The organism is Priestia megaterium (assembly GCF_023824195.1).
In the GTDB taxonomy this organism is placed as follows: Bacteria; Bacillota; Bacilli; order Bacillales; family Bacillaceae_H; genus Priestia; species Priestia megaterium_D.
Window position 1 is genome coordinate 5,085,858 of the sequence record NZ_CP085442.1, and the last position, 57,671, is coordinate 5,143,528.

The following is a 57,671-nucleotide window of genomic DNA, read 5'->3' on the forward strand; positions in this document are numbered from 1 at the left end:
AGGTGGAAAAATGAAAGTCGCAGTTTTAATTCCTTGTTATAACGAGGAAGTAACAATTGGAAAAGTAATTGACGATTTCAAACGCGAACTGCCTAGTGCAGATATTTATGTGTACGACAACAATTCAAAAGATCGCACAAGTGAAATTGCACTTGAACACGGGGCAATCGTCAAAAAAGAATTCAAGCAAGGAAAAGGAAACGTTGTACGTTCAATGTTTCAAGAAATTGATGCAGATTGTTATGTCATGGTAGATGGGGATGATACGTATCCTGCAGAATTTGTTCATCAATTAATTGAGCCTATTAGAAATCGAGAAGCTAACATGGTCATTGGAGATCGTTTATCAAACGGAACGTATCTCGAAGAAAACAAACGTGCTTTCCATAATTTTGGTAACAACTTAGTACGTTCTTTAATTAACGGCCTGTACAAAAGTAACATTAAAGATATCATGACAGGTTATCGTGCGTACGATAAATTATTTGTAAAATCAATACCTGTGATGAGCCCGGGATTTGAAATTGAAACAGAAATGAGTCTTCACGCGTTAGATAAACGATTCCGCCTAAAAGAAATCGCGATCGATTATCGCGATCGACCTGAAGGCAGCGAATCGAAACTTAATACGTTCTCTGATGGATTTAAAGTGTTACGAATGATTTTTACGTTATTTAAAGAGTACAAGCCGCTTCAGTTCTTCTCCATTTGGACAGTGTTGTTTATTGTCGCAGGATTAGCTGTTGGTGCTCCAGTACTTTATGAATTTTTTGATACAGGCTTTATTACCAAAGTACCTTCATCTATCTTAGCAACTGGATTGATGGTGTTAGGTGTTTTATCTTTCGTCTGTGGATTAATTCTAGATACAATCGCTTCATTAAATCGCAAGCAATATGAATTAGAACTAAATAAAAAAGTTGAACAGATTGAACAAGTAGGAGAATAACAATGATGAAGAATAAAAAAAGTATTTTGCTGCTTACAGTGACAGCTTTAATTATTCTTATCGGTTTAAGTATTGGTAATCCAGACGGTGTTCACTATCTTTCCCTTTTTGCTGCACTTGTATTTACCATCATAAGCTCTATTTTTATTTATAAAAATAGAGCTTATGCTTCATTTAAACCGCTAGAATGGCTATTGCTGATTGTTTTTTCGTTTATCGTACAGTTTTCACTTTTAGATAACTTACATATGACGAGCTCAACTATTTTTTCACTCGTTTTGTATGCCATCAGCCGTACTTTATTGGCAATGCTGCTGACGGCCGCTGTACTCAGCGCTATCAAACAGATAAACGATTTTCACTATACATTTGCACACCCAAAGCGTTACCTAGGAATCGTTACGATTCTTATTTTAGCTGTTAGTCTATATTACTGGTTTGCCTTTTTCCCAGCGGCCATGACTCCCGATTCATTAGCACAGTGGAGACAGGCACATACCGGAGAATTTAACGATTGGCACCCTATTATGATTACGTGGCTGATTATGCTACTGACAAAAATATGGGATAACCCAGGAATTGTAGCGTTCACGCAAATTGTTGTTGTAGTAAGCATATACGCCTATACGTTTGACTTTTTCATTAAACGCAAAGCACATCCTGTTATGATTGGACTTTTAACAGCTATTATTGTCATTATTCCAAGCTTTTTAATCTTTTCAATTATTATTTGGAAAGATATTTTATACAGTGCTTTTCTGCTGTTCTTTACGGTGAATATTGCAAAAATCTATTTGTCAGAAGGTGCTTGGATTAAAAATAAAGCAAGCTTTTTCTTACTTTTACTTTCCGCATTTGGAGTAGCTTTCTTTAGACATAATGGTTTTCCTGTATTTGTTTTGACTTTCCTTTTAATGATTGTCTTATTCAGAAAAAATTGGAAACCTCTTGTCACGATTTTCTTAGTCGTCTTTATTTTACAAAAGATTGTTACAGGCCCTGTGTTCACGTGGCTTGATGTACAGCCTTCGGATCCAAATGAAGCTTTGTCTATTCCAACTCAACAAATTGCAAACATCATTTCAAATGATGGGGAGATGTCAAAAGAAGAGCGCGAATATTTTAATAAAGTGCTTCCTATTGAATTGTGGAAAGAAAAGTACAATCCATATAAAAGCGATCCTATTAAATTCACTTGGAAATACTACGACCGCGAGTTTATTTTTAATGATTTAGGTCTTTACTTTAAGAATTATGCTAGCATTGTCATCAAAAATCCTTATCTAGCAACGGAAGGCTTTCTCAAACAAACGGCTTTAGTATGGCAAATCAATCCTTTTAAAGATGGCTACACAGATACGTATGTAACCAACATTTATTACGGCAATGATTTAGGTCTTAAAAATAAAGTAATCGAGCCGTTTATTACGCATACTGCCAATGCTTACTTAGCTATTTTTAAGCACCCTGTTTTTACATTCTTATGGAAACCAGCTTTTTATCACTGTGTTATTTTATTATTTTCATTAATGCTAGTGATTCGAAGAGGAATTACGTCACTTATTATCGTCATTCCTTGGGCTCTTAACACGCTTTCTGTTCTTGCGGCATTGCCGGCTCAAGATTTTCGATATTTATTAGCAAGCGTATTTGTGTCTTTCTTCTTTATTGGTCTTCCTTTTATCCGATTTGATCAGAAAGAAAGGGATGTGACCTCCTGATGGAGAGCAATTACAACAAAAAGCTAGGAATCACACTCATTATCGTGGCTTCCCTGTTTACAGCTGTTGGACAACTTTTTTGGAAGTTGTCCGAAGCTTCATTTAACTTAAATTTAATTATTGGTTTTTTTCTTTATGGATTAGGAGCGGTTTTTATGATTGCTGCTTTTAAATTTGAAAGAGTTTCCTTACTTCATCCATTTTTAAGCCTAGGATACGTAATCAGCATTGCTAATGGTTTCTTTCTATTAAATGAAACCATTAGCCCTATGAAGCTGGTCGGTACTCTTATTATTATCGTAGGTGTAATTTTAGTAGGTGGCCAAGATGAATAGTATCCCACTTTTAATTATTATGACCCTTTTAGGTTCAGTTGGAGCTGTCTTTTTCAAGTATATTTCTACGTATTTAAATGAAAAAAAGATAAAGCTAGCGCTTATTTGCTTTGTGGGTGGCGGCCTTTTTTACGGGGCGGCAGCTCTGCTTAATGTGTATGTTTTAACGCTGTTACCTTATTCTATTGTATTTCCGCTCACGTCTATTACGTATATTTGGACATTAACATTCGGTTACTTTTTAATTAAAGAAAAAGTTACAACAAAACAAGTTATCGGCTGTATTCTTCTAATTGTCGGATGCTTCTTTATTGCTAATAGTTGATGAGATAACTTGAAAAGGTAGGAGTTTCGCATGAAAAACTTAAAATTCGCGAGCATTTTACTGCTCATATCAACATTATTTTTGAAATTTTCTAGTATGATTCGTGATTTAGTTATTGCTAACTATTTCGGTACAAGTTATATCGTCGATTCATACAACGCAGCAATGATTATTCCAAACGCTTTTATTTTATTTATGTTAACGGGGATGAAGGATGCGTTTATTCCTAGTTATTTACGTTATGAAAAAGAAAATAAAGGAAAGGTTCATTTGACTAATATTGTTAAATCAACCTTTCTTATTTGTTTCATTATTTCGGTTCTCGGATCAATTGCCGCTTTCTTTTACTTTCCCGCTTCGTATTCTAATTTTTCCAAAGCAGCAATTGAACTAGGAATTTATACGGGCGTTATGTACTTCTTATCTCTTTCACTAGTTGGAGTGAATGCCGTATACGAAGGTGTATTTGATGCACGAAGTCAATATTCTTTCTCTGTGTTTTCTCAAACGGTTGTTGTACTATTTACGATTTTAAGTACAATCCTATTACATTCAATTATGGGCGGCTATGCAATTGCTCTTGGCTATTTTATAGGAACAATTGCTTCTTTCTTAATTAAAGTTGTCTATTTTAAACCGCAGCATCTGCTGTTATGGAAGCAAAAAATTGACCGTGATGAAGTGGTGGCTTTTTATAAAGTATTCATCCCTGTTGGTGTGACCATTATGGTCGGTCAAATTAATTTAACTGTAAACTTCTTCTTTGCTGGCTCCTTTGGTGAAGGTGTTATTTCATACTTAAATTACGCCTTCAGACTTGTAAGTATTCCCCAGGCAATATTCGGGGTTACGGTCGCAACCATTATTTATCCGCTGATTGCAAGAGCCATTTCTGACAAAGATGAAGAACGCTTTAAATCGGGAATTGAAAAAGGGATTACGTTTATGCTGATGCTGCTGATTCCGACGATTGTTATTATGATCTTTTATATGAAAGACATTGTAATGATTGCTTATCAGCGCGGTGCATTTGACGCACATTCGACGTTAAAAACAACGGATGTATCTTATTATTACCTAGGTTCAGTGTTTTTCTATTCGCTGCAAGCTGTTCTTGCAAAAGGATTTTATTCTCTTCAAAAAGGTTATCTTATTATGAGAGCAGGCTTATTATCCATTGTGTTAAATATCATCTTTAACATGATTTTCACTAAATTTATGGGATACCAAGGATTAGCACTTTCCATGTCAGTGGTTGCCTTTTTCTATACGGCCATCGTATTCGTTATGCTGGCAAAACAAATCAATCACTTCCATTACGGATATCTAGTGAAAGAAACAGGAAAAATTCTTTTAGCTTCCGTACCTGTTGCTATCCTCATGTTCTTCTTAAAGGACATCGCATTTTTGAATTCATTACATGTTATCTTACGATTTGGTATTGTCTGTATTGCAGGTGGTTTAGTATACTTAATGTCGACGCTATTATGCAGAGTAGAAGGTGTTATGCTTTTAGTTAAAAGAAAACGTTAATTCACGTAAAACAGGAGAGTACTATATGAAGAACACATACTGGTTATTTTTTCTGTTCGTTGGTTTTATTTCAATTCAGCCAATTATTGATATGCTAACGACGTACATGGTTTTGAACATGGATAGTGGTCTCTCAATTGGGGTTGTTATTCGCTTTCTATATATGATTTTTGCAGGTGTCCTACTTTTAGTGTTTGCCAAACAATCAAAATGGGCTAGATATTCGATTATCTACCTTATTGTTTTTGCACTCTTTCTTGGACTCAATATCTACTTAAATCATCAATGGAAAGATCCTTATTATATTGGGCAAGAAATTAAATTTTTCAATAAGGTTGTTTATATGAACGTTACATTACTTGGAATGATTGTGATGTTTTCACATTATCGATCGTCTGTGGATGTAAAAAGAATACTGAGCAAAAACTTATTGACTGCTTCACTCATCATCAGTATTGTTTTTATCGGTACAATGCTAACAGGTACAGCACTAGAGAGTTATCAGTATAATAAAATCGGATTCAAAGGCTGGTTTTATGCAGCGAATGAGCTAGGGGCAACCATTGCTATTTTGCTTCCTCTCACACTGCTTTTAGCTTTAGATAAAGTACGTTCGTTTTCAAAAGCTTATTACTGGATTCCTTTTATCTTGTTAGCCGTTTCGTCCATCATGCTTGGAACGAAAGTAGGCTTAGGTGCCGTTATTCTTTCTTTAGTTGTAGCAACAGTTGTCTTATTTGCAAAATTATTTACGAATAAACGCAGCTTAATTAAAGCCAACTTAGTAATCTCAATTCTGCTTTTAATTGTAACCGGAGCAACCACTCCGATTTCTCCAGCTTATAAAAACACATATACGCACATCGATATGTTAGAGGCTAAAAAAGAGAAAACAAAGCAAGAAAAGCCGGAAAAGAAAGAAAAAGAAAAGCCGGCTAAAAAGAAAAAACAAAAGGAATCAAATTTAGATGACAAAGATATTCAAAATCTGATTCTAAGCAGCCGTGAGCAATTTTTAGCTCATCATAAGGAAGAGTATGCAAAAGCACCTATTGCAAGAAAAATGATAGGTATGGGCTTTTCTGGTGACTATACAAAACAGCTTCCGCCAAAGATGATTGAAATGGATTTTTATGATCTGTTTTTCTCTTTAGGTATCATCGGATTTTTACTATGGGTTCTTCCACTTCTAGTAGTTGGTTTAACCGTATTGGTTCGATTATTTAAAGACCCATCACAGCTTCTTGATGAAAGCTTTATGATGTATAGTACAGCAATTGTATTAGCTCTTGGAATTGCTTTTGTAGCTGGGCATGTCTTCACGGCACCAGCCGTTACTATCTATTTTGCAGCAGCTGCTGCTTATCTGTTCGTCATTCATTTTAAACAAAGACAAGCATAAAAAAACAGGCCATTGAAGGCCTGTTTTTTTATCTTTTTAATGGCTGAAGGCTTAACACCGTATCACCCGCATTAACGTTTATTTCTTGATCATGAGCAAAAAAACTCAGTGCCTTTCCCTGCTTGCTCACTGCTAGTAAAAGAGAAGCATCGCTTTTCTCCTCAAGATATGTTTCATACGTATATTCATCCGTAATTTTTGTATTATAAATCGTATATCCATGCTCCATTTTATGATGCAGAAACTCCCACGTAATTCCTTTCTTAAAGAGCATGCGTCCTCTTACTGTATGCATAATTTCATCGACATCTTCTCTTGAATCTTCTTGGTCACGAATGCTCAATTGAAAAACATTGTTCCGTCCCATATCTTGAAGAAAAGCAGTACAAACAAGCGCATTATATGCATCTAACTCAGTTGCAGCAATCACGTATTCATAAGGAGTTAAGTCTAGATGATATTCCGTTTGCTCAGCTAGAACTTCTCCGTGATAAACATCTACTTCCGCTCTGCGCGCAACTCTTAACCGCTCCCACGAAGAATCAGCAACTAATACTGGATAGCCCAGCTGTTTTAACTTGGAAGCAAAAGCAACCGTAAAATCATTGCTTCCTACAAGCAAAATACCAGGTTCTTCTCCAATTGATAAATCAAGCTTCTTAGCTAGCCATGAAAGGGAAAAACCGTGTGCACAAACCGTAGCAAATACTAAAGCAAATGTCAGCGTTGTTAGGATGGAAGCATCTTTAAATCCTTCATCGATTAGTACTTTCGCAAAGTAACTTGAGACCGTTAACGCCACAATGCCGCGCGGGGCAATCCAGCCAATCAGTATCTTTTCTTTTATAGATAAATCTGTCCCTACCGTTGATAAAAAGATGGAGACAGGTCTGACAATAAACAGCATAAGTAAAACAAACAAAATAATATTCCAATGAAAAATTTCAGTAATGGTCTTCATCGTCAGTCCAGCCGTTAACATGATAAAAATAGTAGAAGTCAATAGAACCGAAATGTTCTCTTTAAAATGTCGCATATCACTAATAGATGAAATATGCATATTAGCAAGGGTAATACCCATCGCTGTTACTGCTAGAAGACCTGTTTCATGCTTAATTTCATCAGCTATCGTAAAGCAGGCAATAACGACAATAAATACGACCGGAGATTTTAAATACTCTGGAATATGACCCTTTTGAAACATCCATCCTATTCCGCGGCCAAGAAGCCATCCTATTAAAACAGCAATAATAGAAGCTACAAAGAAAAAGAGAATTGTTTTTCCACTCACTTCTCTCAGCACTAAAAATTGAACAATTTCAAACGAAAAAACGGCCAGCAATGCACCAAATGGATCAACAATAATACCTTCCCATTTTAAAATCGCTGCTGGTTTTGGTTTTAATTTAGCTTGTCGTAAAAGAGGTAAAATCACGGTTGGACCCGTCACAATAAAAAGCCCTCCGATAACAATTGCCACCGCCCATGATAAATCCGCTATATAATGAGCAGCTAAAGAGCCTAAAATCCAAGCTAGCATGGCTCCTAGTGTTACAATGCGAAACACGGGCTTTTCGATTCCCCTTACCTCTCTCATGTCTAAGTTCAAGCTGCCTTCAAATAAAATAACAGCTACAGCAATAGATACAAAAGGATCAAAAAGCTGAGCAAATTGTGCTTTAGGATCAATTAAACCTAAAATAGGGCCTGTTAGTAGTCCGATAATTGACATCACGACAATTGCTGGTAACTTAAATCTCCAAGCCAGCCACTGAGATAGAACTCCTAGTCCCACTACGAGCGTGATATGTATAAGCATAGGTTCCATTGTATCTTCCTTCTCTCGTTCACATAATGTGTATATATTTTCCCTAAAATAAACCGATGTTATACAGGAAGAAACAAACACTACCTTGTTTTACCACTTTTTCAAAAATGCTAAACGCATACTCTTTTCTTTGAATCCAAGCTGTTTTCTTTCGTTCGACACATATTTTACTTGTGTTTGTCGAATTTCACTTTATTATCAAATAATAAAAAGCCTTTAGCTTCTGCTAAAGACTTTTTGCCGGATGATCCAATTCATATAGCTTTTGATAGTGACTGTTCGTCGCAAGTAATTCGTCATGCGTTCCGCGAATGGCTACCTTACCATCTTGCAAGAATAAGATTTCATCCATCTTTTCCATCCCAACTAAATTGTGCGTAACCCAAATTAAGGTTTTGTCTTGAAGAGTTTCAAAGATAGTGGATAACAAACGTTTTTCAGTCACGGTATCCAACCCTGCAGTTGGCTCATCTAGCATGACAATTGGCGTGTGCTGAAGCAGAACACGTGCTAACGCAATCCGCTGACGTTCTCCTCCCGAGAAGCGCTGACCTGTTTCGAGCATGGACGTTTGATATCCTTGGTGTAAACCTTCCACAAGGGAGTGCATATTCACTTGCTTCATTGCCTCAATTACCTCTTCTTTTGTGGCCTCTTCATTAGCTAGTAATAAATTGTTGGCTACGCTTGTATTAAATAAATATGGATTTTGATTTAATACAGAGATGAGTTTTGGTACATCTTCACGAACTTCAGCAACAGACTGACCGTTTAGTTGAACTGTACCTTCTGTAGGTAATAAGGAGCCTTGCAGCAATTTTAATAGAGTCGATTTTCCAGCTCCACTCTTGCCAAGAATCGCAATTTTTTTCCCTTGCTCGACTTGAAATGAAAGATCATGAATTACTGACTCCTCCTCATTACTATAGCGAAAGCTTACATGCTCAACTTTTAATCTAACCGAATTCCATGAACCTTTATAAGGTAGAGAAAGAGTATGTTTTTTCTTTTCGTTCACATCTTCCCAGTTCTTTTCCATTGCCTGTACTCTATTTAATGATTCTTCAAACTGAGGAATCTTTTCTACTGCATTAGATACTGGCAGCAGCGCTTCAGATAAAGGAAATACTACTAAAATAAAAGCAGCAATAAACACACCTGCAAGCTCTTTATCTGCAAAAAGAGAAGCCCCAAACCAAATCATTGTGACAATTAAACCTGCTACAATAAGTTGTCCAAACAATTCTCGGTAATACGTCCATAGTTTAAGCTTACGATCCATGCCGTCTAACTCATTTTCTGTTTTGTTATACGAATGAAAAAATGACTGCTGCTGACCGCTTAACACCCAATCAGCAACTCCTAAAAACCCGTCTGTGACCTTGGCATATAACTGTGCTTTGCTTGATTTATATCGCTGATTGGCTGCCTTCATATGCCAAAGGGAAAAAAGCGGCATCACTACTACTAATAAAAATAAATAGATGGCAATCAAACATGCAAACTTTAGGCTAAAGAATCCTAAAGCTACAATCGAAATAACGTATAAAATAACAGCTGAAATTGTTGGAAGAATGGTACGCAAGAACAAGTCTTGTAAACTTTCAATATCTTCCGCGAGAACTCCTAAAACATCTCCTGTTTGATAGCGAGATGTAGCAATTAACGGTTCAATCAAATGATAAAGACGTGTACGCATTTTAGCTAAAATACGAAGAATAAAATCGTGACTGACAAGACGCTCCGCATAACGGAAAGCTGCTCGGCTTAAACCAAATGTACGCACAAGTACAATTGGAACATACACCAATAAAATTGTTTCTGGCTGTAAGGAAGAAGCTGAAATCAAATAACCTGACGTGAACATTAGCGCGCAAGCAGAACTAATCGTTAACAAGCTTAGTAATAAGATAGAAAAGATACGATATTTATATGTTTTAAAATAGGGCCATATCCAACTTTTATATTTCATCATATCTCCTCCTCTTCATGTAAAAATTGATAGTAAGCTCCTTTTTTTTGAATCAGTTCTTGATGATTACCGACTTCTGCAATCTTTCCGTCCTCTATTACAACAATGAGATCCATGTCTTTCATCCAATACAGACGGTGCGTAGCTAAAATAAATAACTTCTCTTGGAACATCGTTAAAATATCTTGCTTTAATTCATATTCCGTTTCAATATCGACTTGTGCCGTTGGTTCATCAAGCATAATAATAGGGCGGTCGCTTAGAAATGCTCTTGCTAGAGCAATTCTTTGAGCTTGGCCGCCGCTAAGCTGCCGTCCCCCATCCCCTATCATTTCATTTTCCTTCTTAGGCATCTGTTGAACCGTTGATAAAAGTCCTGCTTTCGTTAAAGCATCTTCATAATCATATGAGCCGCCTCTGTCTTGATAAAATTCAATATTTTCTTTTACTGTTCCATTAAAAATAAATGGGTGCTGAGGGATATACGTAATCTGCTTTTGCCAAGCATCTGAGCGTAAATCAATTGGCACGCCGTTTACTTCAGCAGAGCCTTCTGTAGATTGTACAAAGCCACTTAATATATCAATAAGCGTCGATTTTCCAGCTCCGCTTTTTCCTATGATTCCAATTTTCTTCATTCCTTTAACATGCAGTGACACATCTTCAAGAGAAGGTGGCTGCTCTTTGTCATATTTTACGGTGATATGACGTAAATGAAGTTCACTGTTTTCAGTCCAACTAGGAACGTCTTCTTTTTTATCCGACGGTTTTTCAGCCTGCTTCACAATCTTAATTAATGCATCTCCGGATTCTTTTCCGTCTAATGTTGCATGGTAATCGTTTCCGACTTCTCGTATCGGCAGGAAGTATTCAGGCGCCAGCAATAAAATCATAAGTGCAGGCTCTAATGTCATCGAACCATTCACCAGCCGCAAACCAAGCATAACAGCCACGATGGCTACAGATAACATCGTAAAGAAATCTAGAGCAAACGTAGATAAAAAAGCAATTCGGAGCGTTCCCATTGTCGCTTTTCGATAACGGTCACTGACTCTTTCAATCGTTTCAGCATGTTCCTTACTTTTCCCGAGAAATGTTAAAGTTTCTAACCCTCGAAGCGAATCTACAAAGTGGTTGGACAACACGTGATATGTCTCCCATTGACTATCTATTTTTTTTTGTGCAGCCAGTCCAAGCAAAATCATAAATAAAATTAAAATTGGCATGGTCACAAGTAAAATAATGCCTGAAAGCCGATCATGGTACCAAACGAAAGCGAGCACTAGCCAAGGTGTAACGCTAATGGCGGCCAGTTTAGGCAAAAACAGCTCGAGATAAGCGCGAAGCTTCTGTAGGCCTGTGGTGATGAGCGTCACCAAGTTTCCTGTTCCTTCATCTTTGGTAAAACGCGGTCCTAATGCAAAAATGCTTTTCATGACTATCAAACGAAGTTCCTGAGTCGTTTTGACTCCAAATTGATATGCCGTTTTTTTTACTATAAAACCTATGATCTGACGAACCATAAAGGCAGACAAAAACAATCCGATTGCTTTTGTCTGCGAAGTTAAACTTTCACCACGAAAAAGAGCGGTAATTACTTCGGCGAGCCACTTAGCTTGAAAAATAATGGCTACACTTTGAATAGTAATAAGCCCTATTAACATGGCAAGAACCATTTTTATTCCGTTGTAAACCATTAAATTTCTACCCATTAATACTCCATATGCTCCTTATGATCTACACGTTTTCTGAAAACGTAGTAGCTCCAAATTTGATAACCTAACACAAAAGGCAGTAACGCAATAGCAGCGTAAGACATAATTTTTAAGGAATAATTCCCTGATGCTGCATTATGAATCGTTAAACTATAGCTTTCATTGATTGAACTAACCAAAACGGTTGGAAACAATCCTGCAAATATAGAGGAAATTGATAAAATTAAAATTAAGCCAGACATAGCAAATGCCCATCCGTCTTTTTTACGTGTAAGGAAAAATCCTGCTAGTAAATACACGAAAATACCGATGAAAAATGTATATAGCATCAAGCGGCTATGATTACTGAATAAATCTGTTTCAAAAAACGTCATGCCTGAAAAGATAAGAAGTAACAAGGCATTTACAGGCAAAAGCTTCATAGCGACCTTCCGTGAACGATCTCTAATATCGTCCATCGTACGGATCGTCGCAAAAATAAGTCCGTGCCATAAGCAAAGCATTGTTAATGTAACGCCGCCTGTTATGGTATATAGATTAACAATATCCGAAAAGCCAGCATTCATTTGCATGTTGCTTTCAACAGGCAGTCCTTTCATTAGCGCTGAAAATAAGACGCCAAAAATGAGCGGTGGAAAAAGACTTCCAAAGAATATAACCCAATCCCATGCATTTTTCCACGCTTGTTTTTCAACTTTTCCTCGAAATTCAAATGCTACACCGCGGCCAATAAGCGAAAGCAAAAGAAGAACAAAAAGAACATACGACCCGCTTAATAGCGTTGCATACCAGTTTGGAAAAGCGGCAAACATAGCACCGATTGCTGAAATTAGCCAAACTTCATTTGCATCCCAAAAAGGACCGATTGTATTAATAAAAGCTCGTCGCTCTAAGTCGTTTCTTCCTAAAAAACGAGACACCATTCCAATCCCAAAATCAAAGCCTTCTAAAAAGATAAAACCAACAAACAGAATGGATACTAGTAAATACCAGAATTCATTAAGAGAAAACATTGTATCCCTCCTTTGTAAACGGATCAGTTGATACTACTTTTGTATGTGCTTCGTGATCGTGATCTGGACCTTTTTTAATTTCTTTAACGAACAAGAACACCATAATCACAGCTAAAATTAAATAAAAGAACGAAAACGAGATAATAGAAAACAACAATTCACCTGCTGTTACACCAGGAGACACGGCATCTTCCGTTTTCATATAGCCAAATACAACCCAAGGCTGACGGCCAATCTCTGTCATAATCCAACCTGCTGAGCTTCCAAGGAACGGAAAGGCAATGGCAATCGTCATAATACGTAAAAATAGTTTGCTTTCTTGAAGTTTTTTACGAGAAAGCAAGTACGTGCCCCAAATGCCTAATGCACATAATACGCCACCCAGACCAGCCATAATGCGGAAACTCCAAAATGTTGTCCGAACGGGTGGAATATAATTTCCTGCTCCATATTTCGCCGTATACTGCTCCTGCAGCTCGTTCATTCCAGGAACGGAACCTGAAAATTTTCCGTATGATAAAAAGCTTAATAAATAAGGTATTTTGATTTCACTCGTATTTTTCTTTTCATCAGGGTGAATATTAGCTGTTACCGTCCAGGCGCCTGGACTTCCGCTGTTTTCCCATAATCCTTCACTTGCGGCCATTTTCATCGGCTGTGTTTTAACTAAGTATCCAGCCTGTTCATGACCAGATAGCGCAATTCCTACACCTGAAACTAACCCTACAATGATGGCAACTTGAAATGATTTTTTGGCAAAAGTCAAATGTTTTTTCTTCAAGAGCATAATGGCACTGACACCCGTGATAAAAAAGGCGCCTGTTGCAAACGAACCTAAAATTGTATGAGGGAATTCAACCCACAGCTGACCGTTTGTTAACAATTTAAAGAAGTCATTCATTTCTAAACGGCCATTATTCAGCTCCATTCCAACCGGATGCTGCATAAAAGAATTAGCCGTTAAAATAAAGAACGCTGAAAAAATAGTACCTAGACTAACAAGCCAAATACATAGACAGTGCAGCCATTTAGGCAAACGATCCCACCCGAAAATCCACAGTCCAAGGAAAGTGGACTCCATAAAAAACGCGAGCAGTGCTTCAATAGCAAGCGGCGCACCGAATACATCTCCTACAAACCGTGAGTACTCTGACCAGTTCATGCCAAACTGAAATTCTTGTAAAATACCTGTTACGACTCCGACAGCAAAGTTAATCAGGAATAAGTGCCCCCAAAACTTTGCCATCCTTTTATACTGTTCATCTTTTTTTACTACGTACATCGTTTCCATGATCGCTACTAAAAAGACAAGACCGATAGATAGCGGTACAAAGATAAAATGAAACAGCGTCGTTGATGCAAATTGAATACGTGATAGTATAACTGTATCCATCTTCTTTCTCCTTTCATATATAAGAACATTCATCATTTCCATAGATACTTTGCTCATTTCTGAGCATCTTTTACGTACATTGTGAAACAATGAGCATAATAATTCGAGAAATATGCTCAATATTTCACATACATATGTAATATCTCTCTTTCTATTTACATAGTATAGTCTATTTTTTTAGCTGTGCACGTACATTGTTTGAACGTTTTTAGACTAAAACGTGACTTTCTTGTGACAAAAAAGTGAAGGATCTCTTTATTTTTTCATAAAAAAAGCACGCTCTGATTTGAGCTTGCTTCTCTACGGTCGATATTTTGCTTTGGCATTTAATTTAGATTGACGAATGATTTGGTTAATGACTTCAGAAAATACAATACCAATGGCAATTGAACCTGAAATCATAAAGGCTTTCGCTGCAAGACTAATCGCTTCATTATAGTTATTTTCTACAAAGTTACGCATGGCATCGTATGCTGTTCCTCCTGGAACTAGCGGAATAATACCTGCTACGGTGAAAATAATGATCGGCGTTCGATAAATTTTTGCGTAAATTTGACTAATAATAGCAATAAAGAAGGCCGATGCAACTGTGCTTGGAATTTCATCTACGCCATAGAACGTTAGCAAATAGTAAATGAGCCAGCCAATCATTCCGACAAAGCCACTTTTTAATAATGATTCACGTGGAACATTAAAAATGATCCCAAACGCTGCTGAGGCAATAAAACTTGTAATTATCTGCTCTACGATATGCATATGATGCCTCCCTTCTATAGAAGCGTAAATACAATGGCAATACCTGCACCAATAGCGAATGCCGTCAGAAACGCTTCTGCTCCTTTTGATAATCCAGACAATAAATGTCCCGCCATTAAATCTCGCACTGCATTGGTAATGGACAAGCCAGGAACCAGAGGCATAACGGATCCAATAATAATTTTATCAATTTGCGTGCCTAGTCCTGAAGCGACTAGAAGAGCTGATAAAAGTCCAATAACTAACGAAGCGGTAAACTCAGCAAAAAAGCGAATCGGAATAAGACGGTGGAAATACACCACGGTTAAAAATCCGAGACCTCCTAAAAACATAGCTGGAATAAAGTCCGTCCATAAACCTTGAAACATGATTAAAAAGCATCCGCTAGAAATGGATGCAGCTGCAAGTTGAACCCATAGTGGAAAAGCTACGTTCGTTGCTTCAATTTCTTGTAGCATTTCGTACGCTTCCTCCAAGGAGATGTTTCCTTGACTGATTGTTCTTGAGACGCTATTTACCATGGTTACTTTTTTTAAATCTGTCGTTCGTTCGGAAATACGAATTAACTTTGTTTTCGTCGGTTCTTTCGTTTCAAGTGAAAACATAATCCCTGTTGGCGTCACATAGCTGTGGGATTTTTTTATACCGTAAGACGCTGCAATCCGCATCATTGTGTCTTCTACTCGATACGTTTCTGCTCCGCTTTCTAACATAATTTTACCTGCTAGTAAGCTAACGTCCATAATTTCATATTTATCTAATTTTTGTTGTGTCATCAAATCGCTCCAAACATATTAAAGCTTGGTTTTTTCCCCTACAGCATACAGTGTATAAGAAAGAGGGAAGTGGACGCAATGGTTAATGCAAAAAAGTGTGGACTTTTTGTCTCACACTTTCAGGAATAGTATATACATTCCTTATCAATTCATACGTTTTGTGGTCTCACGCTCTACTAATACAGGTGCCATTGTATACTGTACCTGATCTATTTCTTGCTGATCCTGAATTTGCTGAAGTAAGAGGTTTACTGCTTTTTCAGCCATTTTTCCCATCGGTTGACGGATGGTTGTTAGTGGAGGATGCGCTTCACTAGCTTCTGTAATATCATCAAACCCTATAACAGACAAATCTGCTGGAACGTGAAGCCCGTTTTGCCACGCACAGTGTATCACTTTCAGAGCAATGTAATCCGTAGCACAAATAAGCGCAGTTGGAGGCTCTGGATGATGAGCTAGCTCATTTATAAACTGATATAGTTCATCTGAGTTATTCATATCTTCTTTCACAAACTTTGCGTTTGCTGACGGTACATACTGATAAAAAAGAGACAGACGGTGCTCGACTCCGCTTACAGCTTTCCCAACGAACCCTATATTCTTATGACCAAGGTCCGTTAAGTGAGCAACAGCTAATTGCATTCCCACCCCATCATCTACATGTACAATCGGCCAAAGTGCAGAAGAGGCGTCTCCTGTGAGAGAAACGTAAGGCGTTTGATATTGTTTTAATACATCTACAAACGGATGCTGAGCAGCTACATAGTCTAATAAAATGACCCCATCAAACCAATGGTTCATCATAACATTTAATTGACGCTCAGCCGTTGTTTCTTCGTAATCCGTATGTCCAATAAGAACATCCATCCCTCGACTTTGGACTTGTTGCTGTACCTTTTTTAATAGTTCAATTAGAAACGGATCTTTTAAATCTCTAATTAATATCCCGATAATCCCTGTTTTTTGGGCCCGCAGAGCTGCCGCAAATGGATTCGTCTGATACCCTAAATGAGCTGCTGCTTTTAGCACTTTTTGTTTAGTTTTTTCACTGATTTTAATTTTACCGTCTTTATTATTGAAGATTCTTGATACCGTAGCTAATGAAACACCCGCTTCTTTTGCTACTTCTGTAATCGTGACTTTTTTTCTCCCCATTCGTACCGACTCCCATTTCCTTTTAGTCTATCGACCAAGTAAACATTTTTCTTTATTATACTACTAGAAGCCGGAACCACCGAAAACTACCTTCCCTACTTTTCACTAAACAGCCACTTTAACACATCTTGAATTTTTTGATCCCAATATGCCCAGTCGTGACTTCCTTTTTCTTCTTCATATGTAAAACAAATAGGCTCTTGCTTACATCGCTCGGAAAAACGTTTATTTTCCTGATATAAAAAATCTTCCGTTCCACAGCATTGATAAATACGCGGAGTCACTTCTCCATAGCGCCGGCGATTTTCAAGCAGCCAGAAAAGATCATCCTCAGGTCTAATAACAGGCGGCATGCCAAAAATCAAAGGATAATCCAAGAACTGAACTTCTCCTCGCCCTCCAAGCCCTTCAACGTCCATCACTCCTGATAAACTGGCAGCTGCAGAAAATTGATGTGGTTTGCGAAACGCCCATTTTAAAGCGCCGTACCCTCCCATAGAAAGACCAGCTACAAAATTATCTTCTCTTTTTTCCGATAACGGAAAAAATGATCTAGCCAATTGAGGAAGTTCTTCTGTTACAAACGTCCAATACTTCTTTCCATAAGCCATATCTCTATAAAAGCTACGATCTACATTTGGCATTACAACTGCAAGTCCTAATTCTGATGCGTAGCGTTCAATCGAAGTTCTTCTCATCCATATCGTATGATCATCAGAAAGACCGTGTAATAAATAGAGCGTAGGGTGTTTCTCACTTCTTGTATTGGTTTGTAAACCAATTTGAGATTTTGTTTGCTGCGGTATCAAAACGTTCATTGAAGTACTTATTTGCAATACTTCTGAAAAAAAATCACATTGCATAAACGCCATATTTCTCTTCCCCCCTATTTTTTCTTCCCTATTGATTGATAACAAAACGTACATAATTCATATAAAAGTTAAAAAATAGTTTGATTATTTATAATTTTTAGTTTAACATAAAAACATCTTTTATGAAAACGTTTTACGTATAACGTTTTTTTAATTAAAATAGTGACCGTGATTCAAAGGAGGAATTTATATGGGGATAGTAAAAGTAACTTCTGACGAGTATAAGGAGCAAAAAGGAAATCTATTTTTTGTGATTTTCATTTCATGTGCAGCTGCTTTTGGAGGGTTACTTTACGGCTATGACACAGCCGTCATTTCAGGAGCTATTGGGTTGATGGAAGTGCATTTTAATCTTAGTCCAACGATGGTAGGTTTTGTTGTATCTAGTCTGCTGCTCGGTGGTGCCGTTGGGGTACTTGCTTCAGGAAAACTGAGTGATCGATTCGGTAGAAAAAGCATCTTACTTTTAGCACCTTCTTTATTTATCGTATCCGCAATTATGCAAGCGCTATCTTCATCCATCTCTTTTGTGATTATTTCTCGAATTATTGGAGGACTAGGCATTGGTATGGCTTCTGTTCTTTCTATTACCTATATTTCTGAAATAGCCCCTCCGCACATGCGCGGCCGCTTAGGCTCTCTTTATCAATTTGCTGTTGCCATTGGGATTGTTTCTGTCTATTTTGTAAATGACTACATTTTATCTATTGGGGAAGACGCTTGGCAGAATTCCACGGGATGGCGCTACATTATCGGTGCTTCTGGCATTCCAGCTCTTTTATTTCTTCTTATCCTTTCTCCTGTTCCTGAAAGTCCGAGGTGGCTGGTAAAAGCAAACCGCACTTTAGAAGCTATGGACATTTTAATTAAAATCAATGGTACACACATTGCACACCAAGAGCTGTATCATATTGAGCAATCGTTAAAAGAAAATCAGCGGGCTTCTCTTTCGCTTTTTAAAGAGGCAGGTCTTCGAAAAGCGTTGCTTATTGGTATTCTACTTGCAGCCTTTCAACAGCTTGTCGGAATTAATGCCATTATTTATTACGCCCCGCAAGTTTTTGAAGCAGCTGGAGCTAGAGGAGATTTATCGCTCCTTGTTACGTCTATGATTGGTGTAGCTGCCTTTTTAGGAGTTCTTTGTTCCATGTGGCTTATCGACCGGATTGGCCGCAAAGCTTTATTGCTTATTGGCACAGCTGGTATGGCCGTTACGCAGCTTCTCGTTTCCTTTGGATTTCATTCTCAGGGTACTGAAGGGTTGACTACAAGTTTACTTATTGTTTTTTATTTATTTCTTTTTAATATTTCTATGGGACCCGTTGTATGGGTTGTGATTTCTGAAATTTTTCCTAATCACGCGAGAGGCTATGCAATGTCTATTTCCACGTTTTTCTTGTGGATAGCTAATTGGTTTGTGTCTCAGTTTTTCCCTATTCTTTGGAACAAAGCTGGAGGATCTTTTACATTTTTATCCTTTATGATTATGTGTATCGCTTCATTTTTGTTTATATGGAAGTGGGTTCCAGAAACAAAAGGAAAGTCACTTGAAGAAATTGAACATATATGGAAATAAAAGAAGCCTGAGCATATGCCTCAGGCTTCTTTTTTATCGAATTTGTCCATCTCCGTAAATAATATATTTTAGCGTTGTTAATTCCTTTAATCCCATCGGTCCACGCGCATGAAGCTTTTGTGTACTAATTCCGATCTCTGCCCCGAAACCAAACTCTTCTCCGTCCGTAAACCTCGTTGAAGCATTCACATAAACAGCGGCTGAATTAACGCGCTGTAAAAAACGCTGAGCATGAGTATAATTTGTTGTTACAATCGCTTCAGAGTGATGTGAACTATGAACATTAATATGGGAAATCGCTTCATCGATATCATCTACGATTTTAACCGCCATGATGAAATCTAGATATTCTTTCTTCCAATCCTCATCCCCTGCTGGAACAAGATCTGGAACGATTGTTAGCGCACGTTTATCACCGCGTACTTCTACATCTTTCTCTCGTAGCGCTTGAACAATAATCGGCAAAAATTCATGAGCCGCTCGTTCATGAATAATCAGCTTTTCGGCTGAGTTACACACCGCTGGACGAGATGTTTTTGCATTAATGACAATATTGGCCGCCATGTCACGGTCATATTCTTCATCAACATAAATGTGGCAGTTCCCGGTTCCTGTCTCAATAACGGGAACCGTTGCATTTTTTACCACCGCTTCAATTAAACCAGCACCGCCTCGAGGAATTAATACATCGATATATTCATTTAGTTTCATTAACTCCAGTGCTGTTTCTCTCGACGTATCTTCAATAAGCTGTACACTATGCTCAGGCAATCCTGCACTTGCCGCTGCTTGAGATAATACAGAAACAATCGCTTGATTTGAATAAAACGCCTCGCTGCCTCCGCGCAAAATAACCGCATTTCCTGCTTTTAAGCATAAGCCTGCTGCATCACATGTAACGTTTGGACGTGCTTCATAAATAATTCCTATGACACCAATAGGTACACGCTGCTGCCCAATTTGTAAGCCATTTGGTCGCTTCGCCATAGACAGCACTTCTCCTACTGGATCCGCAAGCGCAGCTACTTGGCGCAGGCCGTCTGCCATTCCATGAATCCTCTCTTCATTTAAAGATAGGCGATCTAACATCGCTTTTGACGTGCCTTTTTGAACGGCTTTTTCTATGTCTAATTCATTGGCTTTTAAAATCGCTGCTTGCTGACTCAATAAAGCAGCCGCCATTTTATAAAGCGCTTGCTGTTTTTGTTCGCTCGTTACATTTCCTAAGAAATAAGAGGCATCTTTTGCCTGCTTTCCTTTAAGCTGCAATTCACTCATTTCATTACTCCTTCAGCTTGTTTTAAGAATAACGTTCCAATTTCTTGGCCTTCAATAATATCTCGCAAAATACTTGGCTCTTTACCATTTGCTAAGATTAAGCTCACACCTGCACTTGTAGCTGTTTTAGCAGCGGTAAGCTTTGTGACCATTCCGCCTGTTCCAACGTCAGTTCCACTATCTCCAGCAAAATTCTCAAGCTCCGGTGTGATGCCATCTATTACTTTCATTAATTTAGAGTTAGGGTTTTTTGTGGGATCTGAATCAAAGAAACCGTCAATATCAGATAAAATAACAAGTAAATCTGCGTGAATCAAAACTGAAACAATGGCGGATAAATTATCGTTATCTCCAAAACGCACGATGTTTTCAATCTCATCGATTGCAACTGTATCGTTTTCATTCACAATAGGAATCACTTTGTCTTCAATTAATTTTTCAAACGTGTTCACAACGTTATTGCGCACATGTTCATCTTCGATTACATCTTTCGTTAACAGTACTTGACCAACGATGTGGCTGTACTCACCAAAGAATTTACTATAGATATGCATAAGCTCACATTGCCCGACAGAGGCCGCTGCTTGTTTTTCTCGAATAGAAGTTGGCTTTTCTTTTAACTTTAGTTTTTTTACTCCCACTTGAACGGCACCTGATGTAACAAGCACAACTTCTTTTCCTGCGTTCATTAAATCAGATAAAACACGCGCTAGTTTTTCAATGCGTGCTAAGTTAATATCTCCATTATCATAGGTCAACGTAGATGTCCCTACTTTGACTACAATACGCTTGCTATTTTGTAACTCTTGACGATGGTTCACTCTTTTCATCTCCCTAACTAAAAACACCTAAATGCGTACTAATTTTTTTAAAATTATAGCAGAGATTATGCGAAAAGTCTTATAGTTTTTCAAAGGGAATTTGAACTTTCTAATTTTTTAAATAATTAAGGGAAAAACTGGTGATAAAAGCGCTTTCTTCTTTTATAATGAAAGTTGTAAGGGGAACACACAATTACATAACGTTGTGTAGTAGTACAAACATCAGACAACTAAGGGATAGGGGGATTTGTAATGAATGCGGTTACGATTGTTATTGGATCCATCTGTATTTTAATGATTGCGTATCGGCTTTATGGAACATTCATGGCTGTTAAGGTCTTGAAACTAAACGATGCGCAAAAAACGCCAGCACATGAGCTTGAAGATGGAAAAGATTATGTGCCAACCAACCGATGGGTAACATTTGGTCATCACTTTGCAGCTATTGCAGCTGCGGGTCCGCTTGTTGGACCTATTTTAGCAGCTCAGTTTGGCTATTTGCCCGGACTGCTCTGGCTTTTAATAGGAGCTGTAATCGGAGGAGCCGTTCACGATGCAGTTGTGTTATTTGCATCTATGCGCCAAAAAGGCCAGTCGCTTTCAGAAGTGGCTAAAAAAGAGCTGGGACCCGTCGCTGGTTTTTGTACAGGTTTAGCTATGCTTTTTATCATTACCATCACAATGGCCGGTTTATCTATGGTCGTGTTACACGCACTTGAGAAAAATCCTTGGGGCACATTCGCTGTTGGAATTACGATTCCGATCGCAATGGGGGTAGGTATTTACCACAAAAAAACCGGTAATTTAAAAGCGGCTTCTACCGTCGGCTTTATTTTAATTTTAATCGCCGTATTTAGCGGTCCTTATATTCAAGGAACAGCTTTAGGAGATTTTTTAACGCTAGATATTAAAACACTTTCAATTATTCTTCCCGTTTATGCATTTTTCGCAGCGGCCTTGCCCGTTTGGCTGCTTTTAGCACCTCGAGATTATTTAAGCAGCTTTATGAAAATCGGTGTCTTTATCGCGCTGATTGTAGGCGTGTTTTTCGTAAATCCAGCAATTCCATTTCCTGCAGTTACTGAATTTATTCACGGAGGCGGCCCTATTTTAGCAGGACCTGTGTGGCCGTTCATTTCCATTACGATCGCCTGCGGTGCTATTTCCGGCTTCCATGCATTTGTTGGTTCAGGAACAACCCCTAAGATGCTCGACCGTTGGAGTGACATTAAAGTTGTAGGCTTCGGCGCGATGTTAGTCGAATGCTTAGTAGGAATTATGGCATTAATTGCAGCAACAGCTTTACATCCTGGAGACTATTTTGCAATCAACTCTACACCTGAAGTGTTTAAAACGCTCGGTATGAACGTGACAGCTCTTCCTCAGCTTAGCCAAGAGATTGGTCTAAACTTAGAAGGCCGTACAGGCGGCGCTGTTACACTGGCTGTAGGAATGACGTACATCTTCACGGAAATTCCTTGGTTCAGCCACCTGTCTTCTTATTTTTTCCAATTCGTCATTATGTTTGAAGCAGTGTTTATTTTAACTGCTATCGACGCTGGCACACGCGTTTCCCGCTATTTAATTCAAGACTTTTTCGGTGAATTTTATAAGCCTTTGAAGCGAGTAGACTGGCTTCCCGGGTCAATTTTTGCAAGCGCCCTAGCCTGTTTTATGTGGGGGTACTTATTATTCTCAGGAGATATTGGCTCCGTTTGGGCGCTGTTCGGCGTATCGAATCAGTTAATGGCCTCTATTGGTTTAATTATTGGAGCAACCGTCATTCTTAGAATTGCAGATAAACGCTCCTATATGCTTACTTGCCTTATTCCACTAGCCTACCTTTACGTAACGGTTAACTATGCGGGTTATTGGATGGTTAAGAATGTGTATTTGAATGAAGCTGCGGCAGGTTACAGCATATTAAATGCGACTCTTTCTATCATCATGCTTATACTCGGTCTCATTATTATGATAGCCGCGATTCAAAAATGGACACAGCTTTGGCGCACGCCTCAGGCTGAGCTGGCAGCAAAAGCAAATTTATCACAAAATATATAAAACGAACGAGGCTAGAACAAAAGTAGTTTAGTTGGTTGAAGGAAGATCCGAACGATAAACCGTTCGGATTTTTTCATTGTTTAGGGTTAACATGGATTTAATCTCTTTAGTGGCTTCTAGCTGTTGGTTGGAGGGCACAGGGAAGACTCCTGCGTGAAAAACGGAACAGATGAGACCCCGCAGGAGCGTAAGCGGCGAGGAGGCTCATCGGCCGCCCGCGGAAAGCGAAGTCTTGCACGGAAATCAACAGCGGTGTCACAAGCGATCCATAGGAGCTCCTTTATTCCAGTTGTTCATCTTTAGATTGGATCGATTTCGTTATGTCTCAGCCTCGTTTTTGATGTAATAATAGCAGGTCAAAATAATTGCACACCAAGCATTTTTATTATTAAACTAAATATACTATACAGAAAATTTTTAAAATAGTTCGTACACTTCACATGCTTATACCCCCCCACTGACTACATCTCAAAATCAACAAGTTTAATTATAATAATTATAAAATAGTATTGATTTTTTATTTAAAAATGTTATTATTGTTTCTAACATAATAAAATTCAAATAAGAGGTGGTTCTAAGATGACAACAAACAAGAATAACCTAACGACTAGTTGGGGAGCTCCGGTTGGAGATAACCAAAATTCAATGACCGCTGGTTCACGCGGCCCTACTTTAATTCAAGATGTTCACCTTTTAGAGAAATTAGCCCATTTTAACCGAGAGCGTGTTCCTGAACGCGTAGTACACGCAAAAGGCGCCGGTGCCCACGGTTATTTCGAAGTGACAAACGATGTTTCAACCTATACAAAAGCAGCTTTCCTTTCTGAAGTAGGAAAACGAACACCTCTATTTGTTCGCTTTTCAACAGTAGCTGGTGAAAACGGCTCAGCAGATACTGTTCGTGATCCTCGCGGATTTGCTGTTAAGTTTTATACAGAAGAAGGAAACTACGACTTAGTCGGAAACAATACACCTGTATTTTTCATCCGAGATGCGATTAAATTCCCTGACTTTATTCATACACAAAAACGCGACCCTCGCACGCATTTAAAAAATCCAACGGCCGTGTGGGATTTCTGGTCCCTGTCACCTGAATCTTTGCATCAAGTTTCTATTTTGATGTCTGATCGCGGTATCCCGGCAACGTTACGCCATATGCATGGATTTGGCAGCCACACATTTAAATGGGTTAACGCCGAAGGAGACGGCGTCTGGGTGAAGTATCACTTTAAAACAGAGCAAGGCGTGAAAAACCTGTCTCCAGACGTAGCCGCAAAGCTAGCTGGTGAAAATCCAGATTATCATACCGAAGATTTATTTAATGCTATTGAAAAAGGCGATTTTCCTTCATGGAAGCTGTACGTTCAGATTATGCCATTAGAAGACGCTGATACGTATCGCTTTGATCCGTTTGATGTCACAAAGATATGGTCACAAAAAGACTATCCGCTAATTGAAGTGGGTCGCATGGTCTTGGACCGCAATCCGGAAAATTATTTTGCAGAAGTGGAGCAAGCTACATTCTCACCTGGAACGCTTGTACCGGGAATTGACGTATCACCTGATAAAATGCTGCAAGGTCGACTATTCGCATACAGCGACGCACATCGCTACCGCGTAGGTGCTAATCATCAAGCGCTACCGATTAACCATCCGCGCAATGAAGTAAATAACTATCAGCGTGATGGTCAAATGCGCTTTGACGATAACGGCGGCCGTTCTGTTTACTACGAGCCAAACAGCTTTGGCGGTCCGACAGAATCTCATGAAAACAAACAAGCGGCATACCCTGTTTCAGGCGTTGCGGATAGTGTTGCATATGATCATAACGACCATTACACGCAAGCAGGTGACTTATACCGCCTTCTAAGCGAAGACGAGCGTACACGCCTAGTTGCAAACATCGTTGAAGCTATGAAGCCTGTAGAAAAAGAAGACATTAAACTGCGTCAAATTCAGCACTTCTACAAAGCGGATCCAGAGTACGGAAAACGCATTGCAGATGGTTTAGGATTATCTTTTCCGCAGCAAGTAAAATAAATTTATCAGTTTTCTAAATGAAAAAATAAAGGTATTTTTCTCATTATAGATTCTCGTTCATTCTCAATTAGTTTAACATTTTATCAATAAATAAGTATCCATATTTTATGGATACTTATTTAAATTCTTGTAAAAAGAGGAAGGGATGAAGAAATGATTGGACAAGAAATCAGATGTAATCAGTGTGATAGAGAAATAAAAGTACTAAAGCACAGTACTCTTTGCGGTTGCGGAATAAAATTAATAACGCTAAAAAAAGAGAAGCAACCAGCATAATGAGGTTGCTTCTCTTTTTTTACTAGATATGCTGTTTATATTCACTCACATTAAAGAGTAATCGTTACTTTAAATAAATCTCCGTCAATTTCAATATTCAATTCTCCTCCGTGCAAATCAATAATTGACTTAGCAATAGCTAACCCAAGTCCGGAGCCATCGGTTTGTCTTGAGGTGTCCCCTCTTTTAAATCGTTCAAACAGCTCATCACCTACAACTAAAACCACATATTCGTTCATTGATTTCTCGCACTCCTTTCAAAAGTATATCATGGGTCATTTCGTCTATGGGTTTTACTGTAAACTGCATTTTTCAAGAAAAAAGAAGAAAACATTTTAAGATTTTCTTAAGCTTCATATATTGAAAAAGGTTTAAGGAATAGGGATAACAGGAACGTTAAAAGAAAAAAATATAATCAATTCCTCATTTGATTTTAAAGAACTATCCTTGAGCGATTATATCTTTTTATTTAAAAGGAGGATGATTTAACTTGGAACGGAATCATACAATTATGCAATTTTTCGAATGGCATGTGCCAGCTGATGGCGAGCATTGGCAACGCCTCAAAGAGCTCGCTCCTCAACTAAAAGAACAAGGAATTGATTCCGTGTGGATTCCCCCGGTTACAAAAGGTGTTTCATCAGAGGATAATGGCTACGGCGTTTACGACTTATACGATCTTGGCGAGTTTGATCAAAAAGGAACCGTTCGCACAAAGTATGGAACCAAGCAAGAGCTGCATGAAGCGATTGATGCCTGTCATAATCACGGAATTAATGTCTATGTGGATATTGTGATGAATCATAAAGCTGCAGCAGATGAAAAAGAAACGTTCCACGTCATTGAAGTAGACCCCATGAACCGAACAGAAGAAATTTCTGAACCTTTTGAAATTGAAGGGTGGACAAAGTTTACATTTGAAGGGCGCGGCGATCAATATTCTTCTTTCAAATGGAACTTTAATCATTTTAATGGCACTGATTACGATGATAAAAATGGAAAAGAAGGCGTTTTTCGCATTGCCGGGGAAAACAAAAGCTGGAACGAAAATGTCGATCAAGAATTTGGCAACTACGATTATTTAATGTTTGCGAATATTGATTACGATCACCCTGAAGTTCGGGAAGAAATGATCAAATGGGGAAAATGGCTAGCAGACACCCTGCAGTGCGACGGTTATCGATTAGACGCCATTAAACATATTAACCATGATTTTATTAAAGAGTTTGCCCACGAATTGTCCTCTTCTCAAGAAAAGCCATTTTATTTTGTGGGAGAGTTTTGGAATCCAGAGTTAACAGCCTGTCAGGAATTCCTAGACGTGATTGATTATCAAATCGATTTGTTTGACGTATCGCTGCACTATAAACTGCATGAAGCCTCTCAGCAAGGAAGAGATTTTGATTTAACCACGATTTTTGATGATACATTAGTCAAAACTCACCCTTTGAATGTTGTCACATTTGTAGATAACCATGACTCTCAGCCAAATGAATCTTTAGAATCTTGGGTAGAAGACTGGTTTAAACAAAGTGCTTACGCTCTAATTTTACTTCGTGAAGACGGCTATCCTTGTGTGTTTTACGGAGACTATTTTGGGATAGGCGGAGAGCACCCAATTGAGGGAAAAGAAAAAGATATTTCCGCTCTCTTGCACGTACGCTATGACAAAGCATACGGTCAGCAAGACGATTATTTTGATCACCCGAATACCATTGGATGGGTAAGGCATGGTGCAGAGGAATTTGAGAAGTCTGGATGCGCTGTGGTGATGTCAAACGGCGAAGATGGCGAAAAGAGAATGTTCGTCGGTGAGCACCGAAGCGGACAAACGTGGATCGACTTCACAAACAACCGAGAAGATCAAGTTGTGATTGAAGAAGATGGCTACGGACAGTTCCCTGCAAATGGCGGCTCTGTATCCGTTTGGGCTGAAGCATAAAAAAACAGTGGCCTGCGCCACTGTTTTTTTACCATAGACCTAGCAGTTTCCACCACAAGCCGCCAATTCCAATCCAAATGATAATATGAATAATTGAAATTAAAAAGCCGAGCGACCACCATTTTTGCTGCGTTACGTATCCACTACCGAAGAACACCGGTGCCGGTCCACTGCCGTAGTGAGTTAAACAGCCAAATAAATTGCTAAAGAACGCTAAAATTAATGCTGACAGTAACGGAGGCGCACCAGCGGCCACGATGACAGATAAAAATGCTGCGTACATAGCGCTGACGTGAGCCGTATTACTCGCAAAAAAGTAGTGAGAATAAAAATACGCAACAGCTAGTACAATCAACGCCGTCATCCAAGACATATGACTAACAGTGCCTTTCATCAAATCACTGAACCAAGGGATCATGCCTAGATCATTTAAGAAGGTTGCCATCATAACCAAAACAGCAAACCAGACTAATGTATCCCATGCTCCCTGTTCTTTTTTGATGTCCGACCAGCTTAATACTTGCGTTAAAAGCAGCGTACATAGACCAATAAAAGCAGTTGTTGTTGCATTAATATTTAAATTAGCCCCAAAAATCCACAGCACAAGAAGAAGTAAAAATACGCCAATCATGTACCATTCTTCTTTCTTTAGCGGACCCATCTCATTCAATTTTTTCACTGCAATTTCAGATGCTTCCGGTGTTTCTTTTAATTCTGGCGGATACAGCTTATAAATAACAAGCGGAATAACAATTAAACTAATAATTCCAGGTACAATTGCAGCTGCTGCCCAGCCAACCCATGAAATAGTCTTTCCTGTAATTTGTTCTGTCATTTTAACAGCAAGAGGATTGGCCGCCATTGCCGTTACGAACATAGCGGATGTAATCATATCTGCTTGAAACGATACTTTTGTCAAGAAAGCACCGACTCTGCGCTCCGTACCATCCCCAGCTCTTGATCCATATGTTTCAGATAAAGAACGAATGATTGGAAGAATAATTCCTCCAGCTCGTGCTGTATTAGACGGCATTGCAGGTGATAAAAGCAAGTCACTTACGATAAGAGAATACGATAGTCCCAACGTCTTTTTACCGAACAAACGAACAAAGATATAGGCAACCCTTGTTCCTAGACCAGTCTTAATAAAACCTCTAGAAATAAAGAATGCAATAACGATTAACCAAATCGTCGTATTTTGAAAACCGCTGAGCGATTGTTCAAGTGTTAATGTATTAGTTAATACAATAATGGTTAAAGATAAAATAGCTACACTGCCTAATGGCAATGGTTTAATGATAAGCCCTACGATAGTAGCCACAAAAATAGCGAATAAGTGCCAAGCCTTCACATCAAGTCCGGACGGAGGTGTAATAAACCATAAAACAAGTCCGATTGCCAGACAAATTAATAAAGGAATAAATTTCACTTCGCCGGCAGGCTTTTTTGTTGTTTCAGCCATAATCTTTCTCCTTTCATGTTTTTAAATAATAGTAGTAGTATGCTCTTTCTACTTCGTACCCAATACTTATCCCATTTAAAATAAAATAATTGTAAAAATACGTTTCATAAGGATGATATTGTAAAATTGTGAAGTGTTGAGCATAATTCATTTATTATTTTATCATACATATTGACAATATTTATCTTTTACCTTCATTTTATTCGTTTCAAAATAGCTTGTAAGCGTTATTTTATTCACAATAAATAAGAGGTTGAGACATAACTAAATGAATTCAATCTAAAGCTCACAAATGGGATACATGGGCTTACATGGATTGCTTGTTACACCGCAGTTGATTTCCGTGAAAGGTTTCGCTTTCCGCGGGCGACCGATAATCCTCCTCGTCGCTTGCGTTCCTGCGGGGTCTCATCCCTTCCGCTTTTCCCGCAGGAGTCTTCGCCTTGCCCTCCAATCAGCTGCTAGAAGGAACTCAACAGATGAAACCTACGTTCACTATAAAAAAAACGAACCGCTAATCAAACATGTTGATCAATGGTTCGTTTTTCACTTGGGCTAAAATACTTTTGTCCCAGCTTTTTTGTATTTAGCGATTTACTTTTTGAATAAACACGACTTTTAAATAATTACCTGACTTAAATTCTTTTATTGTTTTAAAATCAGATGGAAGAGCGAACTGCTCCATCATTTTGTACCGTTCCCCTTTTTCATTAAAAGCTTTTTCAATAAACGAATGGAATTTTTTCATATCAAAATTGCTTGCGTTCGTAGATGCTACAATGACACCGTTTGGCTTTGTAAGAGCAATGGCTTCTTTTAATAAATCTTTGTAGTCTTTTGCCGCGCTAAACGTATGCTTTTTCGACTTAGCAAAGCTCGGCGGATCTAGCACCACAAGATCGAAGGTCATGTTCTTCTTGACCGCATATTTAAAATACTTGAAAACATCTTCTACAATAATGTCCTGTGCCTCATGATCAATTCCATTTACACTAAATTGCTCAATTGTTTTTGCCAAGCTGCGATTGGCTAAATCGACACTTGTTGTTTTCGCAGCTCCTCCAAGAGCGGCCGCCACTGAAAATGCGCCTGTATACGAAAACATATTTAGCACGGTCTTTCCTTTTGCATATTTATCTCGAATCGTTTTACGGACGTCTCGCTGATCTAAAAAGACCCCAACCATCGCTCCGTCATTTAAGTAAACGGCAAAACGAATACCATTTTCTTTTACAATTAAAGGGAATTCACCTTTATCTCCTGTTACAAAATCATCTTCTTCAATATACTGCCCTTTTACGTTAAAGCGTTTTTTCTGGTACAGCCCTTTAAAGTTAGGCGCAGACTTTAAGGCTTCAATGACGTATTCTTTAAATTGATAAATTCCTTCACTATACCAACTCATGACGTAATATCCGTCATAATAATCAATAATCAAGCCGCCGATTCCGTCACCTTCACTATTAAATACGCGAAAAGCAGTTGTGTCTTCAGACGCATAAAAATCATGACGAGAGGCAATAGCTCGCTGAATTTTTCGTGCAAAAAACGCCGCGTCAATTTGCTCACTTTTCTTCTTCGTAAGAATCCATCCATAACCTTTATTTTGTTTTCCATAATAGCCTTTTGCTAAAAATTGATTCTTCGGAGTAACTAAGTTAATAATAACGCCTTCTTCTTGCAGTTTATGACCATCAACAAGCGCATCTTTTTCAATGAGTGGATAACCCTTGTTCACTTTTTTAATAAAAGCTTCTTTGGCTATAACTTGTACTTCTTTTCTCATGTGTACACCCTATCTATTTAATTTATTTCATTCTAGTCCTATCCATTTTACAACAATAATCTACATTTATCTTAACATAGATAAACAGCCCCGTTTTTAGTTATAAATAGAAAAGCAGAGGATGCCTTGAAGCACCCTCTGCTTGATATGAATGAAAAATGAAATGTATGTTTTATGTTTTAAGATAAAAAATTATGAGCACTCTTGTCCCGTATAAGCATCGAACTTAAGCGTCTGCTGCTTGCTTCCGCTCACTAAGGTTACTACGTATACAGTTATTGAGTTTTCTGTTATAAGCTCAATATGCTCTACTTTTCCTTCTTGATGTTTTAAAGCAAGAACTTTTACAGCGTTCTCAGTTAATGGCTGAAGCTTATCTTGTTTTACATGTGTGATTTCACCCGAAACCGCATCGATTGTAACTGTATATTCCGTATTATCTTTGATTATTTTTACTGTGAAAATCGCTGCGTTTTGATCATATTCTACCATTCTCACCTTACCTGCATATGTAGCCAATGCAAGTTCTTTTGCATCTTGTCTCGTTAATAGCTTCACTGCTTGCTGAGAAGTATTAACTACTTTTCCTGTGAAAGCATCTAACGTTATTGTATATTGAGTGCTATCTTTAAGAATCACTGCGACATACTGACTAGCGGATTCTTTAAACTCTAGACTATATACGTAACCACTATATTGTTTAACAATTGCTTCTTTTATTTTTTGCTCTGACATTAGCTGCAGCTCTTTTTTATTCTCATGAATGACTTTCCCCGTTAGACCATCCACGGTTAGCGTATATTCTACTTTGCCATCTACTACAGTTAACGTATATTCACGCGTTTCTTTGTTAAATGTAATAGATTGAATAACGCCTTTATACTGCTTAGAAACGGATTCTTTCACTTGATTTTGTGTCCATAACTGCACTTCTTGCTTCTTTACTACTTTTCCAGTACTTGCATTTACTTCTACGATTCTTTGCTCCAGGTTATTCGTTACAATTGTAATTACATACACACTTGATTCCTGCTTAAATTCCGTAGATGTGACCGTCCCTTCGCAATCTTGCAGAGCAATACCTTTTGCCTGAGCTTGCGAGATACTCACATGTTCAGTTGTTTCTGCTTTCGCTGTCTTCATTTCTGCAGCGTGACTCGTTGTAATAGAGCTAAATGCAATTGCAGTTCCTAAAGCAGATGTAGACAATACTTTTGCCCATTTAATCATCCTTAAATTTCCTCCTCTTTCACCATTAGACTTTCCGTCTAATTTATGGTGTTTTATCTAGTACGCCGTTCATTATGCAAAAGATTTCTGAGAATAAGACGAATAGAAGCTTAAAGTTAGCTGAAGATATAAGAATAGCTACTATTTTTCAGCTTGCTTTCAGCTATTATTCAGTGCTGTTTCAGATAAAAAAGCATAATAGAAAGTAGAGGAGCAAAGGAGTTTTCACCATGATGGAACAACTAAAAGGAATTAAAGTCTTGCTTATAGATGACGAACCAACTATTTTACAGTTTTTATCTTTAGGTTTAACGAATGAAGGATTTGATATCAAAGCTGCCCAAGACGGAATTGAAGGAATTAATATAGCCAAAGAATTCAAGCCTCATATCGCTATTGTAGATGTTATGCTTCCAGGAATGGATGGATTTGAAGTATGCCGCTTGTTGAAGAAAATGGGGAATATAGCTGTCATCATGCTAACAGCAAAAGATCAAGTAGACGACCGGGTAAAAGGGCTGACTATTGGAGCAGATGATTATATGGTCAAACCTTTCAGTTTTGAAGAACTTCTTGCGCGCATTCAAGCTAGAATCCGCAATCAATTTCCCAACTTATTAGACGAAGTATCAATCGGTCCATTTAAAATTGATGACCGCCGCAAAGAAATTAAATACCTTAATCACATACTTGATTTATCCCCTACTGAATATGCACTCTTAAAATTCTTGGTTATTAATCACGGTCTCGTACTAAGTAAATCCACCATTTTAGATCGAGTGTGGGGATATGATTTTGGAGGAGAAGAAAACATTGTAGAAGTATACATTCGATCACTGAGAGAAAAATTACAGGACCATAGCCGAACCGTTATTCGAACGCTTCGCGGTGTAGGGTATCGGATTGATATTTCATGAAGTACAAACGGTTCTTTCCGCTGAACTCTCTTCGCCTTCAGCTCTTATTCAGAAGTTTGCTTGTTATTTTGAGTTTACTGATACTGATAGGCTTGTTTCAATACGTGTTCATGAAGCAATTTATCTACACAAACAAAATTAGAAGCATCGAAGATCAAATTCATTTGATTCCTGATGATGTCTGGAAACATGATATTGAAACAAGCCAGAATGTAAAAAGATCAAGACCAATGGTTTATTTCCCGGGTGTTAATATTACCTTTATCAATCAAAAAATCACATTTTTACGGCTGGCTAAGGATCCACATCATTCTTACTTTCCTAAGCTTTCTGCATCTACATACAAACAAGTAATGAAAAACATCAAACAGCCGGACAACACGATGAGCCTCATAAAAAAAATCGATGGTCATCAAGAGCAAGTCATTGTTTTAAAACCCATTGTCTTTGACGGAGAAATACAGGGAGTTATTCAAATCAATACTCCCACAGAATCACTAAGAGACCTGTTAATCAGACAAATGATGATCTTTTTAATGCTTTCACTTACTGCAATGACCATTGCTTTTTTTGTTTTTTCTTCTGTGTTAAAGCAGACGTTAATCCCTTTGTTTACTATTAATAAGAAAGTGGAGCATATTAATGCAGGAAGCTTACATGACCGCTTGCCTGTTAATCAAGGACAAATCGAAATGGATCGCCTTTCTCTTTCTATTAACGAAATGCTTGAGCGTCTTGAAGAATCATTTAAAGCTGAAACAGAGGCCAAAGAACAAATGCGGCGCTTTGTGGCGGATGCTTCTCATGAACTGCGAACGCCGCTTACATCCATTCATGGCTTTTTAGAAGTTTTATTAAGAGGAGCCAGCAGCAATCCGGAGCAATTAAACGACGCATTAAAAAGCATGTATGGTGAATCCAAAAGACTGCGCAAACTTATTCAGGATCTTCTGCTTCTTGCTCAGCTTGATCAACTTCCGCCGTTTCAAAAAGAGTGCTGTTTTGTAGATGAATTGATTTTAGATATGAAACCTCAATTAATGCTATTGGCTGGGAACAGAAAAGTTTTATTCGACTTCCCAAGCCGTTTACCATCGGAAGTTAACAAAGATCAATTTAAACAAGTTGTTTTAAACTTATTTTCCAACGCAGTACAGCATACAAACCCAACTACAGGAGTTATTCAAGTGATAGGAAAAGTAAAAGAGAAAGAACTTTCATTAACAATACAAGATAACGGTCACGGCATTCCTCAAGAGCACCTTCCTCATTTATTTGAACGATTTTACAAAGCTGATGCTTCACGCTCTCGAGCATATGGAGGAGCAGGCTTAGGCTTGGCCATCAGCACATCTATTATAGAGCTGCACGGGGGAAAAATACGTGTAGAAAGCAAATTGAATGTAGGAACTGCTTTTGAAATTGTATTGCCCTTAACTTAAAAAAGACGATTGCTTCACGGCAATCGTCTTTTTTATCAAATCAGCATACTTTTCCTGTTTGAGGGCTGATTTTTACAGTATGTTTTACATTGTCTGTTCCTTTGATAACAAACGTGTATGCTTGTTCACTGAATGAAACAGATTGAACCGTTCCTTTGTGCTGTTGAAGAGCAGCTTGTTTAGCTTGTTCTTGCGTAAACTTTACCGCTTCGACTTTGATTACTTTTCCTGTTTCAGCGTTTACTTTCACATGGTGATCTTTGTTGTCTTTTCCGTGGATTAAAAATGTGTATACATCATTTGCATATGAACTTGATTGAATCGTTCCTCCGCAATTTTTTAATGCAATCGTTTGAATCTGTGCTTTTGTAAATGCAGCGCTTTGAATTTGAATCACTTTTCCACTTTGTGCATTCACTTTCACGTGGTGATCACGGCTATCTTTTCCGTGAATTAAGAACGTATATACTCCATCGTTGAAGCCTACCGACTTAACCGTTCCTCCACAGTTTTTCAACGCTACTGCTTGTGCCTCACTTCGAGAAAAAGATAGTTTTTCAACCTTTACCACTTTTCCGCTATGTGCATTTACCTTCACATGATGGTCTTGATTATCTTGTCCGTGAATTAAAAACGTATAGGCGTTATTTTCAAAAGAAACTGATTGAACCGTTCCTCCGCAGTTCTTTAAGGCAATTGCTTTTGCTTGAGCTTGCGTATATGTTGCCGCTTCGGTATGAGCCGACGCTTTTGTTGAAGTAATGTGCTGGCCGTCTGAAGCAAATGCACTTGTCATTGAACCAAGAGCGATAGCTGTTCCAATTGTGGCACCTCCCACGGCTTTTGCTACTACTGCTTTTCCTGCTAATACTTTTCCAATCATGATTATACCTCCGCGTAATTTCCAATGTATTTACAGCACAAGCTAAAGGTTTTAGCAACGGTCATTTATCAAAATAGCGCTATTGGAGTAACGTTTTTTCTGCTAAAATACCTTTCACTTTTGCTGTACGAGCCAAAGCGCTTCTTGTCGCCTTTAGCTATGTGTTTATTGTAAGAGCGGAACATGAATTCACTGTGAAGCCCAGCTGAATGCTACCTGAACAAATTCTGAAAGATAGCTGAATAACTTCTAGTTAAACTTGTCATATAAATGTTCAACGTTCTTAACAACAGCTCAACAAATCCAGCGCTTCTCTTTATATTTCCTCAACAATCAAATGATTTAATAAATGTATGAATATGATTTGGAGGTTATCAACCATGAAAAAACGAGTATCTCTTGGACTATCTCTCACTCTTTTAGCTTCTAGCGCCGCTTCTGCTTTTGCAGCAGAGCATCATCCAGTTCAACATCCAAAACAAATCAAAAGCGTCGAGTTTCAGCCAATGAAAGCACCTACTACGATTGAAAATATGATTAAAACGTATACAGAGGCATCTGTAAAAGTAACGTATAAAGATGGAAGCGTTGAAGAAGCGTCGCTTAACTATAACCAGCTCTTTCTTTCAAAAGATAAAATTGTCGATAATAAAGGGGAATTAATCGCTGCAGGTACACCGATCGATGCAAACGGGGATCCAATTATTGACCGAAGCGTTCCTGATAAGCCATCACCGTACGTATCAGACGCACCGGATTCAAACAGCTTTATTACCATCAACGGTAAGTCTTATATTATTTCACATTATGAATATGAATCTGTTAATAATGCTGGAAAAGAGATTTCCGGTCTTCCTGCTTCCATGACGCTTACACAAGTTGACCGAGATGATAAAACAGGAAAACTAACCGCCAACCATGCTAAAAAAATTGATTTTTCTAATGTAAATGGTTTATGGACGCCGTGTAATGGCTCTACAACGGATTGGGGTACTCACCTTGGTTCAGAAGAATACGAGCCTGATGCACGTGCTTTTGAAGACCCTTCATCTAGCTCTTATAAAGACGTCACGAACTTTGCTAAGCTTTATTTCGGTGACACGTCAAAAGCAAATCCTTACTACTATGGCTGGATTCCAGAAATTTCAGTGGATGAAAGCGGCAATGCGTCCGTCGTAAAACATTACAGCACAGGTCGTTTTTCACACGAAATGATGCAGGTACTCCCAGATAATAAAACCGCTCTTTTTGGAGACGATGGATCTAATACCATGATGTTTATGTATGTAGCAGATAAGGAGAAAGACTTCTCAGCAGGAACTCTTTATGCTGCAAAGTTCAAACAAACGAGCACAAAAAATGGAGGTAAAGGCGACCTTCAGTGGATTAAGCTTGGTCATTCAACAGACAATGAAGTGAAATCAATTATTGACAAAGGCACAAAATTTAGTGATATTTTTGAAACAGCCGACCAGCCTACAAAAGGATTTAAAGCTGTAAAAACCGCCGCAAGTAAAAAAGTTGAATATTTAAAAGTAAAGCCTGGCATGGAAAAGGCAGCTGCCTTTTTAGAATCACGCAGATACGGTGCGATTCTAGGTGCCACGTCTGAATTCAACAAAATGGAAGGACTAACGGTTAATAAAAAAGACAAAAAAGCGTATATGGCTATTTCTTACCAAAATAGTGCCATGCTAAAAGAACCTGGCGCTGTACAAGATGATATTCAGCTTCCAAAACTAGAGTCTGGCGTAACCTACCAGCTGAACTTAGGATCACATCAAAAAGACCAAGCAAAAGGCAAGATTAACAGTCGCTACGTTCCTGCAAGCATGGAAGGACTACTGATTGGACAAGACCTAGAAAAAGCAGATGCATACGGTAATACAGCGGATCCAAATAAAATTGCCAACCCTGATAACCTTACGTATTCAAATGATTTGAATACACTATTTATCGGAGAAGACAGCTCACTGCACACAAACAACTTCGTATGGGCTTATAATGTAAAAACCAAAAAACTATCACGCATTCTTTCAGTTCCAGTGGGAGCAGAAGCAACAGGACTTCGTGCAGTAGAAAACATTAAAAACTCTCGCTACTTACTAAGCAACTATCAGCACCCGGGCGAGGACATCAGCGACAAAAATATTACCGCTGTTGATAAAGAAGAGCTAGCTAATGCAATGAAAGAAAGCATTGGCATTCAAGAAACAGGTGGTGTCGGATACATTTCTGGACTGCCTTCTAAGGACGGCGCTCCTTACAAAAAGCAGTAATACGTAATGAAGCCACGTCTGTTGTGTAGTAACAGACGTGTTTTTTTATATATTATATAGTAGAAGTTATTTATAAAACCGTTTATCGTAATCATAGTTATGATGAATACTTTATAATATCCTTGAAGAAAGTTCCTAGCCCCAAACCAAACGTATTAGCATATTTATTCGTAGGTATCCGCTACATCTCTTCAACCTTGCCTTTAATTGCTTATTCCCCACTAATGCTAGATATAGAATTTGTTTCGATAAGTATTTCCAGCCAAACAAAATGTCTCGTTCCCTTGCACTTTTCGTTCCATACCATTAAAGTATATATTGGTTGAAGTTTATACTGGCATTCAACCTGATAAAAGAAATTACACTTTTTAATTTTGGGAATATGTTTTCCCTAAAAGAAAGGGTTTAGATATAAGATGAAAGATAATTTTTGGCATGAGTTGCCGCGTCCGTTTTTTATTTTGGCACCGATGGAAGCTGTGACGGATGTCGTTTTTCGCCATGTTGTGACTGAAGCAGCACGACCTGACGTATTTTTTACAGAGTTTACGAATACGGAAAGCTACTGTCATCCGAAAGGAAAAGATAGCGTAAAAGGACGTTTGACGTTTACAGATGATGAACAGCCAATCGTTGCGCACATTTGGGGAGACAAGCCTGAATACTTCCGTCAAATGAGTATTGGCATGGCCGAAATGGGCTTTCGCGGCATTGATATTAATATGGGCTGTCCTGTGCAGAACGTTGCAGGAAACGGAAAAGGTTCTGGTCTGATTCGTCGCCCAGATACTGCGGCTGAGATTATCCAAGCAGCAAAAGCTGGAGGGCTTCCAGTAAGCGTAAAGACTCGTCTTGGCTATACGCAAGTTGACGAGTGGTACGACTGGCTGAAGCACATTTTAGAACAGGATATCGTGAACCTTTCTATTCACCTTCGTACGAAAAAAGAAATGAGCGATGTTGACGCGCACTGGGAGTTAATTCCGGAGATCAAGAAGCTTCGTGACGAAATTTCGCCTCATACGCTACTAACAATTAACGGTGATATTCCTGACCGCCAGAAAGGTCTTGAACTTGCTGAAAAGTACGGCGTTGATGGAATCATGATTGGACGCGGAATTTTCCATAATCCGTTTGCGTTTGAAAAAGAAAAGAAAGAGCACACAAGCGAAGAGCTATTAGAACTTCTTCGCCTGCAGCTAGATCTTCATGATAAGTATTCTGAAGAATTAGAGCCGCGCCCTTTTAAACCGCTTCGACGCTTTTTCAAAATTTACGTTCGCGGATTCCGCGGTGCAAGTGAATTAAGAAATCTACTCATGAGCACGGAAACGACTGACGAAGTGCGTGCGTTGCTTGATGAGTTTAAAGACAAAGCTGGAGTGAAAGAAGACGAAGGTTTTTCTGTTTCTTAAATAACTCGTTTGTTTAAACTCAATTGTTCTAACATTTTATCGGAGAGAAGAACCTTTTGTTCTTTTCTCTCTTTTTTATAAATGTGTGCTATTTATCCACATATGATAAAAGCTGAGGCAGAAGGTTTTACATTTCCTTCTGTCTCAGCTTTTAATGAAAAAATATCCACACGTTCTATTTATGATAAGGTTCATTTCGAATAATACGAAAAGCTCGGTAAATCTGTTCTACTAATACTAGGCGCATAAGCTGATGAGGAAACGTCATTTTTGAAAAAGAAAGGGCTGCGTTTGAGCGTTTCATTACTTCGCTGCTTAAACCAAGCGACCCACCAATGACAAACGCTATTTTGCTTTTTCCGTAAGTAGCTAATGAATCGATTTCTTTTGCGAGTTCCTCTGAAGATTTTTGTTTTCCGTTAATAGCTAATGCGATAACGTGAGTGTCGTCTGAGATTTTCGCTAAGATGCGCTCTCCTTCTTTTTGTTTCACCTGTTCCATTTCAGATTCACTTAAGTTTTCTGGCGCTTTTTCATCTGCAAGCTCAATAATTTCTACTTTTGCATAGCTTGATAAACGCTTTAAATATTCTTGAATGCCTTGTTTTAAGTATTTTTCTTTTAGCTTCCCAATGGTTATAATAGAGATATTCACAGGCTATTCTCCTCTCCTTTATCTCTTATCCACAGATATTATCCACATATCCACATGCTGTATCCACATTTTGTATAAGAATATTAGTTCCCTACTACATATACAGCTTCATTGTCACAATATTCACAGCTTTTTTTGTCAGTGGAATTTTCTATTTTTTCAAAAACCGGCGCTAGCTCAATCTCATCTACCATTACATCCAGCGCTAGTTCTGTATGTTCTAAACAGCAATATATCTTCATGTATTTATCTTCCTTTCTCTATTCTTTTCATTAAAAAACCACAGGAGTTTATCCCCTGTGGATAACTTTTATTTTACTTCATTTGACGCGTTAATTTTACTTCTGTGGATTTCTTTTTGCCATCGCGATAGAACGTTACGTTCATTTTATCGCCAATTTCTTTTTCAATGTAGAGGTGTTTGCGAAGTGTCGCCATGTCCCTTACTTTGCTGTGATCTAACTCAACAATCACATCATATTCCTTCAATCCGGCTTTAGCGGCTGGCGACCCTGGCTCGACTTTTAGAACAGCGACTCCGTTTACTACCTCATGCGGTAACTTAAGGGTTTCTTTTAAATGATACCCTGATACCTCACTTAATGATAGTGTACTAACTCCAAGATACGGACGTCTGACTTCACCATATCGTTCTAAGTCATTAATAATGGGTCTAGCCATGTTGATTGGAATCGCAAGACCAATGCCTTCTACTGCTTCTTGGGCAATTTTCATGGAATTAATACCGATTAATTCACCATCAATATTAACAAGAGCACCCCCGCTATTACCAGGGTTAATGGCGGCATCTGTTTGAATAACTTCTGATTGCCAATCAGGATTTCCATCGCCATTCAAATCTTGAGGAATGACACGGTTAACCCCTGAGACAACTCCTTGTGTAACGGAGCCAGAAAATTGAAGGCCTAGCGGGTTTCCGATAGCAATTACTGGTTCACCAGCTTTAAGCTTATCCGAATTTCCGAAGGTAGCCACTTTTGTCACGTGGCCTGCGTCAATTTCAAGAACTGCTAAGTCCATTAAATCATCGCTGCCAAGAATTTTAGCCGATACCCTTGTACCGTTACTGAAGCTCACTTCAATTTCGTTAGCGCCTTTAATGACATGATAGTTTGTCACAATATAAGCTTTATTGCCTTGCTTTTTGTAAATAACACCTGAGCCCGTCCCGGCATCAGTTCGTTCATCATTCCAAAAGCTTTCAGAGTTCTGAATGTTTACAACTCCTACAACTGCTGCATTGGCTTCAGAAACAGCTTTTGTGACGGCCGTAGTGACGTCAAGAGATACTGACTTTTGGATGGTAGATCCTGTTTGTTCATCTCTATTTTCATCCGTCATCCATCCATCTGGCAAAATCCCGTTCCTCACCAAGGCTGGCATAAGAAGCAGTACAATAAGTGCACCTATAATTGCTCCAATCAGAGCAGAAGCGAAATATCCTCTGCGGCGTTTAGGCGGCCGACTATTTGGCTCTTGGCCTTCATCATAATGTTCCACACTATCACCGAACCCTTCATTTATCATCGTGAATGTCTGCATTCACGTACTAAATGAAGTTATTTTTCGCTTCCTTTCTGGAGACTATACATAAACAATATCAGTTGGTCTTTTTGGATCTGTATCACATAGAAGAATATTGTCCTCTACATTGATGTCTTTTTGTTGTAACACTTGCGCAACAGACATGCGGGCAATTTCCTTCATGTTATTGTCTTGACTCAAATGCGCTAAGTAAATGCGTTTGGTTTGATCTCCAATCACATCTGCCATTGCAAGAGCCGCGTCTTCATTTGATACATGTCCCACGTCGCTTAGAATTCGTCTTTTAATGCTCCAAGGGTAACGCCCCATTCTCAGCATTTCAACATCATGATTGCTTTCAAATACGTACATATCGCTATTTTTAATCGTACCTTTCATGCGGTCACTTACATAGCCGGTATCCGTAATAAGGGTTAATTTTTTAGACCCTTGATGAAAGACATAAAACATAGGCTCTGCAGCATCATGCGAAACACCAAAAGACTCCACTTCCAATTGACCAAACGATTTCGTTTGGCCAATTTCAAAGTGAAACTTCTGTTCCATATCAATGTTACCGATCAACCCATCCATTGCTTTCCACGTTTTTTCATTTGCGAAAATAGGGAGCTTATATTTACGTGCCAGAACACCTAGTCCTTTAATATGGTCACTATGTTCGTGAGTCACTAAAATTCCTGATAAATCCGGGATATTGCGATTTACTTGTTGAAATAGAGCTTCCATTTGTTTTCCGCTCAGCCCTGCATCAACTAGTAAGGAATGTTCTCCATCACTTACTAAAATCGCATTTCCTGTGCTCCCACTCGCTAGCACGCTGAAATGCAGGCTCATTTATCTCACTCCAAATACTTATTTATTTCCTTTTTTAATGATCTGCCCTTCAAAGGCATTTACAAAATAACTCGTATCTCCATTTACAACAATGTGCCAAGTTGGTGCTAAAACTTGAGAATTTAGTAACGGCAGATCAAACGTATAGTATCCAAACTCTACGTCTGTCACTTTATCTTTCTTTTTCAATTCGTCCTTCAAAAACAAATTTTCTAAGGCTTTTAAAGGAGACAAAACATCCTGCTCATCATCCAACGTTTTCACAGAACCTAGCATCGTTTGTTCATATGAAACAATTTCACCTTTATCATTTAAATGAGCAATAATCATGCCATTTTCATTGTCATAGATTTTGTGCTTCTTATATTGTTGAAAGAATGTAACTGTTTTTTTCTCTTTATTAACATTCCATAGCTCATAATCTTCACCCGAGAGCACATATCGTTTTAAAAATTGACTTAGCTTTGCTTTTGTATTTTTTTCAGGCACTGAAAAAGGTTTGTCTAATACGCTTCGAATTGTTTTTTCCTCAAGCAGCGCTGCTTTTTGTTCTTTAAGCTTTTTTAAATCTTCATCTTTAAACAGTTTGCTTTTAGCATTTAACGACGAAGCTTCCTTCACATCTGTAGGTAAATGTTTATATTCAATGCCTTCACTCGTTAATTGTTCTTCAACGCTCGACTCTACAAATAGAGAGTACTGATCTTCTTGATGAGTTTTAAAAATTTGATAGCCTAAGTAAATATTAAGAATCAAGAAAGTGAAAATAAAGATGGTTTTTGTTCTATTCCAATCCATCGTTATCGCCTCCTTCGGTCGGCGGTGCAATTCGATACCATTTGCTATTATAATAATAGAACCAAGAAGGAACGAGTTTGACAGAATTAGAATTAAACTCAACCGTCTTTTCACCGGTTTTCGGCTGCTGTGACACTTCTTCTAGCTGATAGCCTATTGAAATATCTTTTAACAGATTCGGGTCAAAGTTTTGGTGTTTTTCAATTAATTGAATCACCTTTTGAGATGACTGCAGCTTTTCTACACTCGAATCCTGTACTCTTACAAAACGATAAAGAGGACGACGGTAATTTAAAATCTCCGCATTTCCCCATCTCTGATATATTTCAGTCATTCCCTGATTGCTGTACACTGGATAGTTATCTTTATAATAACGATAGCTAATTTCTTTTGTAATACGATTCCAGCTGTTGAACCTGTAATTAGATTCCGTCCAGCCGCCGTGGTCATTAACGAAGCTAAAGCTGCGATTTATTAAATTATAATCTTCCATTACCTCGGTCGTGGAATTTACAAGATTCACATATTCCATCACATCTGTCTTCGTATTGACATTAATCACTTTTGTACCTTCGGTGTAGACATCTCGGTTTGTAGACGTTTCTTTCCGTGCATAGTCTGGGTTGTTAAAAAGCGCTTCTTTATATTTTTCAATATCTAAATGCCTCATGCTCGTATAGTAGACTTCACTATTCATCGTGATATTATTTTCCGGAAGGAAGATATACCGATTTTTGTTTTCTTTATATACAAAGCTCGGGGCATACGTACGTTTCATTTTATCTTCTAATTCTTTGATATCATCTTTGGCCAAATTCTTGACTGTAACCGAATAAATCTTTTTTTGCTCATAATTCACAAGATACACGCTCACGAAAAAGGAAGGTGTACGCTTAATTTTAATGAGTACACGGTCAAATGTTTGATTAGGCAAAGACGTTTGAGAAAATGAAAAAAGCTGTTGAAATGTTTTCAAAGGTAGCGCGCCTGGATACAACACTTCAATAGAATTACTTCCATGGACATAATTTAAAAATCCATCAGGAGAAATAGCATCCGAAACGTCCGTCACATTCGAAAATTTCCACTTTTTCATTTCATTTACCCATTTGTTTACATCATCTTCGTCGTGAGACATGTAGTGATTATCATTTCGATGATAGAGAACTTCTGTTGGAAGAATATGATCTTCTATTTTACTTTTTGAACTCACTTCAACTTCCTGCAAATGTTGATTTTTTGAAATGACCTTATAAGAAGGCTGATACGTCCATATATGATACGTCATAATTAAACTGGAAGCGACGAGAACAACTAAGATGGCCGTTTTGATATGTTCATATCTCATTCCCATTCGTCATCATTCTCACTTTCAATCGGAAGAGTAAAGTAAATCGTTGTTCCTTTTCCTTCCTGACTATCTGCCCAAATGCGTCCATCATGTGCTTCAATAATTTCCTTGGCAATAGCAAGCCCTAATCCTGTTCCGCCTAATTTACGCGTTCGTGCTTTATCTACACGATAGAAGCGTTCGAAAATTTTAGCTAAATTTGATTTTGGAATTCCCATACCTTGGTCTTTAATGCTCACAACAATTTCATGCGTATGCTGAGCAATTGAAAATGTAATGGTTCCGCCTTCAGGTGAATATTTTATTGCATTGGAAATAATGTTATCTAATACTTGTGTAATTTTATCTTGATCGATAGCGACATAGATTGCTTCATTTGGCAAGTCGCGCACGAACGAAATACCTTGTTCAATTGTCATTTCAAAGCGATCAATGATGTAATGATAGAACTTCACAAAATTGATTGGGTCACGACTAAATCGGTAGTCTTGGCTATCTAGCTTAGATAATTGAAGCAAGTCGTTAACGAGACGAATCATTCGTTCTGTTTCCGTTTGCGTTACATTTAAAAATGTTGGAGCTAAGTCCTTATCTTGCCATGCTCCTTCTGCAAGCGCATCTAAATAACTGCGCATCGTTGTTAACGGCGTACGCAATTCATGTGAAACATTCGCTACAAATTCTCGGCGATCCTGATCAATTTTCTCCTGCTCTGTAATATCATGCAAGACAATGATAATCCCGTTAATAAAACCGGTCTCTTTTTGAATAGCGGAAATGGTAGCTCTTAAAATAAAGGGATCCGATTTTGTACTAAAGTCCAAAATTAATGACTCTTGATTAGCGAGCAAGCTTTCAAACGTATGCGTTTCTTCAAGATCTAATAGGGAAACAACTGGATCAGACAAAACCGTTTCACGTGAAACATTTAGCATAGCTGCGGCTGGATCATTAATTAAAATTACTCTTCCCTTTCGATCCGTCGCAATAACGCCGTCCGTCATATGAGCTAATACCGAACTAAGCTTACGGCGCTCCCCTTCTGTAGTTGCCTGTGCTTCTTGAAGCTTTCTTGTTAAGTTGTTGAATGTGAGAGCTAGCTGACCAATTTCATCATACCCGTATACCTTAGCTTTTCTCGTAAAATTCCCTTTGGCCATCTCAAGTGCTTGTTTTCTCATTTCAGACATTGGACGAGTAATGGTCTGAGCTAAAAACACGCCTAAAATAGCTGTAATAAAAAGAGCAATCACCGTGCCTGCTTTAAAGATCTGATTGATATTACTCATTTGATCGTAAACAGGCTCCATGGAAGCTGTTAAGTAAATAGCACCTAAGATTTCTTCGCTAGACTGAACTTTTCCATTTTTATTAGTTGAATTTGATTGACTGGCACCTACTTTATCCTGTAAACGAATAGGCTGTATCATAACTCTGATTCGCTGTCCGCTTTGATCAACAAATACATTATCAGAGTTCGTTCCTGCTAACAACGCATTTGTAATCGCTAAATCATTAGTCTTTTTACCTATGATCTGTTGAGGATTTGAGTTCGATGTAGCAATGATTCTTCTATTTTGGTCAATGACTCTTACTTCAGAAATGTCATTCATATCATTTGAAGCTAAATTGGGTCTTGAAGCAAAATCTCGTAAAATAGTCTTTAAGTCTTCCTCAAGAGTGGGTGAATCATCATCACGATTTTTCACCATTTCTTGTCCAATATTATACGTCAGCAAGTCTGTCCGCTCTTGAAGAGACGTTCGAAAGTTGTTAACTAATTCTTTTTCTAATTGTCGTGCAAAATAGACCCCAATAATTTGCATCGCAATTAAAATGAGCAGCACATAAATCAATACAAACTTTAAATGAATAGATTGCAGGAGCCTTACTTTCTTCATCTAAAATTACTCCTGCTCTGGGCTGCGTAAATAATAGCCTACTCCACGTCTTGTTACAATCCACATTGGATGGCTTGGATTATCTTCAATTTTTTCACGTAATCTTCGAACTGTTACATCTACCGTACGCACATCACCAAAATAGTCATAACCCCATACAGTTTGAAGCAAGTGTTCACGCGTCATGACTTGTCCAATGTGCTTCGCTAAATAATGCAGCAGCTCAAATTCACGGTGAGTCAGTTCAATCGTTTCTCCGCGCTTAGACACGATATAAGCATCTGGGTGAATAACAAGTGCTCCAATCGTAATTTCATTCGTTTCGCTTTCTTCCGTTGGAACAGCTACCTGCTGATGTCTACGTAAATTAGCTTTTACACGTGCTAATAATTCACGCGTACTGAACGGCTTAGTTACATAATCATCTGCACCTAATTCTAGACCTAAAACTTTGTCAATTTCAGAGTCTTTTGCTGTTAACATGATAATTGGCATATCATATTTTTTGCGCACTTCTCGGCAAACTTCCATTCCATCTTTCTGAGGAAGCATAATATCTAATAAAATCATTTCAGGCTGTACTTCTTCCACTTTTTCAAGTGCTTCTACGCCATCATAAGCACAAAATACTTCGTAACCTTCTTTTTGCAAATTAAACTTTAAAATATCTGCAATCGGCTTTTCGTCATCTACGACTAAAATACGTTTATCCATGATCATCGTTCTCCTTTATTAGTTGAAGCAAAATATAAAAGATAGTATTCATACTGTTTGAATACCGTAGTTTTATTATACTTGATAACCCTTGAAACGTCACAAGTTCATCCTCTACTATACATGAAGATATATGATTTTCAACCATCCCTAAATAAAAAAGTAATATATTACCATAAAAGAGATACAAAGCAAATAACGTTTTCTTTTAAATGTAAATAAAAGAAAAAAGCATGACTTTAAATAAAGTCATGCTTTTTGATGGCTCGGGACGGAATCGAACCGCCGACACAAGGATTTTCAGTCCTTTGCTCTACCAACTGAGCTACCGAGCCAAAATGGCGGTCCCGACGGGAATCGAACCCGCGATCTCCTGCGTGACAGGCAGGCATGTTAACCGCTACACCACGGGACCTCAGTCTATATGCTATGTATTAAAAATATTAAAAATGACCCGTACGGGATTCGAACCCGTGTTACCGCCGTGAAAGGGCGGTGTCTTAACCGCTTGACCAACGGGCCACGTTGTAACAAAAGTGAGCCATGAAGGACTCGAACCTTCGACCCTCTGATTAAAAGTCAGATGCTCTACCAACTGAGCTAATGGCTCATGTTATATCTCTTAGCGACGCTTATTATAATAACATGATATTTCATATGAATGCAATAGTTTTTTTAAAACTTTCTTTTTATTATTAAGCTTTTTTTATATCTTGTTAACAAAGCACCAATTATAAATAAAAAAGGTTAGCTCACGAGGAGCTAACCTTTTTTATTTAGCTATATACACCACGTAATACATTTGTTTGTGTACGATCTGGACCTACAGAGAAAATAGATAAAGGAATACCTGTTAATTGAGACACGCGCTCTAAGTAGTGGCGAGCGTTATCAGGTAACTCATCTAATGTTTTCACACCCGTAATATCTTCTGTCCAACCTGGAAGCTCTTCATATACAGGTTCGCATTCTGCAAGTGTTTTTAAGCTAGCAGGGAATTCTTCCATAACTTCCCCTTTATAACGGTAAGCTACACAAATCTTTAATGTCTCAATTCCCGTTAATACATCAATTGAGTTTAAAGATAAATCTGTGATTCCGCTAACGCGACGAGCATGACGTACAACTACACTGTCGAACCAACCTACACGGCGAGGACGACCAGTTGTTGTACCATATTCACGTCCTACTTCACGGATTTGATCACCGATTTCGTTTGTTAATTCAGTTGGGAAAGGACCGTCACCAACACGAGTTGTATACGCTTTTGATACACCTACAACGTGTTTGATTTTAGATGGACCTACACCAGAACCAATTGTTACTCCACCCGCTACTGGGTTTGAAGATGTAACAAATGGATATGTTCCTTGATCGATATCTAACATAACACCTTGTGCGCCTTCAAATAGTACGCGACGTCCTTCGTCTAACGCATCATTTAATACTACTGATGTATCAACAACATATTTTGCAACTTGTTGACCATACTCATAGTACTCATCTAAAATTTCTTCTAATGTAAAGCCTTCTACTTCATACATTTTTTCAAGAAGGCGATTCTTTTCAGCTAAGTTTTGTGTTAATTTTGCTTCAAATACTTCACGGTCTAGTAAATCGGCAATTCGAATACCAACACGTGCTGCTTTATCCATATAAGCTGGTCCAATACCTTTTTTCGTTGTACCAATCTTATTTTCACCTTTACGTTCTTCTTCAACTTCATCTAATTTTAAATGATATGGAAGAATCACATGAGCTCGGTTACTAATACGTAAGTTTTCTGTTGTTACACCGCGATCATGTAAGTATTTTAATTCTTGAACAAGCGCTTTTGGATCGACAACCATACCGTTTCCAATTACACACGTTTTGTCATTATAAAAAATACCTGAAGGAATTAAATGTAACTTATAAGTTTCACCATTAAACTTAATTGTGTGACCTGCATTGTTCCCACCTTGGTAACGTGCAATCACTTCTGCATTTTCTGATAGGAAGTCTGTAATCTTCCCTTTTCCTTCATCTCCCCATTGTGTTCCTACTACAACGACTGAAGACATATCTTAAGCACCTCCGCTTAGTAAGCAACAGCTCACTACGACATAATTTAACCATGGATAAGTGTATCAATTTATCACGCTAAAGTCAATTAAATCCGAACGATTTAACAAAAGTTATTACAAATATATCGTATTTTGCGGAACGAATGCGATAACAATAAAATAAAACCTCTCATATTGAGAGGTTTTATGCACCAGGCGGCACTCCTGCGTCATCAAAGCGCCGCTCGAGATTAACGAATTTATTGTACTCTTTTACGAAAGCAAGCTGTACGGTTCCAACTGGACCGTTACGCTGCTTGGCTATAATAATCTCGATAATATTTTGATTTTCTGTATCTTTTTCATAATAGTCTTCACGATATAAGAAAGCTACGATATCAGCATCCTGCTCAATACTTCCTGATTCACGGATATCAGACATCATTGGTCGCTTATCTTGTCTCTGCTCTACCCCACGGGAAAGCTGTGATAAGGCGATAACAGGAACTTCTAATTCACGAGCTAAAGCTTTTAACGCACGAGAAATTTCAGATACTTCCTGCTGTCGGTTTTCTCCGCTTCGTCCATTTCCTTGAATAAGCTGTAAGTAGTCAATTAAAATCATCCCAAGCCCGCCTTCTTGTTTCAAGCGACGACACTTAGAACGAATTTCACCTACTCGGATACCCGGTGTATCGTCAATATAAATCCCTGCATTGGACAAAGATCCCATTGCCATAGTGAGCTTTCCCCAGTCATCAGCTGTAAGCGAACCTGTACGCAGCCTTTGTGCATCAATATTTCCTTCCGCACACAGCATCCTCATAACAAGCTGCTGAGCACCCATCTCTAAACTGAAGATGGCTACGTTCTCATCCGTTTTCGTTGCAACGTTTTGCGCAATATTTAAGGCAAAAGCCGTTTTACCTACCGATGGTCGGGCCGCTACAATGATTAAATCATTTCGCTGGAACCCTGCTGTCATTCTATCTAAATCACTAAACCCGGTTGGGATACCTGTAATGTCACCTTTTCGATTATGAAGAACTTCGATATCATCGTACGTTTGTACAAGTACATCTTTGATATTTTGAAACACACCGCTGTTTTTACGCTGTGCTACTTCTAAAATGTTTTTTTCCGCTTCATTTAATAAAACTTCTACTTCGTCTTCCCTTGCATATCCTTCTGAAGCAATATGCGTTGCAGTACGAATTAAACGGCGTAAAATCGACTTTTCTTCTACGATTTTACCGTAATACTCTACGTTTGCAGCCGTTGGAACAGAGTTAGCTAAATCACTTAAATACGATACGCCGCCAACTTCTTCTAAGATTTTTTGGTCAGCTAATTCAGACGTTACCGTTACCAAATCAACCGGTTCACCTTGGTCAGAAAGTTTCAGCATGCATGTAAAGATTTTCTGGTGCGATGCCCGGTAAAAATCTTCAGGTATTAGCAGTTCAGATGCTAAGGTTAAAGAAGAAGGCTCTAAGAAAATGGCCCCTAATAGCGCTTGCTCTGCTTCAATATTCTGAGGCGGAAGACGATCAGCAAAAAGATCACTCATATTTCTATGCCCCTCTTATATTCTTTCAGTATTTTCTTTCATCATAAATGTTGGCGCGAACAAATACAAGTCCGCGCCAACCCTTTATATTATTTACTTATTTCTCAATCTTACGTTTATTTTTGTTCAGTCACGTGTACCTTTACAGTAGCCGTTACTTCCGGATGTAATTTAACCGGTACATTTGTGTAGCCTAATGCGCGAATTGCATCATTTAATTCAATTTTACGCTTATCTACTTTAATTTTGTGCTTTTTCTTTAATTCTTCAGCAATTTGTTTGCTTGTGATAGAACCGAATAAACGGCCACCTTCACCAGATTTTGCTGTTAATTCAACTGTCAGTTCTTCAAGAGTTGCTTTTAACTCTTTGTTCGCTTGAAGTTCTGCAGCTGCATCTTTTTGCTCTCTATTTTTTTGTGCTTCTAATACTTTCACATTACCGCCTGTAGCTTCAACAGCATAACCATTTTTTAATAAGAAGTTATGTGCATAACCGTCTGAAACATTTTTCACTTCACCTTTTTTGCCTTTTCCTTTTACATCTTTTAAGAAAATTACTTTCATGATTTTTTACCTCCATCTAAGTACTCATCAATTGCTTGTTTAAGCCGTTCTTCAGCTTCATCCAAACTAATGTCTTGAAGCTGAGTAGCAGCATTCGTTAAGTGGCCTCCGCCTTGGAGGCTTTCCATAATAACTTGTACATTGATATCTCCAAGCGATCTAGCACTAATGCCAATTAGATTATCCCGTCGCTTAGAAATAACAAACGAAGCAACCACTCCGCTGATTGAAAGCAGCGTATCTGCAGCTTGCGCAATTAACACTTGATCATACATTTTGTTTGGTTCAGCTCGTGAAATAGCAATACCTGCTGTATAAATCTCTGCATGTTCAATAAAGCGTGCTCGCTGTACATATTGCGTGATATCTTCTTTTAAAAACTTTTGAACAAGAACCGTGTCTGCGCCTTGAGAACGTAAAAAGGACGCTGCATCAAACGTACGAGATCCCGTGCGTAATGTAAAGCTTTTTGTATCGACAATAATACCGGCTAAAAGTGCTGTTGCTTCTAGCATATCAATTTTAAATCGTTTTGGCTGGTATTCAAGAAGCTCAGTAACGAGTTCTGCTGTCGAGGAAGCATATGGCTCCATATAGACAAGAAGAGGATCTTCGATAAAGTCTTCTCCTCGTCTATGATGATCAATGACCACGACATTTTCAATACGATTTAATAACCTTTCTTCAATAACGAGCGATGGCTTATGCGTATCTACTACTACTAAAAGAGTATCATCGCTCACAAGATTTAAGGCTTCTTCAGGCGTAATAAATCGTTCCCACAGGCCTTCTTTCTTTTTAATTTCTTCTAGCATTCGCTGAACGCCTGTATCAATATGATCAGGATCTAATACGATAAAACCGTCTTTCTGATTTACTTGCGCTACTTTTAATATCCCAATAGCAGCTCCTACAGCATCCATATCCGGATACTTATGACCCATGATAATCACTTTTCCACTCTCTGTAATGAGCTCTTTTAACGCGTGAGAAATAACTCTTGCACGCACGCGCGTCCGTTTTTCCATTGGGTTTGTCTTGCCCCCAAAGAATTTCACTTTTCCATTCGGCTGTTTAATCGCTACTTGATCTCCACCTCGACCTAAGGCCAAATCCAAGCTAGATTGAGCTAAAGCACCCAGCTCAGGTAAATCAGCAGCACCAGCTCCGATACCGATGCTCAATGTAAGCGGTATATTTTGTTTAGACGTCTCTTCTCGAACTTGGTCTAAGATAGAAAATTTGCTTCGCTCTAAATGAATTAAGATTTGTTCATTCATAATCGCAATAAATTTCTCAGAAGACGTACGTTTAATAAAAATACCGTATTCTTGAGCCCAACTATTTAACATAGAGGTTACTTGGCTATTCAAGTTACTTTTAACTTGATCATCCATTCCTTGCGTTAGTTCATCATAATTATCTAAAAAGATAATACCTAAACTTGTTCGTTCTTCTTCATACAATTTTTCGATTTCTATTTGCTCTGTAATATCAAAGAAGTACAGTAAGCGCTCGTCTCGTTTAATCACCACTTTAAATTTCCGATCATGCAACGTGACAACTTCTGTTTCCACTTCTTGTTTGATCAGTGGAATAATACTTTCGGCTACATCGTATAATGATCTTCCCACTAGTGTGTCTTCACCCAGACAAGATGCTAGAAAAGGATTGGTCCATTCAATTTGATATTCATCATTAAACAGCATAATCCCAATCGGCATTTCCATTAATGCCTCTTCGCCTACTTTTTTCAGCCGATGAGACAGCATTGAAATATAAGTTTCAAACTCATCGGACAGCATTCGCTCCATTCTCATGTATAGAAAAAGACAGGCTAATAGTAATATAAAGCCTATCATTCCTATGATCCAATTATGATAGGTCACGATACCTACTAAAATCAGAGCTATACTATACAATGAGTAAAATGGATAGCGAATGACGTTCTTTTTTGTAAAGACAGGCATCCATTTCAGCTCCTACTTTTTTAAGTTCCACAATATCTACTTTTTTGTGTCTAATTGTTTTCTTAAATTAAATCCTAAATCAATTATACCTAAGATGCGCACAATTTGAAGGATAATTGGAATAATTAATGCTAAAATTGTTACAACAATTGGAATTGCTTTGGCATACCCTTTTTGATGTGAGAAATAGAAAATAAAAGAGATCCCTTGTAACACTACTAGCATTTGCAGTCCCATCACGATGTTGATAATAGCTATGTACATAAATGTACCTTGTTCAATATTAAAAGATGGGAAGGATAAGATTAATGCAATCAAATAATACCATAGAATACTTTTAGGAAGTTTAAATTCACGAAAAGGCGGGAATGCTTGCACCTCATAACCTGTTCTTTTAAGAATAGGCGTAGCAATAAACTGAGAGAAAAAGGCCAGAATAACTCCGCCCATAACAATTAATAGAGGCAACAGATTTTTAAACATATCAAATGCATCTCTCATTTGGTCAATTTGAGATTCCTTAACGTCTTGTCCTAAACTTTTCATCATTTCAATACTTTGATTAATCGATTGATCTAAAGCATTATTTATTTGCTCCATTAAATTAACATTAAAAATGACATTTGCTCCTACGAACAATAAAAGTAAACCTAAACTAAATGCAACCGTGCCGCCTAGTAAAATGGTATACCTTTTTTGTTTTTGTCGGTAAAGCATTCCTATTGCTAATCCACCAATACCAAATACAAATGTAAAAGGAAGAGTCAACACATTTCCAAATAACAAAGTCAATAACAACCCTACTACTAAAAATAATATTGCCTTTTTCCACCCATGACGAACGGTATACACAATAAATGGAACAGCTAGCGCTAGTTGAAAAATGGTTCCCACAACAGGTATGTATAGTGAAAAAAGCAACAGCGCCACAAACAGCGCTAAAAGAGCTGCTCCTTCTGTAATATATCGAATTCCTTTCACAACTTCACCTCGTTGATATAGACTATTATTTATTTTATCGATTCAATTCATAAGAAGCAACTATTTGGCAAAAGAGCACCTATGTAATGTAAAAAGAGGCAGTAAGGGAATCCTTACTGCCTCTTTTTATACCGTTCATTATTCACCAGAAACATATGGTAATAATGCCATTTGACGAGCGCGTTTGATAGCGATCGTTAATTTACGTTGGTATTTAGCGCTTGTTCCAGTTACACGACGAGGTAAAATTTTACCACGCTCTGAAACGAATTTTTTAAGCATATCTACATCTTTGTAATCGATGTGAGTGATGCCGTTTGCTGTGAAGAAACAAACTTTACGACGTCTGTTGCGTCCACCTTTACGTCCACCTGCCATTTTGATACGCCTCCTTCCGCTTAAAAGTTTCTATAAAATTTTATACTCCGGATAATCTACTGCGAATTAAAACGGTAAATCGTCATCTGAAATGTCAATTGTCTCGCCATTATTTGCAAATGGATCATCATCAACGCGAGTATAACCTTGATTACCTGAGTTACGGTTCTGATTATCTCCAAATGGAGAGCCTTGTCCAGATCCTCCAGTGTTAGCAAAGTTACTGCGTTGCGTATCCCCACCGCCACTTTTCGGCTCTAAAAATTGCACACTTTCCGCTACAACTTCCGTTACGTATACGCGACGACCGTCTTGTCCTTCGTAACTGCGAGATTGTAGTCGACCATCAACACCAGCTAAACTTCCTTTTTTAAGGAAATTCGCTGCATTTTCAGCCTGACGACGCCATACAACACAGTTGATGAAGTCAGCTTCACGTTCACCTTGCTGATTTGTAAATGTGCGGTTTACCGCTAAAGTGAATGTTGCAACCGCTGCTCCACTCGGGGTATAACGTAATTCAGGATCTTTGGTTAAGCGTCCTACGAGAATTACGCGATTCATCATCAGAACCACTCCTTAAGGAAATAAAACCCATTTATTTAAACGTTTAATTATGCTTCTTGTTTAACAACGATATGACGGATAATGTCTTCGTTGATTTTCGCAAGACGATCAAATTCAGAAACTGCTTCTGAAGTAGCCGCCACGTCAAGAATCATGTAGTAACCGTCACGGAAATCATTGATTTCGTATGCTAAACGACGTTTACCCCATTCTTTAACATTTGCGATTTCAGCACCATTATCAGTTAATACGCCGTTGAAGCGCTCAACTAATGCTTTCTTTGCTTCGTCATCAATGCTTGGACGGATGATGTACATTACTTCATACTTTCTCATCACTGTCACCTCCTTTTGGTCTAACGGCCCGAAACGGGCAAGGAGCAATAAAATATTACTCACGAATTAAAATTATAGCATACTACTATAGGCAAAGCAATATGCATTGCGGGCTGTTTCGTAAATATACGCTAATATTTTCGCCAACGACAAAAGCCGAAAGAAGATATCTTCTTTCGGCTTTTAATCTTATACGTTAAAGCGGAAATGCATAACGTCTCCGTCTTTTACGATGTATTCTTTTCCTTCTAAACGTACTTTTCCAGCTTCACGAGCTGCTCCCATTGTTTTGGCAGCTAATAAATCCTCGTATGACACCGTTTCTGCACGAATAAACCCACGTTCAAAATCTGTATGAATAATACCTGCACACTCAGGAGCTTTCATACCTTGTGTAAACGTCCACGCGCGTACTTCTTGCTCACCAGCTGTAAAGTACGTAGCTAATCCAAGTAAATCGTACGCTGCACGTACAAGCTGATCTAGACCTGACTGTTCAATGCCTAGTTCTTCAAGGAACATTGCTTTTTCTTCTCCTTCAAGTTCAGCAATTTCAGATTCAATGCGTGCGCAAACAACAATTACTTCTGCACCTTCACTTGCCGCATACTCACGCACTTTTGCTACATATTCGTTAGCAGATGCATCGGCTACTTCATCTTCAGAAACGTTTGCTACATAAAGAATAGGTTTGATCGTTAGCAAATGAAATTGTTTTACTAATTTCATTTGTTCTTCTGTAAATGATACAGCACGAGCTGGCTGATCACTTTCAAATGCATTCTTTAGTTTCTCTAGAATTTCGTATTCATACATTGCTTCTTTATCTTTTTGTTTAGCCATTTTTTGAACACGGCCAATACGCTTCTCTACCGTTTCTAAATCTGCTAAAATCAACTCTAAATTAATTGTTTCAATATCTGAAATAGGATCTACTTTTCCTGAAACGTGCGTGATGTTTTCATCTTCAAAACAACGCACAACGTGACAAATTGCATCTACTTCTCGAATATGAGATAAGAATTTATTTCCCAGTCCTTCACCTTTACTAGCACCCTTTACGATTCCAGCGATATCTGTGAATTCAAATGCTGTTGGAATTGTTTTTTTAGGTTTTACAAGCTCTGTAAGTTTTTGAAGACGATGATCAGGTACTTCTACAATACCTACGTTAGGATCAATCGTACAGAAAGGGTAGTTCGCAGATTCTGCGCCCGCTTGTGTAATTGCATTAAATAATGTTGATTTTCCAACGTTAGGAAGACCAACAATTCCAGCTGTTAAAGCCATATATTTATTCACTCCTCTTTATATATCCGAAACAAGTTAACCTGTCACAATTATAGTGAGTCAACTTTTGAAATACAAGTTTGATAAAGAACCTTTAACCGCATGGCGTTAAGGTGCTTCATTTTGTCCCACCTTACAGTATAAGGCATAAACATAGAAAATGCATGAGGTTATTCCTCATGCTTTACAAGAATTTTTTTCATTTTACGTGCAAAATCACGTCTTGGAATCATTACGCTATGACCGCAGCCTTCACATTTAATACGAATATCCATTCCCATTCGAATGATTTTCCATTCATTTGTACCGCAAGGATGAGGTTTTTTCATTTCCACAACGTCATTTAAACCAAATTCTTTTTCCGTCATCAGCTCTCTCCTCCTTATTTCCCTTTCAACGTCGACGAATGCTGTGCTTCTTCTGTACGATTATACATAACCATACGAGGAAATGGAACTTCAATGCCATGTTCATTTAGCCTTGTACGCACTTCTTTACGAATCATACGAGAAATATGGAAATGTCTCATTGGTTTTACTTCGCTTGTAATCCTCATTGTGACTTCAGTTGCATGGATATTTTGAACCCCCAGCAATTCAGGAGTTTTAACCATATCTTCATAGCGGCTTGGCAATTCTTCTAAGAGCTCTAAAATCACTTGTTCTGCTTTTTGTATGTTTTCTTCATAAGAAATGCTTACATCAACGAAAGCTACGCTGTTATGTAAAGAAAAATTAGTGACCTCCACAATACTGCCATTGGGCAAAATATTAATTTCGCCGGTCCAACTCTTAATCTTTGTTGTTCGCAACCCAATTTCTTCCACAGTTCCTTCAAATGTTCCTACTCGAACATAATCGCCAACGGAGAACTGATCTTCAAAGATAATAAAAAACCCCGTGATGATGTCTTTCACTAAGTTTTGAGCACCAAACCCTACCGCGAGCCCTACGATTCCAGCCCCCGCTAGCAATCCACGGACATCTACCGATAATGT

51 protein-coding genes, 4 tRNA genes and 1 pseudogene (2 of these 56 cut by a window edge) are annotated in these 57,671 nt (G+C 38.3%); 17 read left to right on the top strand and 39 right to left on the bottom strand.

Annotated elements, in window-relative coordinates:
* The 7 genes in view from LIS78_RS26440 to LIS78_RS26470 are tightly spaced (at most 30 nt apart) and all read left to right on the top strand, a layout consistent with a single transcriptional unit that may run on beyond the window.
* Positions 1-14, top strand: the 3' end of a protein-coding gene (locus LIS78_RS26440; RefSeq protein WP_195781529.1) for a glycosyltransferase family 4 protein. The gene continues 1,087 nt to the left of window position 1, outside the view; only the last 14 of its 1,101 coding nucleotides appear in the window; its start codon lies beyond the left edge, outside the window; the stop codon is at positions 12-14.
* Positions 11-949, top strand: a complete 939-nt coding sequence (locus tag LIS78_RS26445) for a glycosyltransferase family 2 protein (protein ID WP_195781528.1) — start codon at positions 11-13, stop codon at positions 947-949. The genes LIS78_RS26440 and LIS78_RS26445 overlap by 4 nt, the downstream gene beginning before the upstream one ends.
* 2 nt (positions 950-951) lie before the next feature.
* Positions 952-2,670, top strand: coding sequence for a DUF6020 family protein (locus tag LIS78_RS26450; protein ID WP_195781527.1), 1,719 nt, complete (start codon positions 952-954; stop codon positions 2,668-2,670).
* Positions 2,670-3,005: a DMT family transporter gene (locus tag LIS78_RS26455; RefSeq protein WP_252284511.1), complete on the top strand. Its 336-nt coding sequence runs from the start codon at positions 2,670-2,672 to the stop codon at positions 3,003-3,005. Before LIS78_RS26450 ends, LIS78_RS26455 begins: the two co-directional genes overlap by 1 nt.
* The gene (locus LIS78_RS26460; protein ID WP_014457712.1) at positions 2,998-3,330 is read left to right on the top strand and encodes an EamA family transporter; all 333 of its coding nucleotides are present in this window, start codon (positions 2,998-3,000) and stop codon (positions 3,328-3,330) included. Before LIS78_RS26455 ends, LIS78_RS26460 begins: the two co-directional genes overlap by 8 nt.
* Before the next feature lie 30 nt (positions 3,331-3,360).
* Positions 3,361-4,863 (top strand): murein biosynthesis integral membrane protein MurJ, encoded by a 1,503-nt coding sequence (gene murJ, locus LIS78_RS26465; protein ID WP_195781526.1) that lies wholly within the window; start codon positions 3,361-3,363, stop codon positions 4,861-4,863.
* A gap of 25 nt (positions 4,864-4,888) precedes the next feature.
* On the top strand, positions 4,889-6,265 hold the full coding sequence (locus LIS78_RS26470) for an O-antigen ligase family protein (protein WP_098332536.1): 1,377 nt from the start codon (positions 4,889-4,891) through the stop codon (positions 6,263-6,265).
* A gap of 28 nt (positions 6,266-6,293) precedes the next feature.
* Here LIS78_RS26470 and LIS78_RS26475 read toward each other — a convergent pair whose 3' ends face one another.
* From LIS78_RS26475 to LIS78_RS26515, 9 genes are all read right to left on the bottom strand, one after another.
* Positions 6,294-8,093 carry a cation:proton antiporter gene (locus tag LIS78_RS26475; protein ID WP_195781524.1) on the bottom strand — a complete coding sequence of 600 codons (1,800 nt, stop codon included), beginning with the start codon at positions 8,091-8,093 and terminating at the stop codon, positions 6,294-6,296.
* Between the two features lie 226 nt (positions 8,094-8,319).
* Entirely contained in the window at positions 8,320-10,065 is a 1,746-nt protein-coding gene (gene cydC / locus LIS78_RS26480) for a thiol reductant ABC exporter subunit CydC (RefSeq protein ID WP_229754508.1), read from the bottom strand.
* Positions 10,065-11,777, bottom strand: coding sequence for a thiol reductant ABC exporter subunit CydD (gene cydD, locus LIS78_RS26485; protein ID WP_195781522.1), 1,713 nt, complete (start codon positions 11,775-11,777; stop codon positions 10,065-10,067). The genes cydC and cydD overlap by 1 nt, the downstream gene beginning before the upstream one ends.
* On the bottom strand, positions 11,777-12,793 hold the full coding sequence (cydB, locus tag LIS78_RS26490; RefSeq protein WP_195781521.1) for a cytochrome d ubiquinol oxidase subunit II: 1,017 nt from the start codon (positions 12,791-12,793) through the stop codon (positions 11,777-11,779). The genes cydD and cydB overlap by 1 nt, the downstream gene beginning before the upstream one ends.
* The gene (locus tag LIS78_RS26495; RefSeq protein ID WP_195781520.1) at positions 12,780-14,186 is read right to left on the bottom strand and encodes a cytochrome ubiquinol oxidase subunit I; all 1,407 of its coding nucleotides are present in this window, start codon (positions 14,184-14,186) and stop codon (positions 12,780-12,782) included. Before LIS78_RS26495 ends, cydB begins: the two co-directional genes overlap by 14 nt.
* A gap of 300 nt (positions 14,187-14,486) precedes the next feature.
* Positions 14,487-14,942, bottom strand: coding sequence for a threonine/serine exporter family protein (locus LIS78_RS26500; RefSeq protein ID WP_013059882.1), 456 nt, complete (start codon positions 14,940-14,942; stop codon positions 14,487-14,489).
* A 14-nt stretch (positions 14,943-14,956) separates the two neighbouring features.
* Positions 14,957-15,718, bottom strand: coding sequence for a threonine/serine exporter family protein (locus tag LIS78_RS26505; RefSeq protein WP_252284512.1), 762 nt, complete (start codon positions 15,716-15,718; stop codon positions 14,957-14,959).
* Between the two features lie 144 nt (positions 15,719-15,862).
* Positions 15,863-16,873 carry a LacI family DNA-binding transcriptional regulator gene (locus LIS78_RS26510; RefSeq protein WP_195781519.1) on the bottom strand — a complete coding sequence of 337 codons (1,011 nt, stop codon included), beginning with the start codon at positions 16,871-16,873 and terminating at the stop codon, positions 15,863-15,865.
* Positions 16,874-16,968: 95 nt separating this feature from the next.
* Positions 16,969-17,745, bottom strand: coding sequence for an alpha/beta hydrolase (locus LIS78_RS26515; RefSeq protein ID WP_252284513.1), 777 nt, complete (start codon positions 17,743-17,745; stop codon positions 16,969-16,971).
* A 190-nt stretch (positions 17,746-17,935) separates the two neighbouring features.
* Here LIS78_RS26515 and LIS78_RS26520 point away from each other — a divergent pair, with 190 nt between their 5' ends.
* Entirely contained in the window at positions 17,936-19,321 is a 1,386-nt protein-coding gene (locus LIS78_RS26520) for a sugar porter family MFS transporter (RefSeq protein WP_209150802.1), read from the top strand.
* Between the two features lie 33 nt (positions 19,322-19,354).
* On the opposite strand, the gene LIS78_RS26525 is transcribed toward LIS78_RS26520, so the two are convergent.
* Complete coding sequence (locus tag LIS78_RS26525; protein WP_195781516.1) at positions 19,355-20,599, bottom strand: glutamate-5-semialdehyde dehydrogenase; 1,245 nt, start codon at positions 20,597-20,599, stop codon at positions 19,355-19,357.
* Positions 20,596-21,429 carry a glutamate 5-kinase gene (gene proB, locus LIS78_RS26530; protein WP_014457700.1) on the bottom strand — a complete coding sequence of 278 codons (834 nt, stop codon included), beginning with the start codon at positions 21,427-21,429 and terminating at the stop codon, positions 20,596-20,598. The genes LIS78_RS26525 and proB overlap by 4 nt, the downstream gene beginning before the upstream one ends.
* A gap of 243 nt (positions 21,430-21,672) precedes the next feature.
* Here proB and cstA point away from each other — a divergent pair, with 243 nt between their 5' ends.
* The 4 genes from cstA (at position 21,673) to LIS78_RS31525 (ending at position 25,797) form a co-directional block, all read left to right on the top strand.
* Complete coding sequence (cstA, locus tag LIS78_RS26535; RefSeq protein WP_014457699.1) at positions 21,673-23,481, top strand: carbon starvation protein CstA; 1,809 nt, start codon at positions 21,673-21,675, stop codon at positions 23,479-23,481.
* Positions 23,482-23,604: 123 nt separating this feature from the next.
* Entirely contained in the window at positions 23,605-23,784 is a 180-nt protein-coding gene (locus LIS78_RS26540) for a hypothetical protein (RefSeq protein ID WP_229754507.1), read from the top strand.
* 276 nt (positions 23,785-24,060) lie between these two features.
* Complete coding sequence (gene katA / locus LIS78_RS26545) at positions 24,061-25,521, top strand: catalase KatA (protein ID WP_252284514.1); 1,461 nt, start codon at positions 24,061-24,063, stop codon at positions 25,519-25,521.
* A gap of 153 nt (positions 25,522-25,674) precedes the next feature.
* Positions 25,675-25,797 (top strand): hypothetical protein, encoded by a 123-nt coding sequence (locus LIS78_RS31525; protein ID WP_286676937.1) that lies wholly within the window; start codon positions 25,675-25,677, stop codon positions 25,795-25,797.
* Between the two features lie 50 nt (positions 25,798-25,847).
* Here LIS78_RS31525 and LIS78_RS26550 read toward each other — a convergent pair.
* Positions 25,848-26,006, bottom strand: a pseudogene (locus LIS78_RS26550) (ATP-binding protein); the annotation flags it as partial.
* 281 nt (positions 26,007-26,287) lie between these two features.
* On the opposite strand from LIS78_RS26550, the gene LIS78_RS26555 reads away from it, so the two are divergent.
* Positions 26,288-27,739 carry an alpha-amylase gene (locus tag LIS78_RS26555; RefSeq protein WP_195781514.1) on the top strand — a complete coding sequence of 484 codons (1,452 nt, stop codon included), beginning with the start codon at positions 26,288-26,290 and terminating at the stop codon, positions 27,737-27,739.
* A gap of 28 nt (positions 27,740-27,767) precedes the next feature.
* Here the strand turns inward: LIS78_RS26555 and LIS78_RS26560 are convergent, their stop codons facing one another.
* The 3 genes from LIS78_RS26560 to LIS78_RS26570 all read right to left on the bottom strand — a co-directional run bounded on the left by LIS78_RS26560 (position 27,768) and on the right by LIS78_RS26570 (position 32,217).
* Entirely contained in the window at positions 27,768-29,201 is a 1,434-nt protein-coding gene (locus LIS78_RS26560; RefSeq protein WP_209150804.1) for an anion permease, read from the bottom strand.
* Between the two features lie 586 nt (positions 29,202-29,787).
* Entirely contained in the window at positions 29,788-30,987 is a 1,200-nt protein-coding gene (locus LIS78_RS26565) for a class I SAM-dependent rRNA methyltransferase (protein WP_195781512.1), read from the bottom strand.
* A gap of 192 nt (positions 30,988-31,179) precedes the next feature.
* Complete coding sequence (locus tag LIS78_RS26570) at positions 31,180-32,217, bottom strand: PepSY domain-containing protein (RefSeq protein ID WP_195781511.1); 1,038 nt, start codon at positions 32,215-32,217, stop codon at positions 31,180-31,182.
* 233 nt (positions 32,218-32,450) lie between these two features.
* On the opposite strand from LIS78_RS26570, the gene LIS78_RS26575 reads away from it, so the two are divergent.
* Positions 32,451-33,134, top strand: coding sequence for a response regulator transcription factor (locus tag LIS78_RS26575; protein WP_057244909.1), 684 nt, complete (start codon positions 32,451-32,453; stop codon positions 33,132-33,134).
* The gene (locus LIS78_RS26580) at positions 33,131-34,576 is read left to right on the top strand and encodes a sensor histidine kinase (RefSeq protein ID WP_252284515.1); all 1,446 of its coding nucleotides are present in this window, start codon (positions 33,131-33,133) and stop codon (positions 34,574-34,576) included. Before LIS78_RS26575 ends, LIS78_RS26580 begins: the two co-directional genes overlap by 4 nt.
* 40 nt (positions 34,577-34,616) lie before the next feature.
* Here LIS78_RS26580 and LIS78_RS26585 read toward each other — a convergent pair whose 3' ends face one another.
* Positions 34,617-35,459: a PepSY domain-containing protein gene (locus tag LIS78_RS26585; RefSeq protein WP_195781509.1), complete on the bottom strand. Its 843-nt coding sequence runs from the start codon at positions 35,457-35,459 to the stop codon at positions 34,617-34,619.
* A gap of 380 nt (positions 35,460-35,839) precedes the next feature.
* Between LIS78_RS26585 and LIS78_RS26590 the strand changes: the two genes are divergently transcribed.
* Both LIS78_RS26590 and LIS78_RS26595 read left to right on the top strand, forming a co-directional pair.
* Complete coding sequence (locus tag LIS78_RS26590) at positions 35,840-37,738, top strand: PhoX family protein (RefSeq protein ID WP_252284516.1); 1,899 nt, start codon at positions 35,840-35,842, stop codon at positions 37,736-37,738.
* 416 nt (positions 37,739-38,154) lie between these two features.
* Positions 38,155-39,153 carry a tRNA dihydrouridine synthase gene (locus LIS78_RS26595; protein WP_209150807.1) on the top strand — a complete coding sequence of 333 codons (999 nt, stop codon included), beginning with the start codon at positions 38,155-38,157 and terminating at the stop codon, positions 39,151-39,153.
* A 175-nt stretch (positions 39,154-39,328) separates the two neighbouring features.
* On the opposite strand, the gene rlmH is transcribed toward LIS78_RS26595, so the two are convergent.
* From rlmH to LIS78_RS26710, 23 genes are all read right to left on the bottom strand, one after another.
* The gene (gene rlmH, locus LIS78_RS26600) at positions 39,329-39,808 is read right to left on the bottom strand and encodes a 23S rRNA (pseudouridine(1915)-N(3))-methyltransferase RlmH (RefSeq protein WP_013085547.1); all 480 of its coding nucleotides are present in this window, start codon (positions 39,806-39,808) and stop codon (positions 39,329-39,331) included.
* Positions 39,809-39,891: 83 nt separating this feature from the next.
* Positions 39,892-40,050: a CxxH/CxxC protein gene (locus tag LIS78_RS26605; protein ID WP_013059901.1), complete on the bottom strand. Its 159-nt coding sequence runs from the start codon at positions 40,048-40,050 to the stop codon at positions 39,892-39,894.
* A gap of 73 nt (positions 40,051-40,123) precedes the next feature.
* Entirely contained in the window at positions 40,124-41,356 is a 1,233-nt protein-coding gene (locus LIS78_RS26610; protein WP_245210643.1) for a S1C family serine protease, read from the bottom strand.
* A gap of 57 nt (positions 41,357-41,413) precedes the next feature.
* Positions 41,414-42,208: an MBL fold metallo-hydrolase gene (locus LIS78_RS26615; RefSeq protein WP_252284517.1), complete on the bottom strand. Its 795-nt coding sequence runs from the start codon at positions 42,206-42,208 to the stop codon at positions 41,414-41,416.
* Positions 42,209-42,226: 18 nt separating this feature from the next.
* A complete protein-coding gene (locus LIS78_RS26620; protein WP_116074943.1) occupies positions 42,227-43,006 on the bottom strand; it encodes a two-component system regulatory protein YycI in 780 nt (259 codons plus the stop codon).
* Positions 42,993-44,360 (bottom strand): YycH family regulatory protein, encoded by a 1,368-nt coding sequence (locus tag LIS78_RS26625; protein ID WP_252284518.1) that lies wholly within the window; start codon positions 44,358-44,360, stop codon positions 42,993-42,995. The genes LIS78_RS26620 and LIS78_RS26625 overlap by 14 nt, the downstream gene beginning before the upstream one ends.
* Positions 44,351-46,258, bottom strand: a complete 1,908-nt coding sequence (gene walK / locus LIS78_RS26630; RefSeq protein ID WP_013059906.1) for a cell wall metabolism sensor histidine kinase WalK — start codon at positions 46,256-46,258, stop codon at positions 44,351-44,353. Before walK ends, LIS78_RS26625 begins: the two co-directional genes overlap by 10 nt.
* Before the next feature lie 6 nt (positions 46,259-46,264).
* Positions 46,265-46,972: a response regulator YycF gene (gene yycF, locus LIS78_RS26635; protein ID WP_013085552.1), complete on the bottom strand. Its 708-nt coding sequence runs from the start codon at positions 46,970-46,972 to the stop codon at positions 46,265-46,267.
* Between the two features lie 262 nt (positions 46,973-47,234).
* Positions 47,235-47,307, bottom strand: a tRNA-Phe gene (locus LIS78_RS26640).
* Between the two features lie 4 nt (positions 47,308-47,311).
* Positions 47,312-47,387: transfer RNA gene (locus LIS78_RS26645), tRNA-Asp, on the bottom strand.
* Between the two features lie 35 nt (positions 47,388-47,422).
* A tRNA-Glu gene (locus tag LIS78_RS26650) sits at positions 47,423-47,494 on the bottom strand.
* A 15-nt stretch (positions 47,495-47,509) separates the two neighbouring features.
* Positions 47,510-47,582, bottom strand: a tRNA-Lys gene (locus LIS78_RS26655).
* Between the two features lie 166 nt (positions 47,583-47,748).
* Positions 47,749-49,035: an adenylosuccinate synthase gene (locus LIS78_RS26660; protein ID WP_013085553.1), complete on the bottom strand. Its 1,287-nt coding sequence runs from the start codon at positions 49,033-49,035 to the stop codon at positions 47,749-47,751.
* A 187-nt stretch (positions 49,036-49,222) separates the two neighbouring features.
* The gene (gene dnaB, locus LIS78_RS26665; protein WP_013059909.1) at positions 49,223-50,587 is read right to left on the bottom strand and encodes a replicative DNA helicase; all 1,365 of its coding nucleotides are present in this window, start codon (positions 50,585-50,587) and stop codon (positions 49,223-49,225) included.
* A gap of 116 nt (positions 50,588-50,703) precedes the next feature.
* A complete protein-coding gene (gene rplI, locus LIS78_RS26670) occupies positions 50,704-51,153 on the bottom strand; it encodes a 50S ribosomal protein L9 (RefSeq protein ID WP_013059910.1) in 450 nt (149 codons plus the stop codon).
* On the bottom strand, positions 51,150-53,123 hold the full coding sequence (locus LIS78_RS26675) for a DHH family phosphoesterase (RefSeq protein WP_025752414.1): 1,974 nt from the start codon (positions 53,121-53,123) through the stop codon (positions 51,150-51,152). The genes rplI and LIS78_RS26675 overlap by 4 nt, the downstream gene beginning before the upstream one ends.
* Before the next feature lie 36 nt (positions 53,124-53,159).
* Entirely contained in the window at positions 53,160-54,104 is a 945-nt protein-coding gene (locus LIS78_RS26680) for a YybS family protein (protein ID WP_195781503.1), read from the bottom strand.
* A 138-nt stretch (positions 54,105-54,242) separates the two neighbouring features.
* Positions 54,243-54,482 carry a 30S ribosomal protein S18 gene (gene rpsR, locus LIS78_RS26685; protein ID WP_013059913.1) on the bottom strand — a complete coding sequence of 80 codons (240 nt, stop codon included), beginning with the start codon at positions 54,480-54,482 and terminating at the stop codon, positions 54,243-54,245.
* Positions 54,483-54,548: 66 nt separating this feature from the next.
* On the bottom strand, positions 54,549-55,049 hold the full coding sequence (ssb, locus tag LIS78_RS26690) for a single-stranded DNA-binding protein (protein ID WP_013059914.1): 501 nt from the start codon (positions 55,047-55,049) through the stop codon (positions 54,549-54,551).
* A gap of 47 nt (positions 55,050-55,096) precedes the next feature.
* A complete protein-coding gene (gene rpsF / locus LIS78_RS26695) occupies positions 55,097-55,384 on the bottom strand; it encodes a 30S ribosomal protein S6 (protein ID WP_013059915.1) in 288 nt (95 codons plus the stop codon).
* A gap of 189 nt (positions 55,385-55,573) precedes the next feature.
* Complete coding sequence (ychF, locus tag LIS78_RS26700; RefSeq protein ID WP_013059916.1) at positions 55,574-56,674, bottom strand: redox-regulated ATPase YchF; 1,101 nt, start codon at positions 56,672-56,674, stop codon at positions 55,574-55,576.
* Between the two features lie 170 nt (positions 56,675-56,844).
* Positions 56,845-57,042 carry a DUF951 domain-containing protein gene (locus tag LIS78_RS26705; RefSeq protein WP_013059917.1) on the bottom strand — a complete coding sequence of 66 codons (198 nt, stop codon included), beginning with the start codon at positions 57,040-57,042 and terminating at the stop codon, positions 56,845-56,847.
* 14 nt (positions 57,043-57,056) lie between these two features.
* On the bottom strand, positions 57,057-57,671 hold the 3' portion of the coding sequence (locus LIS78_RS26710) for a mechanosensitive ion channel family protein (RefSeq protein ID WP_195781502.1). It continues 279 nt past the right edge of the window; 615 of the gene's 894 nt are visible here — the last part of the coding sequence; the start codon falls outside the window, past its right edge; its stop codon occupies positions 57,057-57,059.

Coding starts and splice junctions, on each gene's coding strand:
- LIS78_RS26445 (WP_195781528.1), top strand. CDS start 11: ATGAAAGTCGCAGTTTTAATTCCTTGTTATAACGAGGAAGTAACAATT.
- LIS78_RS26450 (WP_195781527.1), top strand. CDS start 952: ATGATGAAGAATAAAAAAAGTATTTTGCTGCTTACAGTGACAGCTTTA.
- LIS78_RS26455 (WP_252284511.1), top strand. CDS start 2,670: ATGGAGAGCAATTACAACAAAAAGCTAGGAATCACACTCATTATCGTG.
- LIS78_RS26460 (WP_014457712.1), top strand. CDS start 2,998: ATGAATAGTATCCCACTTTTAATTATTATGACCCTTTTAGGTTCAGTT.
- murJ (WP_195781526.1), top strand. CDS start 3,361: ATGAAAAACTTAAAATTCGCGAGCATTTTACTGCTCATATCAACATTA.
- LIS78_RS26470 (WP_098332536.1), top strand. CDS start 4,889: ATGAAGAACACATACTGGTTATTTTTTCTGTTCGTTGGTTTTATTTCA.
- LIS78_RS26475 (WP_195781524.1), bottom strand. CDS start 8,093: ATGGAACCTATGCTTATACATATCACGCTCGTAGTGGGACTAGGAGTT.
- cydC (WP_229754508.1), bottom strand. CDS start 10,065: ATGAAATATAAAAGTTGGATATGGCCCTATTTTAAAACATATAAATAT.
- cydD (WP_195781522.1), bottom strand. CDS start 11,777: ATGGGTAGAAATTTAATGGTTTACAACGGAATAAAAATGGTTCTTGCC.
- cydB (WP_195781521.1), bottom strand. CDS start 12,793: ATGTTTTCTCTTAATGAATTCTGGTATTTACTAGTATCCATTCTGTTT.
- LIS78_RS26495 (WP_195781520.1), bottom strand. CDS start 14,186: ATGGATACAGTTATACTATCACGTATTCAATTTGCATCAACGACGCTG.
- LIS78_RS26500 (WP_013059882.1), bottom strand. CDS start 14,942: ATGCATATCGTAGAGCAGATAATTACAAGTTTTATTGCCTCAGCAGCG.
- LIS78_RS26505 (WP_252284512.1), bottom strand. CDS start 15,718: ATGACACAACAAAAATTAGATAAATATGAAATTATGGACGTTAGCTTA.
- LIS78_RS26510 (WP_195781519.1), bottom strand. CDS start 16,873: ATGGGGAGAAAAAAAGTCACGATTACAGAAGTAGCAAAAGAAGCGGGT.
- LIS78_RS26515 (WP_252284513.1), bottom strand. CDS start 17,745: ATGGCGTTTATGCAATGTGATTTTTTTTCAGAAGTATTGCAAATAAGT.
- LIS78_RS26520 (WP_209150802.1), top strand. CDS start 17,936: ATGGGGATAGTAAAAGTAACTTCTGACGAGTATAAGGAGCAAAAAGGA.
- LIS78_RS26525 (WP_195781516.1), bottom strand. CDS start 20,599: ATGAGTGAATTGCAGCTTAAAGGAAAGCAGGCAAAAGATGCCTCTTAT.
- proB (WP_014457700.1), bottom strand. CDS start 21,429: ATGAAAAGAGTGAACCATCGTCAAGAGTTACAAAATAGCAAGCGTATT.
- cstA (WP_014457699.1), top strand. CDS start 21,673: ATGAATGCGGTTACGATTGTTATTGGATCCATCTGTATTTTAATGATT.
- katA (WP_252284514.1), top strand. CDS start 24,061: ATGACAACAAACAAGAATAACCTAACGACTAGTTGGGGAGCTCCGGTT.
- LIS78_RS31525 (WP_286676937.1), top strand. CDS start 25,675: ATGATTGGACAAGAAATCAGATGTAATCAGTGTGATAGAGAAATAAAA.
- LIS78_RS26560 (WP_209150804.1), bottom strand. CDS start 29,201: ATGGCTGAAACAACAAAAAAGCCTGCCGGCGAAGTGAAATTTATTCCT.
- LIS78_RS26565 (WP_195781512.1), bottom strand. CDS start 30,987: ATGAGAAAAGAAGTACAAGTTATAGCCAAAGAAGCTTTTATTAAAAAA.
- LIS78_RS26570 (WP_195781511.1), bottom strand. CDS start 32,217: ATGATTAAATGGGCAAAAGTATTGTCTACATCTGCTTTAGGAACTGCA.
- LIS78_RS26575 (WP_057244909.1), top strand. CDS start 32,451: ATGGAACAACTAAAAGGAATTAAAGTCTTGCTTATAGATGACGAACCA.
- LIS78_RS26580 (WP_252284515.1), top strand. CDS start 33,131: ATGAAGTACAAACGGTTCTTTCCGCTGAACTCTCTTCGCCTTCAGCTC.
- LIS78_RS26585 (WP_195781509.1), bottom strand. CDS start 35,459: ATGATTGGAAAAGTATTAGCAGGAAAAGCAGTAGTAGCAAAAGCCGTG.
- LIS78_RS26590 (WP_252284516.1), top strand. CDS start 35,840: ATGAAAAAACGAGTATCTCTTGGACTATCTCTCACTCTTTTAGCTTCT.
- LIS78_RS26595 (WP_209150807.1), top strand. CDS start 38,155: ATGAAAGATAATTTTTGGCATGAGTTGCCGCGTCCGTTTTTTATTTTG.
- LIS78_RS26605 (WP_013059901.1), bottom strand. CDS start 40,050: ATGAAGATATATTGCTGTTTAGAACATACAGAACTAGCGCTGGATGTA.
- LIS78_RS26610 (WP_245210643.1), bottom strand. CDS start 41,356: ATGATAAATGAAGGGTTCGGTGATAGTGTGGAACATTATGATGAAGGC.
- LIS78_RS26615 (WP_252284517.1), bottom strand. CDS start 42,208: ATGAGCCTGCATTTCAGCGTGCTAGCGAGTGGGAGCACAGGAAATGCG.
- LIS78_RS26620 (WP_116074943.1), bottom strand. CDS start 43,006: ATGGATTGGAATAGAACAAAAACCATCTTTATTTTCACTTTCTTGATT.
- LIS78_RS26625 (WP_252284518.1), bottom strand. CDS start 44,360: ATGGGAATGAGATATGAACATATCAAAACGGCCATCTTAGTTGTTCTC.
- walK (WP_013059906.1), bottom strand. CDS start 46,258: ATGAAGAAAGTAAGGCTCCTGCAATCTATTCATTTAAAGTTTGTATTG.
- yycF (WP_013085552.1), bottom strand. CDS start 46,972: ATGGATAAACGTATTTTAGTCGTAGATGACGAAAAGCCGATTGCAGAT.
- LIS78_RS26660 (WP_013085553.1), bottom strand. CDS start 49,035: ATGTCTTCAGTCGTTGTAGTAGGAACACAATGGGGAGATGAAGGAAAA.
- dnaB (WP_013059909.1), bottom strand. CDS start 50,587: ATGAGTGATCTTTTTGCTGATCGTCTTCCGCCTCAGAATATTGAAGCA.
- rplI (WP_013059910.1), bottom strand. CDS start 51,153: ATGAAAGTAATTTTCTTAAAAGATGTAAAAGGAAAAGGCAAAAAAGGT.
- LIS78_RS26675 (WP_025752414.1), bottom strand. CDS start 53,123: ATGCCTGTCTTTACAAAAAAGAACGTCATTCGCTATCCATTTTACTCA.
- rpsR (WP_013059913.1), bottom strand. CDS start 54,482: ATGGCAGGTGGACGTAAAGGTGGACGCAACAGACGTCGTAAAGTTTGT.
- ssb (WP_013059914.1), bottom strand. CDS start 55,049: ATGATGAATCGCGTAATTCTCGTAGGACGCTTAACCAAAGATCCTGAA.
- rpsF (WP_013059915.1), bottom strand. CDS start 55,384: ATGAGAAAGTATGAAGTAATGTACATCATCCGTCCAAGCATTGATGAC.
- ychF (WP_013059916.1), bottom strand. CDS start 56,674: ATGGCTTTAACAGCTGGAATTGTTGGTCTTCCTAACGTTGGAAAATCA.
- LIS78_RS26705 (WP_013059917.1), bottom strand. CDS start 57,042: ATGACGGAAAAAGAATTTGGTTTAAATGACGTTGTGGAAATGAAAAAA.